Raw genomic sequence first — 57,671 nt, forward strand, 5'->3', positions numbered from 1 at the left:
CTGGTTACGAAGAAGTTGGCGATAAGCTGCGTAAGGAAATGGAAGAAAATAAGTAAGGAGAATAGGCAATGTTATTAGGAAGTATTGAAGCTGGTGGTACAAAGTTTGTTTGTGCCGTTGGTAACATTAATTATCAAATTCAAGATTCTATTCATATTCCAACAACCACTCCTGAAGAAACTTTACAAAAGTGCATCGAATGGTTTGATCAGTATAAAGATGATTTATCAGCAATTGGGATTGCTTCATTTGGACCAATTGAAATTCGCAAGAGTTCACCAAAATATGGATATATTACCAATACGCCGAAGAAAGGCTGGTCAAACACTGACTTTGTTGGTCCTTTTAAGAGGCACTTTAATATTCCAATTGCCTGGACTACTGATGTTAATGGCTCAGCTTATGGGGAATATGTTCTGTCAACTCTATTTAACAAGCGCATCGATTCGCTGGTTTATTACACGGTCGGCACGGGAGTTGGTGCTGGATGTGTGATTCATGGTCACTTTGTTGGTGAAATGGGCCACCCCGAAATGGGTCATATTCGGGTTAAACGCCACCCTGATGATATGAACTTCAAGGGGATCTGTCCTTTCCATGGCGATTGCCTAGAAGGTTTAGTATCCGGCCCAACCTTTGAAGCCCGAGTCGGTAAAAAAGGACAGGATGTTCCTTTGACTGACCATGTTTGGGATATCATGGCTTACTATGTTGCCCAAGCAGCATTAAACGCTACCCTGATGTTCCGTCCTGGACAAATTGTCTTTGGCGGCGGGGTTGTTAGTGAAGAATTCTTGAAGAAAGTTCGTCGTGAATTCAAGAAGCTGCTAAATGACTACGTTGAAGTTGGTGATGTGGATAAATACATTACCATGCCGTTAGCCCAACATAATGGTTCCGCAACCATTGGGGACTTTGCTTTGGCATTAAAGGCCGCCACAAATTAATTAATTGGAGATGGAAGAGAATGGCATTTAATAAGAGTTTAGCTGGTTACTATGATGATTTAGCGCACGTTGGGATTCCAGCAGAAGATTTAAAGAAGACGGTTGCATTCTGGGAAGGCTTAGGCTTTAAGGAACAAGGCCGCTTTGATACTGATGACCAAGGACACCAAGTTGCCTTCATGAAGGCAGGTCACTTGATGCTTGAAATTTGGGACAGTGATGGTGCTGTTAAGAAGACTGGGGCAATCAATCACATTTCATTAAATGTTGAAGATGCCGATGGAGCATTCAAGGCTGCCAAGGAAGAGGGTTACAACGTCAAGGAAGACGAAGTCCAACACCTTGATTACTGGAAGCATGGTATCAAGTTCTTTAATATTTTGGGCCCTAACAACGAAACAATTGAATTTTGTGAAGTTGTTAAAGGCTAATGATTATTGACCTTTAGGTAGGCAGATTTGATTAGGAGGAATTTATCAATGAAAGCTTTAGTAATGACTGGAAAGAAACAGCTTGAAATCGATGACAATTATAAGAAGCCGGAACCAAAACCAAACGAGGTCTTAGTCCACACTGCTTGGGCTGGTATTTGTGGGACTGATAAGGCCCTCTACAATGGTTTGCCAGGCTCTGCTGATGCGGTTCCACCAATCGTATTAGGTCACGAAAACTCTGGGGTAATCGCAGCAGTTGGTTCCGACGTTGAAGATTTCAAGGTTGGTGACCGGGTCAGCGTTGACCCTAACATTTACTGTCACAAGTGCTATTACTGCCGGACTTCTCGTCCAGAATTATGTGAACACTTGGATGCTGTGGGTGTTACCCGTGATGGTGGCTTTGAAGATTACTTCACTGCACCCGAAGAAGTTGTTTACCATGTTCCAGATAATGTTTCCTTGGAAGCAGCTGCTGTCATTGAACCAATTTCTTGTGCAATGCACGCCGTTGATCTTTTGACAACTCACCCATACCAAAATGCTTTGATTATTGGTGATGGCTTTGAAGGTCAATTGATTTGCCAAATCTTGAAGGCTCGTGGTGTTCGTGAAGTTACCCTTGCCGGAACTTCTGATGACAAGTTGGCAAACAACCGGAAGCACTTTGGCTTCAAGACGATCAACAACCTGACTCATCCTGAAGAAGTTAAGAACGATTCTTACGACATTGTGGTTGAAGCCGTTGGTTTGCCACAAACTCAGGAGCAGGCCGTTGAAGCAGCTCGTCGTGGTGGTCAAGTCCTGATGTTCGGTGTCGGTAACCCTGACTCAACATTCAAGGTTAATACTTACAAGGTTTACCAAAAGCAATTAACCATTCAAGGAACCTTTATCAACCCTTACACTTTTGAAGATTCCATTGCCTTATTACAATCTGGCGATGTCGATCCACTGCCATTAATTTCCAACGTATTAGACTTTGCCCATGTTGAAGACTTTGTTTCTGGCAAGCTTGGTGGCATTTCAAAAGCCATTGTTAAGGTTGCTGGCGAAGAAGCTTAATTCAAAACCGTGCTGAAAAAAGAAAGGATCAAATTCAAATGAATGAGTCAAAATTCATCTCCTGGCTGGGCCGGATTGCCTCAGTTATCGCTATTTTAATGTATGTTTCATACATTGCTCAGATTATCAATAATTTGCACGGTAATTATGGTGCACCACTGCAACCATTCGTTGCCGGTGTGAACTGCTCACTGTGGAGTATCTACGCTTACTTTAAGAAGGATCGGGACTGGCCAGTCTTCTGGGCTAACTTCCCTGGAGTATTTTTCAGCTTTGCAACCTTCTTAACTTGTTTCCCATGGTAGTGATTAATTTAACCTCACTCCATAATTAAATAACTAAATTAGCAACCAATGACTGTCGAACGGTTATTGGTTGCTTTTTTCTTTGGAAAAATGATAGAGTGATTTCATTGTGACTTAAGAGAGATAAATTACTATTATGGAGGGACTGACGATGTCAAAAGAGATTAAACGAATCATCTATGTTGTGATTTTTTGCGAATTCCTGATTTGCTTAGGGATGAGTTTGATCTTCCCGGTGATGCCGTTCATTAAGAATGAATACCACTTCTCAGCTTTTGATATGGGGATGATGTCCTCACTGTTTGCCCTCGTTCAGTTTGTTGCTTCGCCAATTGTTGGCCGAATATCCGATAAAATTGGCCGGAAGCCATTATTGGTATGGGGGTTATTAATTTTTGCGCTGGCTGAATTTGTTTTTGCTGCGGCACAACACCTGTGGTTATTTGACCTGTCGCGGGCAGTTGATGGGCTTTCAGCGGCGGTGTATGTTCCAACATCGATGGCCTTAGCAGCTGACCTAACCACTAATCGTCAACGAGCTAAGGTCATTGGCTGGCTATCCGCGGCCTTTTCTGGTGGATTAATCCTTGGCCCCGGATTAGGTGGGATCCTGGCCAACTTCAGTTATAAGACACCATTTTGGGTTGCCGGAGTCCTTGGCCTAATTAGTACCATTGTGGCTTGGATAATGCTGCCGAGTGATAATGATGAACGCTTCCAGAGTCAGACTAAGGATGTTGACCAAGCAATGATGAACAGTACCTGGTCAACGGTTAAAAAGCTGTTAACGCCGATGATGGTCACCCTTTTTGCGATGATTTTGGTCTCAGCGTTTGGCCTTGCCGGGTTTGAAAGTATTTATAGTCTATATGTTAACGAGGTCCACCACTTCAGTCTTGGGGCAATTGCTCTAGTATTAACATTAAATGGGATTATCTCGCTAATCCTCCAGGTCTTCTTCTTTGAGCAGCTGGTAGCCTGGTTAGGTGAGGTTAAATTAATTGCTTCCTGCTTTTTCCTTAGTGCAGTCGGAACTGTAATTGTTATTTATGACCACTCGCATTGGCAATTGATGGTGGCCACTTTAATTGTCTTCGAAGCGTTTGATATGTTGCGTCCGGCAATCACTACTCTGTTAACTAAGATGAGTAAGAGCAATCAAGGGCTCTTAAATGGGATTAATATGTCCCTGACTAGTGTGGGTAACATTATCGGTCCGTTGATTTCGGGAGCACTGCTTGATATGAATTACCTGTATCCATATTGGATTGTTATTATATTCTTGACAGCTGCTTTCTTGATATCTTTGCGAATGCGGTCAGTCACCATTAAAAATTAATAGTATAATAAAAAGAATGCTTATATTGAGAGGGTAGTAACAATGAAAGATGATTACAAATATACTAGTAATAATTTCAAAATTGACGAAGCACCAACGTTTGTAAAAAGTAGTGCGGATGATCTTGACAACATTAAACTGCAAATTGAAGACAACCTGCGACGGATTCGACGGGCCCAAAAGAAAATGTATGCGCGGCGTAAATATGGTGTCTTGGTCGTATTCCAAGCACTTGATGCGGCCGGAAAAGATAGCATGATTGCCCATATTTTTTCTGGTGTTAATCCAGTTGGGTTTAAAGTTGCTAACTTTAAACAACCGACTAGTAATGAATTGCGGCACGACTTTTTGTGGCGGATTAATAAGCAGTTGCCATCGCGTGGTGAAATTGGGGTTTTTAACCGTTCTTACTATGAAGATGTCCTTGTATCACGCGTTCACCCGGAGATTATTTTAAATGCTAACTTGCCAGGTGTGGAAACTCTTGCTGACGTGAACAAAGGATTTTGGGACGGCCGTTACCAAGATATTTGTGATTATGAAAAATACCTCTCACGAAATGGCTTCGTGATTTTGAAGTTCTTCCTACATATGTCTAAAGGAGAACAGAAGAACCGTTTCCTCCGGCGAATTAATATTCCGAAGAAAAACTGGAAATTCTCCGCGGCTGATATTCATGAACGGCAATACTGGGACAAATATCAAACTGTATATGAAAAAGCCATTAACAAGACGGCGACTAAGCAAAATCCTTGGTACGTTATTCCGGCTGACGATAAGTGGTATTCACGGTTGATTGTTTCTGACATTTTGACGAAACGGATTGAAGAATTGCCATTGGCTTATCCTGAACTACCAGCTGACAAACGGGCTGAATTAGCACAGGCTAAACAAGAATTGGAAAATGAAAAGTAATTGCAAGCGGGGGAAACAGACCTTATTGGTTCAAAACTACTAGTAACAGATAAGAGGTTGAAAAAACAGAACGTTTTTTCAACCTCTTTTTGTTTCTATTTAATATTATATTTAACGGCAATCACACTGCGAACATCATTAAAGCTTTTGACAGGTGCTGGGTTAGCGGGATGATCACCGAGCATTTTTTCCATCCAAATCATGTCGTACCAGTGGCCAAACTTGTAACCACAATCATGGAATTTACCCACCAATCGGTAGCCGAGATGGTGGTGGAAATCGGCACTATTGGTATTTAAGTGTGGATCGTCAGGAGACTTTGGGTAGCCGATACAAGCATTGAGGTTAAGGATACCCATTACCCGACTAATGTCTTCAATTGCTTGGTATAAACGACCACCGATTCCACCATGCCGGTCAGCGGGATCCACGTAGATTGATGTTTCTGCTGCCCAATCGTAAGCATCACGACCGACAAAAGAACTCAAGTAAGCATAACCAACAATCTGCTGGCTTCGTTCTGCAACAATATATGGGTATTTCTTTTGAATATTGACCATTCGCTGTTGGAATTCCTCGACTGATGGAACGGAGCATTCAAAAGTAATGACCGTATCTTTGATGTAGGGGGTATAGATGTCTAATAATCGCGATGCATCAGATAATCTGGCAACACGGAGCGTGACTTGTTTATCCATGATTGACCTTCCTTTATTGAACCTAATGTCATGAATAATGACACAAATGATGATGTGATAACAGACTTAGTAGCTAATTAATGGAAAAGTTAACTAGGAATGCGTTCTTAGTAATTAAAATTATCCTGGCCAGTCGTTTTAAGTTAATGATCTGAAAAACTTCTTAGTAGTGATCAGGGGACTGAGTGATACTTTGTCCATATTGACAGATTTTTAACAATGGGCAAGCAGCGCACTGGGGGTGACGAGCGGTACATTGATAGCGTCCCCAAAAGATCATACTGTGATGGGCATCTAGCCAATGTTCTTTTGGGACAGCTTGCATTAAGCGTTTCTCAACCTGAAGGCGACTAGCTTTTGGAGATACCATTGCTAGACGATGGGCCACACGGTTAACGTGGGTATCAACTGGAAAGGCGGGGATGTTAAAACATTCTGCTAATACGACATCAGCTACTTTACGACCAACCCCTGAGAGACTGGTAAGCTCCTTTAGCGTATGTGGCACTTTTCCATTAAAACGAGTTACAATTTCACGAGAACAATTCACGAGGAACTTAGCTTTGTTATGGTATAACCCTAGGCGCTGGATAAAGGGCTCAACGTCACTAGGTTCAACTGCGGCTAGCGATTGGGGAGTTGGAAAACGATCAAAGAGAGCTGGTGTCACTTGGTTAACGGCGTGGTCGGTCGACTGGGCACTAAGAATAGTAGCCAGCAAGAAGTGGAAGACCGTATCGCCGTCTAGGGTCGTCGAAGCTTCTGGAAAGTGTTCCCGCATGACCTTAATTGCATCTCGTGTTTCTTGATCACTTAGCATATAAATTCCTCCAATCACCAATATAATTAGCGAATAATAATTAATGATTAGCTTAACGCAGAGCTGATATAAAGGCAATTACTAAATAAAGTCATTTAAAGTAAATTAAAACCACTTGATTTTTATCATTATAAGCGTATAACTATACATGAACAGGTAGGGCGACTTTTATCACCCTATCAATAGCCATCATGCTGAGATAAGCGTTAAATCATAGAAACAGACCAAATAAAAAACTCATACCGAGATCTTTCACTGATCGATACCCCAATGTAGTTAGTAGAAGTACCATGTCTCCTCCCCATGATTGTGGTTAAACTTCGTTGGCGATGGATCTTCTGTGGTTACATACTATCTAACGCTTACCCCCTAAATGGTGGCTATGGTCGATAGTCATCGCCACTGACACATTCCTCAGTGATTGATGTAGGTATGAGCTTACAGTTAGCTACATAACTGTGAATAGGCTTTGGATATAAATATCCAAGGTCTATTTTTGTCTGTTTAATTAAAATGTGCAACTATTAATAGCAAATTAATAATTATTTAATAGCGTAAAGCCACTTGCTAAAACGGTTTCAACAAAAATTTCGCTTGACGATTTTGAACGCCCTTGCTACAATAAATTAAAATTTTCTAATATATTTCTAACAAAAGGAGGAAGGGTTTATGAGTATTTGGAAAACAATTACCCGAAAAGAAGATCCCGCCGTTTATGCAAGTAAAGACGGCCACCTAGTACGTTCACTGAAGGTACGGGATTTCTTAGCACTTGGGGTCGGAACAATTGTCTCCACTTCAATTTTTACTCTTCCCGGCGAAGTTGCAGCAATGCATACTGGTCCGGCGGTAGCAATTTCATTTCTGTTGGCAGCGGTGGTCGCTGGGTTAGTGGCTTTTGCTTATGCAGAAATGGCAGCGGCACTTCCCTTTGCCGGTTCAGCTTATTCTTGGATTAATGTTATTTTTGGTGAATTCTTCGGTTGGGTTGCTGGTTGGGCCCTCTTAGCAGAATACTTTATTGCGCTGGCCTTTGTTGGGTCTGGACTATCTGCCAACCTTCGGGGGTTACTTGCTCCGCTGGGAATCTCGCTACCGAAGTCACTTTCTAATGCCTTTGGAACTGATGGCGGAATTGTCGATCTGATTTCTGTCGTTGTAATTGCATTAGTTGCCGTGTTGATTTCACAAGGGGCATCTCGTGCTGCCCGGGTTGAAAACGTTCTGGTTGTTCTGAAGGTCTTCGTTGTTTTGCTGTTTATCGTAGTTGGTTTGACCGCTCTGCATGCTGCAAACTACGTACCATTTGTTCCTAAATATCGTCCAACGGCGAATGGACCATTTGGTGGTTGGCAAGGAATTTATGCTGGTGTTTCGATGATTTTCCTGTCCTACATTGGCTTTGATTCAATTGCGGCTAACTCTGCCGAAGCGGTTAATCCGCAAAAGACGATGCCTCGTGGGATCCTGGGATCACTGGTCATTGCCGTTGTTCTGTTTGTTGCTGTTAGTTTGGTTCTCGTTGGGATGCTGCCATACAGCAAGTATGCTAATAGCGCGGAACCAGTTGGTTTGGCATTGCGTGCTGCTGGTCATGGCGGTGTTGCAGCTGTTGTCCAAACCGTTGCGGTTGTCGGTATGTTTACAGCTTTGATCGGAATGAGCATGGCTGGTTCACGGTTGATTTACTCATTTGGTCGTGATGGAATGTTGCCAAAATGGCTTGGTACTTTGGACAAGCACAATCGGCCAAATCGAGCATTGTGGACATTGACGATTGGTGGAATTTTGATTGGGGCCTTCTTCCCATTCGCTTTCCTGTCACAACTGATTTCAGCCGGAACATTGATTGCCTTCATGTTTGTTTCCCTTGGTGTTTACGCCCTGCGTCCACGTGAAGGAAAGGATATCGCTAAACCAGCTTTCAAGATGCCACTTTACCCAGTAATGCCAGCACTTGGCTTCCTGGCATCTCTATTGGTCTTCTTGGGGCTGGATAGTCAAGCTAAGATTTATGCGGGTGTTTGGTTCATCCTTGGTTTGGTAATTTACTTTACTTACGGTGTTCATCATTCAGCATTAAATAAGCAGTAAAAGTAAAGGAGTTGACTCGGTAATGGGTTCAATGGAAAAGAACAAGCAAATTCTTGCTAAAGAAAAAGAAGCCTTTGCAACGGCAGCACGCATTAAGTATTACGATATCGTGCTTGATCATGGTAAAGGAGCCATCTTAACGGATGTGGATGGTAATGACTATATTGACCTTTTAGCGAGTGCCAGCTCCACTAATACCGGCCATTGTCACCCGAAAGTTGTTAAGGCAATTCAAGACCAAGCAAAAAAGTTAATTCAATATACGCCAGCTTACTTTGCAAATAGCCAAGCAGCGCGTTTGGCACCTCGTTTAGCAGCGTTGGCCCCAATGTCTGGGCCCGTTGAAGTGGCCTGGGGTAATTCTGGGTCAGATGCCAATGACGGGATTATTAAATTTGCTCGTGCGTATACTGGTCGTCAATACATGGTTTCCTTTACCGGTGCCTACCATGGGTCAACCTTTGGTTCGATGACCCTATCAGGGGTGTCACTTAATATGACTCGTAAGATGGGACCATTATTACCGGGAGTTGTGAAGGTACCATTCCCTGATCCATGGGATAAGCTACCAAACGAAAGCGACGATGACTTTGCTGAACGTTACTTCAAACTTTTTAAGTTACCGTTTGAAACCTACTTACCAGCTGATGAAACAGCAGCTGTCTTAATTGAACCAATTCAAGGGGATGGCGGAATCGTTAAGACGCCACCAAAGTTCATGAAGAAGGTTTACGATTTTTGTAAACAAAATGGCATTCTATTTGCTATTGATGAAGTCAATCAAGGAATGGGTCGAACGGGTAAATGGTGGTCTGTTCAAAACTTTGATGGAATTGAACCAGACCTCATGGCTGTTGGTAAGTCCCTGGCTTCTGGTTTACCATTAAGTGCGGTTGTTGGTCGTAAGGAAGTCATGGAGTCGTTGGGTGCGCCAGCTAATGTCTACACGACTGCTGGTAATCCAGTAACGACTGCTGCAGCTAACGCGACGATTGACGTTATTAAAGAAGAACATTTGCTGGAACGCTCGCAAAAGTTGGGTGCCAAGGCGAAGAAATTCTTTGACGAAGAGAAAGAGAAGTATAACTTTATTGGTGGTGTTCGGATGTATGGCCTCGACGGTGGAATTGACATCGTTGATCCAGAAACTGGGGAAGGTGACGACGAAGCTACCACGAAGATTATGTACCGTGTCTTTGAATTAGGTGCTATCATCATCAGTTTGCGGGGACACATTCTCCGTTTCCAGCCACCATTGGTAATTACGGAAGAAGAATTAGATCGGGCATTTGCAATGATTGACCAGGCATTCAGTGAGTATGCTCAGGGAAAGTTATCTCTCCCTGGCAATGCCGGTGAACTTGGTTGGTAATTCAAGTGGGCAATCAATAGGAGGTCGGCATGGAAAAGTTTGCAAAGGATCGACAGGTTGCTTCGGCTGAACGAGAGGTCTTGTCGAAATCATCACGGATTCGTTTCTTTGACGTGGTTGTCGATCATGGCCAAGGAGCCACGATTACGGACATTGAAGGTAACCAGTATATTGATCTAGTAGCATCCGCAAGTACGGCTAATGTCGGTCATGCTAATCCGCACGTTGTTGATGCAGTTTGTAAACAAGCTGCTAAGCTGATTCAATATACTCCTGCCTACTTTGCAAACAGTCAAGCGGCACGTTTAGCCCCACGGTTAGCTAAACTTGCCCCAATGTCTGGACCAACAGAAGTGGTCTGGGGAAATTCAGGTGCAGAAGCAAATGAAGCAATGCTAAAATTTGCCCGGGGCTACACTGGTCGGCAATATGTCGTCACTTACATGGGTGACTGCCATGGGTCTTCATATGGGGCGGCTTCCTTATCGTCGATTAGTCTGAACTTAACGAAAAAGATCGGGCCAATGGTACCGGGAATTGTTAAAGTCCCTTATCCAATGCCGTGGGATCGTTTGCCAAACGAGAATGACCACGACTTCGTTGAGCAGATGTTTGCCCAATTTGAGTTACCATTTAAGACTTATTTACCAGCTGATGAAACGGCAATGGTGCTGTTGGAACCGATTCAAGGGGATGCTGGGATTGTCAAACCGCCAGTTGAATACCTTAAAAAGGTTCATCATTTTTGTCGGCAACATGGTATCTTGTTCGCAATTGATGAAATCAACCAGGGCCTTGGGCGTTCTGGTAAGTGGTGGTCAATTCAACACTTTGGCATTGAACCAGATTTGATGGCAGTTGGAAAATCATTAGCTAACGGATTATCGCTCAGTGCGGTCGTGGGTCGGCGTGAAATTATGGAATCACTGGGAGCACCGGCCCACGTCTTCACTACCGCTGGTAACCCGATAACGACAGCAGCAGCCAATGCGACGCTGGACGTAATTGAACAAGAACATTTACCGGAACGTTCAGCTAGATTAGGACAAGTTGCAGCAAAGTTTTTTGCTGAAGAGCAAAAGAAGTACGACTTCATCAAGACTTTTCGGATGTACGGTTTGAATGGGGCTGTTGAAATTGTTGACCCTGCTACCGGTAAACCGGATAATGAACGATTGATGAAGATATTGTATCGGGCTCTACAAAAGGGTGTCATTTTGATTGCACTAGGGGCCAATATGATTCGTTTCCAGCCACCATTGATTATTCCAGAAGAGCAATTACAAGAAGCTTTTGCCATTTTGGATGATGTCTTCCATGAATGTGCACAAAATAAATTAACGTTACCTGCCAATATTAGTGAACTTGGTTGGTAAGAAAAAACTAGGGAATTCATAATTTGGGTTCCCTAATTTTTATTGTTAAGGTACACTAAAATTGGGAGATGAAGAAGATGCAAAAAGCAATCGTCTGGATCCGGGCTATTTTTTGGCTAGTGGTAGTGGTCCTGACATTTTGTAACATGATGATGCTGTCAATGGATTTGATGGCGATCGGGATGTTTCTAGAAGCAGTCAATTGTTTATACACTTTTTATCACCAAAAATAATCATAATCCCCATGCTGGTGACTGTCAGCATGGGGATTTCTTGTCAAAATAATGATTGACATTGGACAACACCTCTCTATAATGATTGTTAGTCGACTAACAAAAATTGGAGGCCAGCATGAAAAACATTGGTCAATTAATTAAAAGTGCTCATAACGCCCTGAGCAACGATATTAATCATTTTGCCAGTCAGTATGGTTTGACCGGTACACAAATGTCAGTGATTGACTTCATTGCTCGCCATGATCATCAACAAGTCAGCCAACGCGCAATTGAAGATGAGTTTAATATTCGGCGGTCAACCACCACGACCATTTTACAAAGGATGAGTAAGCGTCAATTGATCACCCGGTCCAGTTCAATGACCGACCGGCGACAAAAAATTGTTCAATTGAGTCCGCAGGGGGCCAAATTGGTCCCGATTGTGCAGCAATATATTGCCAATCATGATCAACAATTGTTGGCTCACTACAGTGAAGATGAAATACAGTTATTTCGCCAAATGCTAGTGGAAATTAGTAAGGAGAATTAGTGTGGCAGGTACAGAAAAAATTTCTAAAAAAGTAATTGCAGCGGTGATTGCCACGGGCTTGATGTCCTTTTGTGGGGTTATTGTTGAAACATCAATGAACGTTACTTTTCCAATTTTGATGCGGGAATACCACGTCAACACAAACACCGTTCAGTGGATGACGTCCATCTACCTCCTAATTGTGGCAATTATTGTTCCCATGTCGGCAGTCCTGAAAAGCTCTTTTAAAACGAAGACGTTATTCACGGTTGCTAATTTACTCTTTATTGCTGGGATTATCATCGATGCGTTTGCCGTTTCATTTCCCATGTTGCTGTTCGGTCGGGCGATCCAGGGGGTAGGGACTGGGATTGCCCTCCCCTTAATGTTTAACATCATTGTTGAACAGGTTCCCCAAAGCAAATTGGGATTGATGATGGGAATTGGTAACCTGATTACTGGGATTGCCCCTGCTATTGGCCCAACGTTTGGAGGAATTATTGCTAGTCGTTTGAATTGGCGGTGGGTCTTCTACATCTTGCTACCGTTTTTGATTATTTCCTTTATCCTGGGCCAATGGGGGATCCTACAAAAGTCGACAATAAAGCGACAAAGAATTGACTTGTTGTCAATGGCCTGCATTGTTGCTTTATTTGTTGGTCTCGTTAATGGATTTAGTAACCTTAGCAGCTCAGCCTTCTGGAGTTGGCAGGTCGCTGGCTCATTAGCGCTGGGGTTAGTGGGAATGATTGCGTTAACGTGGCGGTCATTATCAATTAAACAACCTGTGTTAAAGCTTTCGTTATTTAGTAACCACGCTTTTAGTGGTCATGTACTGGGCTTCTTCTTAACCCAGATTATGTCATTAGGGTTTGCTTTTTTACTGCCTAACTATATTCAATTAGTTAACGGTAACGATTCAATGGTTGCCGGTTTACTGGTCTTGCCAGCCGGCTTTGCAGGGGCCATTTTTGCGCCACTAGGTGGTCAGATTTTGGACCACTTTGGCGCACGACGGCCGATCCTGTTAGGGATGAGTTTGTGTCTCACCTCATTAGTGATTTTTGCATTGATGGGTCGTCACATGATTAATTTCTGGATTAGTTTCATTTATGTCTTCTACATGGCTGGTATGGGGATGTGTATGGGAAGCGTTATGACCAATGCTTTGAAGATGGTTGGTCAACAGGACAGTACCCAAGGAAATGCAATTTTGAATACTCTTCAACAGTTTGCAGGAGCAATGGGAACTTCACTAACAGCAGCTATTGTGGCTGCTAGTCAAAAGCATATGGCCGGTTCGTTAGCGTTAACGACTGCCGTGGGAACTCAACATGCTTTTATCTTGTTAGTAGTCTTAGCTGTAATCACCTTTATTTCTTACTACCGGTATGTTCACTAGGCTTGCGTCGCGTCGGTCAGATTCGTTATACTAATACCGCCGTCTTAGCTCAGATAGGTAGAGCACATCCATGGTAAGGATGAGGTCGGCGGTTCGAGTCCGCTAGACGGCTCTATTAAGTTCTTTTTAATTTATTAATCCTTGATATATCAACGTTTTGCAAAGGTATATCAAGGATTATTTTTGTTTATTTAGGAATGTTATGCACACGGCTGTGCACACAGAAAAACCGTGTGCATGAGCTTGCATCGAGAAGGGGCTGTATACACTGATCTAATGGGCTTTGTGCCAATTTTTTTGTGTGCATTTTGCGGTTTGAAATGGATTTTTAGGTGGTTGAGCTAACTACGGGAAACGTGCTCAACCTATAATTTTGAAGTGGAGTATTATTATCCTAATAAAAAATAGGAGCACCACAAGATACTCCTATGAATCAATAATATTTGATGATAAAATATTTTACGCAGGCAAGTTTTAAGGACGGTGGCTGACGCTTTCTAGGGGGTGGTTCCTATGAACCCTAAACCAATGAAAGGATTGTCAGCACATGAGCGCTTACCAAGCACTTGTGTTAATATTGGCATTTGCGACGTTTATCGTTGCTTTGCTAACCTTTATTTTCACTTTCTGTGCATAATAAAAAGACCGTCCTGTTAGCTTTGGCGAGTTACAAACGATCTTTTATGGGATTCAAGTAGCAGAGCCACCGTCTTTATAACGGGCCTGCTTTTTACATACCTAATTATATCACGGATTATTGATTTAAGTATAGACTATGGTATTAACTTTGGTTAGTATCTTTCTGATTAAACACTTTTTCGTGTAGTCATTAGTTGCTTTCCAATCTGAGTACCATTAAGTGAAATTTAAACAGGAATCAAATCATAGTGACTATTAGAAATGAACAAAAAGTTTGGCCTTAACTTGTATCGATAAGTAGTTGTACGCACTGATCTAATAGGCTTTATTCCCATTCTTTATGTGCTTTTACAATTTTAAATGGATATTTATAGAGAATAATAATTGGTCAACGTAACAAAAATTATCCATAAACTATAAAGCCCTCCAAGTATACGGATGAAACAGAAAATTCATCTTATACTGAGAGGACTTTATTAATATTAAATTATGAAAAGCGGATAGAGTACCAAATACTGCCAGCAATTAATAGTGAACCAAGGATGAAGAACCAAGTGATTTGTTCACCTAGTAGTAGCCAACCGAGTAGGGTACCAACGATTGGCTGAAACAGGAAAAAGAGTCCCAAACTAGCAGCATTAAGTAATTGTACGCCGCGGTTCCACATCACAAATGCCGTCGCCGTTGAAATGGCACCAAGATAAAGAAGTGATCCCCAGACGCTAAATGTCCTGAAATTAACATTTCCTAATGTTGAATGCCAACTAGCGACCACAAAGGGTGTTAAGCAAATAATAGCAACGATTGTAGCAACGGTAGTGATTTCCAACACATCATATGTTGGGGCCACCATTTTATTAATAACTGACATTAAAGCCCATGTAAAAGCGGCGATAATTAAAATAGGATGCCCATTAAAACATGATTTCCGGTGAAGTGCACACCAACGATAATGATTACCCCAGTCGTTGCTAGAATAAGTGAAATAACTTTAGCTCGGGTAATTTTTTCGTGTAGTAATAGCCAAGCAAAAATAACCATAAATGTGGGTGTAGAAGCCGTAATGACAGATCCTGCCTAGGCAGATGACAGCCAGGTTCCAGTTTCTTGAGTGACAATAGAAATGGCATCCCCAATAATTCCAGCTAAGATCATTAGGAGCCCATTATGCCAATCCCAATGCCATTTGATGCCTTTGATTGCACAAAATAGCAATAGAAATACTACCGCCACCATATATCGACACCAGACGAGCTCAATTGGTGGAATTGTTGTCACAATGTTCTTGACGACCACAAACATCCCACCCCAAATACTGGCGGCAAGACTTAGAAAGATACTACCGATTACTTTATTTGATTTTTTCATTTTTTATTCCTCCGTTAAATTAAATTTTTAACGGATTGCTGGAACATCACATTCGCGTAATGGTGCGAAGATCATAGCACTGACCTGCCTTTCGTGAAGATAATGTAATTATTTTAAATCAATTAAAAAAAGAGAAACTAGTCAAAATTATATCTGCTCCTTACTTCCTTAGTGTTTGTGAAAGGTGTTTATTCTCATACGATGGCTTCTGGTTATCATATACATCAAATTAAAAAAGCTCTTCCGATGTTTATTCGATAACAACGGAAAAGCTTTGACACTTAATTTGGCAAATTTGCCTGTAGCTTTTTCAGTCCCCAGTAGAATAGGCAAAGAACCACAAATAAGACGACTGCAATCGAAATCTTGGTGAAGCTCATTGTGAAGAGGGCGTTACCACCTAGCGCGTAGAGGAACGCAATTGGTAATGTCCCTAAACCGACGGCCAGCAAGTATTTTTCCTTGGAGACTTGTAAGCCAGTCGCAGCACAATTTACTAGTAAGTTAGGGATGATTGGCACAATAAATCCAATGATGAGCCCCACTGTAGGAAACTGTTGGCGAGTTAGATAAGCAAAGGCTTGCTTATGACGAATTTTATTGGAGATTCCACTGCGGTTAATCATTACGGCCACAAAGCCATTGCCAATGATATTACCGCACCAGTTAATTAGAAAACCGATGAATGGACCGAAGCAAATCCCCGCAAAGATGCAAACCACTGAATTAGGTGCAAAAGGGACACTGCAGAGAGTAGCGATTGCGATAATCAATAGTAAAGTGTCGCTCCAGCCATGTTGATGAACTAATGCGATTAGTTCTTGCTGGTGAGCTGAATTTAGGTGGGTAAGGAGAGCTAGTTCTGGCCAGTATGCTTTAATGAGAATAATGCCAAGGATGATGACAATTATTAACTTGATAACTGGTGGGAGAAACTTTTTGAATTGCATGCTAGCACCTCTTTACTGATGAATTGAATTTTAAATTGGATCATATTTTATTATGTTATCAGGATTTAATTATAATTGTAGCTTATTTTCAAACTGATATAATAATTGCCAAAGGAATGATTGAAATGGATATATATGGAGAGTTTGCGCCAACTTTAACGGCCATTTTGAATGAATTGGAACAACGACTCCAGAGCCTGAATCAATTACAGGCCGACCACCACCAGCCCAAGTTATATGAACACTTAATCGGGCGGGTCAAAACTCCCGATAGTATGGCAGAAAAATGTCAACGTAAGAATTATCCGGTAACGACGGAATCGGCACTCGAGCGTTGCCATGATGCCATTGGCTTGCGACTTGTTTGTAATTTTATTGATGATATTCCACGGTGTCTGCACCAGCTGCACGAGGCTGACTGGTGCCAGATCGTTAAAGAAAAGGACTACATTAACAATGCCAAGCCTAATGGTTACCGTAGCTACCACGTGATTGCTAAGGTGACGATGCCTTACAAAGACTATGAGGGCCACAAACCAGGGCAGTTTTATGTTGAATTCCAATTGCGCACAATTGCGATGGATTCGTGGGCCAGCTTGGAACATGAAATGAAGTACAAGCATAATATCAAAAATCCAGAGCGGATCAGCAAAGAACTGAAACGGTGTGCAGACCAGTTAGCTTCTTGCGACGTGCAGATGCAAACGATCCGGCACCTGATTAATGAAGAGAATTAGGGGAGGCACTATCATGCGTATCTTACTTGCCGAAGATGAACATCAATTGTCGCACGTGGTGGTCACAGCATTGACTAGTCAGGGTTATTCTGTTGATCCAGTATATAACGGGCAAGAAGCAGTTGATCATGCTAAACAAAATGCTTATGACTTGATGATCCTTGATATCATGATGCCCGTGAAGACTGGTTTGGAAGCACTACGTGAAATTCGCGCTACCGGTGACCGGACTTACGTCATGATGTTAACGGCAATGGCCGAAATCGACGATAAAGTGACCGGCCTGGATGCTGGAGCTGATGATTATCTAACGAAGCCCTTTTCCTTAAAAGAATTATTGGCGCGCGTAAGGTCATTAGATCGGCGAAATGGTAGTCTTGATCGTGATGTGCTTACCTTTGCGGACCTAACACTGGATGATAACGAACAAACATTATCTGCTCATAATTCCATTAGTTTGACTAATAAGGAAACTCGTCTCCTCCAATATATGATCCTTAATGCCGACAAACAACTGACGGTTGCTGACCTGTTGAACCACACTTGGGATGACGATGATGAATCAGCAGATGAAGAAGATGTTTGGTTCACGATTTCCTATCTGCGGCAAAAAATCAAGTCAGTTAATTCTAAAGTTGTGATCGATGGTGAAAAAGGTGGTCCCTTCACTTTGAAGTCACATTAGGAGGGTACCCATGATTAGTTATTTTCGCAAAAAGTTTATTTTGGTTTCGATGATGGCCCTGTTACTAGTGCTAGTCACAATTGTTGGTTCAATTGGCTCCATTGCCTATTATCGTGCTCAGGGTAAAGTAAACAATGTCTTAACGATGTTAGTGAAAAACGATGGGCAGCTTTCTGTGGCAGATGCAACACGTCAATCACAGAATTTTCTCCAAACACCGATAACAAAAGAGAGTATTTTTCAATATCGGTACTTTAGTGCCATCGTTAAACCAGATGGATCGATTGACCAAGTTGATAATCAACACATTAGTACTGTGTCACCGCAGATGATTGTTCAGATGGCCAATCGCGTGACACAGCGGCGAAGAAATCAAGGGGTAATATATCACTCAGGGACTGCTTATGCTTATAAAACTAAGAAGGTTGCGGATGGCCGACTAGTTGTTTTCCTAGATGAAACCATTTTAATGAGTGAGACTAACGAGGTCATTCGGGTCGGTATTCTATTAGGGCTAATTTCAATGGTTTTATATACTATTGTTTTAGCGCTTTTTTCCAATCGGGCGATTCGTCCTATTATTCAGTCAGAGAAACGACAACGTGAATTTATTACTAACGCAGGTCATGAATTAAAGACTCCATTAGCTGTTATTTCCGCTAATACTGAGATGCAGGAAATGATCGATGGGGAAAGTGAGTGGACAAAGAGTAATAAACAGCAAGTAGCACGATTAACTAGATTAGTTGGTAATTTAATATCTTTGGCACGAATGCAAGAGCAGCCGAATATTCAACTGGAAGCAATCCCCGTTAGCAAAGTTGTCACTACAGTAACAGATTCTTTTAAAAGTATCATGGCAAACAGTCAGCACCAATTCTTGCTGAATGTTCAACCTAATCTCGTTGCAACGGCTAATAAAAATTACTTCAGTGAACTAGTTAGTATCTTACTCGATAATGCTAATAAGTATTGTGATGATCATGGCGAAGTTAAAGTTGATCTTCATCAAGGCCGATACGGACGGACAGTTATTTTATCTATCGGAAATACTTTTGCAAAGGGTGCTAAGGTTGATTACAATAAATTCTTCGACCGGTTTTACCGCGGCGATACAGCCCATAGCAATAATAAGAAAAATGGCTTTGGAATTGGCCTATCAATGGCACGCCAAATTGTTAGTGATTTCAATGGTAAACTAAGTGCCCGTTATGAGCATGGTGTACTTTATTTTGATGTCCAATTAAAACGTGCTTAACGGAACGTAATTTGCTGAGTGAATCTTTGGAACAGCTTTTTGTATAAGAATAACCCCCTAAGTTAGCGTCAACTTAGGGGGGTATTTGTCGTTACTTTTCGAAACCAATCATCAGGCCACCATTTTCAGCATAATATGAGCAAAGGGCCCCACAATTAGCAATGGTGATAATAGCACTCGGAAAAGCGGCTGAGATGGCTGCGGCCATTTTAGTAGCTTTTTCATGACATTGCACATGGTCAATAAAAACCCGACCGCCATGATATCCTTGCTTGATCATTACCTTAACAAGTTTATGGTAAAGCTTCTTGGTACTACGTTGGCGACTAAGCATTTCAAATTCTCCTTGATCATTGGCCGTTCCCAAGACGCATAGATTCAACATTTTGGCTAATTTAGCAATGGTAGGACTGATGCGGCCACTATTTGCTAAGTTATCAAGCTCTTGCAGACAAAAAAGCAGGTCGGTCTTTTTAATTTGCTCATTGACTAATTCAACAATTTCGTCAAATGGGTAGTGGTTATTAACCAGAATTGCTAGTATTGAAGCAATTAAACGAATTTGGGGCCCTGCTGATTTAGAGTCAAAGATATGGATGCGAACGTTTGGGTGGTCTTGTAAATATATCTTTGAGGCTTGAATGGCCGAAGAATAACTTCCTGATAACGCGCTTGTAATGGTTAATACAAAAATTTCGTCAGCTCCTTGAAAAGCAGCAAGCCAGTTGCCAATACTGGGACAAGCTGATGAGGTCGGCGCTTGGGTATCTTTTAATGCTTGTAAGAAATTGGCTAAGTCTAATTGAGAATTATCTTGAAATGAGTGGCCATTGACCGTCAATGTCAGAGGAACGTTCACATGGGGAACCCCGGCAATTAGCTTGTCAAATGAGTTAGCACCAGAATCAGTAATAATTTTAACTGTCATTTTGAAAGACCTCACAATGAGTTTTCACCATCATAGTAGTTTTTAATACCGCTGTCAACGGTTTTTAAAAAACCGCTGTTCAGTAATTGATTGACAGTTGAAATTAATCGTCTGTACAATAATGCTTAAGTATTGAGGAGGACTACATAATGACAACATCTTCACCCTTTGCATTGCCAGCTTATCAAGAGTTACCAACGATGGGACTGTATTTAAATCAGGTTGTTACCTATCTGCAAGATTGTTGTGCTCCTTTTGGCAATGTCAAGGTTACCCAATCCATGATTAGTAACTATGTTAAGCATCACTTAATTGACTCACCACAAAATAAACTTTACCAACGGGATCAAATTGCCCAGCTACTTTTTATTGTGATTGCTAAAAATGTGGTTGAGCAGAAGAACTTACAGCGCGCGTTACAGATTCAAGAGGAGACATATCCAACTGCAGTTGCTTATGATTATTTTGTTAAAGAATTGGATAATGCTTTATCTTATGTTTTCGGCTACCATAAGAACTTGCAACAGATTGGTAGTGAACATACTAAGCAAAAGCGGTTATTACGAAATCTAATTTTAGCATTTGCGTACCAGGCTTACTTAGCACATTTTTTTAACAATTAATTCTTATTATTCAAATGCATTACCACCATTATGACCGCCGACCAGTCCCGCACGTTTAATAAAAGTGCCGCCCTTTTTAAGACTATTAGCTGACATAATTGCCGTATTCCCATATTTATTCCGGATATTAGCGATTACTTGTTGAAGACGATAATCGCTATTTTTGCTGGAATGAAAGAGGTTCAGCTGTTCGCCGGTTTCTGGACTTAGTTGTCCACAAGAAATGGCAATATCACGTACAGGTCGGCCATCCCAATATTTACGAAAGATAGTAAGAATCTGAAGGCGGATTTCCTTTTCATCAGCGGTTGGCGGAATATGGTGAGAATGAGCAAAATAGTTTTTATGATTAGGATGGTAATAATGCCCTGAATAAGTGATGGCAAGATGCACAACTCGTGTTTGTAATTGATGCCGGTTGATACGCGCAACGACTTGGGCAGTGATTTCTTTAATCACTGTTTCAATTTCTGATTGATGATGATAATCGCGTGGTAAAACTTGTGAGTTGCCAATTGACTTATTTTGGGGTGGAACTGGTTTAGTGATATCGGTTCGATCAATTCCCCAAGCAGTGGCATAAAGATCGCTACCGGTTAACCCTAAGTGTTCAGTTAATTGATATGGATTGACGTGGGCTAATTCATACATATTATGAATACCAAGCTTATTGAGGCGAAGAGCCATTCGCTTACCAATTCCCCAGATATCAGTTAACTCCTTAACTGGCCAGATCATTTTGGGAACTGTTTGGTAGGTAATGATGCCGATAAAATGATCATTATGCTTGGCGTAAAGGTCTAAAGCTAATTTGGCTTGGAGGGGATTTTCACCAATGCCCACAGTCGTTACTAACCCCAAATGACGATAGACATCCTTTTGAATTGTTCGTGCTACTTGTTGTGGCGATTGACCAAAGAGCTGCCATGAGTGGGTTAAATCCAGAATTGATTCATCAATAGAGTAGGGGCTGACACGGTCAGTATATTTTGTAAAGATCTGATTAATCTGTAAATTCTTTTTGATATAAAGATTCATTCGCGGCGGAACCATTAATAAGCGTGAATCTTGGGGAATTTGATACCCACGATCGACATTTTTTATATGAAAAATTTTCTTAGCCATGGGCGAAGCAGCGACTACTAAACCAGTCCCGGTATTATCAGCTTCAGAGAACACAACCAATGGAGTAGTTAACGGATTAAGGCCACGTTGAACGCATTCAACACTGGCATAGAAGGATTTATTATCGATTAGCATAAATAAGCCATGTGGTTCTTGACTATAGAACATCATTGCACCCTCCTGAACATATGTTCGATAAAAATTATAAATAAAAGTGCGGCTGGAGTCAATAAAGACTCCGTAGGCCACACTTACTAATCTTCAAAATTCATGTTTTCTAGTAATGCATCATAAAGTGAAGGACGTGCCCCTAACAAGATGCTCGTGTAATACGCGATAAAGACCAAGATGGTCATTGGGAGAACCTGTTCAATTGAACCAACCATTTCTGTTACCAGGAGGATTGCAGAAAAAGGGGTTCCTTCTGTTGCTGCAAAGAAAGCGGCCATTCCCATGGCAATCATTGTTAGGTAACCACTCTCATCGATTAAACCACTATGAACCAGGATTATGCCAGCAATCGCGCCCAATAAGCTACCAATGACAAAGATAGGCATAAAAATTCCCCCAGGAACTGAGGAACCATAAGCAATCATTGTGCCAATGAAACGGATAACAACCAAAATTAACAGCAAGAGGAGGAGTGATGGCCAATTTTTAGTGAGTGAAAAATTGGCAACCATGGTAATCAAGTTGTGACTACCACCAAGGACACGTGGATTCCACAAACCGACCGGAATTGCTAAGAGCAATGGGAGAATACTATGGTAACGCTTAGGGATAATCGTAAACTTCCGATACCACCATTGCAGGTTAAATAAGCAGTATTGAAAAAGGTAAGCAATGATTCCGGTAATCACACCAATTAGTAATAACCATGGATAAACTTTTAATGGTAATTGATGATGAATGGGTAAAAATAAGCAAGGCTGGGATCCGAAGAAAAGAAAAGTCATTAGGTCGGCACTAACGGCAGCAGCTAATGCTGGGAGCCATAGCTTCGCCTTGAAACTGTGGCTAATTTCTTCTAGTAAGAAGACTACGCCGGCTAGTGGGGCACTGAAAGCAGCAGACAGCCCAGCGGCGGCACCGCATGCTAATAATAACTTAGAATCGGGTTGACGATGGTTAAAATGCTGTTCAACACCTTGACCAATACAGGCACCAATTTGAATACAAGGGCCTTCGCGACCAAGAAACAATCCAGGACAAATGGTTAGTAAGCCACTGATGAACTTACGCCATAGTACTTGCCACCAATCCATATGGTGACGGCCTTTTAAAATAGCTTTCAGTTGCGGGACCCCTGAGCCAATTAAGTCGGTTTTATAAGGCTGAACTAGATAAGCAATAAGCCAAACGATTACAATAATTGCAATAATATAGAGCACTAACCAGACTGAGTGATGCTTCATAAAGGGATAAATGATGGTTAATAACACTAGGGTATGATCGATGATCCAACGAAAGAGGCCGACTACTAATCCAGTAATGATCCCCACCAGTATTCCTAGCCCAGTATGGTGGAGTAATGGTGATTTACCCATCGGCCGTAATAGATCTTTTGCTTGCTTAATCGATGGCATAGAAATTCACTCCTCATAATAATAGTTCCATTATATTCTTTCGAGAATCAGGCGCCAATTATCATTCACCGAAAAAGATATGTTAAAATATTGATTAAATCTTGATGAGAATGATTGGAGGAAATCAAATGGAATTCATTGCCGTTTTAGCGGGGTTACTATTAGCCACCCAGATTGTTGCGCACCTATGTCGACGGGTAGGCATTCCTGAGGTTATTGGGCAGATCCTCGTTGGCATTATTGCCGGCCCCGGCATATTAAACTGGGTGCATTTAGACACCATGATGAATGAATTTCAGGAGATTGGGGTCATTATCTTAATGTTTATCGCGGGGCTAGAAAGTGACCTGTCCCTATTGAAGAAGTATTTAAAGCCGGCAGTAATTGTGGCAATTGTCGGAGTCATTTTTCCTGTTGCATTGATGTCACCAGTGAGTTATCTGTTTGGCTTTACTAAACTTGAATCAGTTTTTATTGGGGTGATCTTTTCCGCGACTTCAGTTAGTATTTCTGTTGCGGTATTACGTGAATTCAAATACCTTGATAGTAAAGAAGGGGCTACTATTTTAGGAGCCGCAGTCGCAGATGATATCATTGGGGTGATCCTCCTTAGTATTATGATCAGTGTTGTCAATCAAGCAGAAGATAAGACTGGCGGTCAGCCACTATGGGCAGTACTGCTTTTACAAGTGTTATTCTTCGGCGGTACTTATTTATTGGTCAAGTGGCTTGCACCGTATATGATGCACCTGAGCGAACACTTATTAACAGTGGCATCGCCTTCCGTAATGGCAATGATTATCTGTTTAGGAATGGCAGCCTTGGCAGATTGGGTTGGCCTATCTGGCGCCGTTGGTTCCTTCTTTGCGGGGATTGCAGTGGCTAATACTCATCGTAAACAAACGATTGACCGGAGCTTTATCCCGATCGGTTATGCCCTCTTTATTCCCCTGTTCTTTGTCAGTGTGGGGTTGAATATGCGGTTTGATCGGTTGAATGAATCATTTATCTTTGTCATCGTGATGACCGTTTTAGCATGTTTTACCAAACTGTTTGGTTGCGGAACGGGAGCTAAGCTGGCGGGCTTCGAATTGCATAGTTCATATGTGGTTGGCTCAGGAATGGTGGCCCGTGGTGAGATGGCCTTGATTACAGCTCAAATTGGTTATCAAGCACACTTGCTTTCTTCAATGTACTATTCTGATGTTATTACCGTCATTATCTTAGCGACAGTTATTGCACCGTTCATGCTCAAACATGCATTGCATAACTCAATTGCCCAACAAAGTAAATAATGAAATTAGCGACCGGGTGACCGGTCGTTTTATTTTTGGTTGCTGAAGGCGAGTGATACAATAGGGGGACAATTTGAACGGGAGGAAAAAGTGTGAACAAAGAAGAACACGAACGTCAAGTCGAGCAAGCACGAGTCGATTATGTGATGCAGCAAATTGACCGGCAGATTAAGGAGACTCGTCAAGCATTGGCAGCGGCTCATAAGGAAACACGAGCAGTTGAACAAAACTACAGTGAAAATGCCTCAATTAACCGTTACGAAGTCGATGATATTGCTGAATCACGGGCAATGATTGAACAGCAGCGGCAATTGGTTTCCCGGGCGGTGGAAAGCGAAACCATTCTCCGACGCCAGTTAAAGACCCTCCAAAACCTCCAACGGTCGCCATATTTTGGGCGGATCGATATTCAAGATCCTGGTGAAGATCAAGTTGAAAGTCTCTATATCGGGACAGCTTCGTTGATGAACGATGACAAGAGTCAGTTTTTAATTTATGACTGGCGGGCCCCAATTTCTGGTGTTTATTACAACGGTACCCTGGGGGAGGTAACTTATGAAACACCAAACGGCCCACAGAAAACAACACTCGTTAAGAAACGGCAGTTTACTATTCGGGACGGTCAAATTACTAATATGTTTGATACCAATGAAACGGTGGGTGATGAGCTGCTTCAGGCAGCCTTAGGTGAGCAAAATGACCAATACATGCATAACATTGTGGCCACTATTCAACAGGAACAAAATGACATTATTCGCGATACCCATAGCGATCTCTTGCTGGTCCAAGGGGTGGCCGGTTCTGGTAAGACGTCTGCGATTTTACAGCGGATTGCTTACTTGCTTTACCATAGTCGAACAGCTCTGAACGCTGACCAGATTGTCTTGTTCTCACCAAATCGGTTGTTCAGTCATTATATTTCCCAAGTTTTGCCGAGCTTAGGTGAACGCAATATGCGCCAGGTCACTATTTCCGGCTTCATTCGACGACGGTTTGAAGGACTTCGTGTTGAAAACATCTTTGAACGTTACGAACGGCGGCAGAAAGCCTCCCAAGATGACCGGCGGATCGCAGATTATTTAGAAAGTGCGGTCGCAATGAAGAATGTTCGTCACTATGTTGCTGGCTTAGCAGATCAGGACCTCCAATTTGCTAACGTCACTTTTGAAGGACGTGTTTTCTTTACGGCGGAACATATTAAGAACCTGTACATGCACCAACCAGCGGCCATGCGTTCGGCAAATCGAATGGTGCAATTAAAGAACCAACTGATTCGGGAGTTGCAACGCCGGGTGAAGGAAGAGGCAAAAAAGGATTGGGTGGCTAAGGAGTTGGATTCACTCGATCGCCAGCAGTTACACCGTTTGTATGGTAAGAAAACAATTGATGACTTCCACGATGAAGATGAACAATATGCTTACCTGGCATATCGCTGGACGAAACGCCGGCTCAGGATTGTGGCGGATGCGATTTATAATGATTATTTTATTGATCTTTATAGTCAGTACCAGCAGTGGTTATCACAATTAGCCCGACCAACGAAGGTTACCAAAGCCGACTGGCAGGGGATGGTTACCGACTATAGTGACCAATTAGAATATCATCGCTTAGATATGATGCATGCCGCTACTCTGATGTATATGCGTGACCTCCTGATGGGGACTGGACAAAACCATTCGTTCAAGTACGTCTTTATTGATGAAATGCAGGATTACTCGGTTGCAATGATGATCTATCTAAGGCACGTATTTCCAAGTGCTAAATTTACCGTCCTTGGTGACAGCGAGCAGGCACTATTTAAGCCCTTGGAAATGCCTGAACACCTCTTGCAACGGCTCAGCAAAACAATGGATGCTCACCATCCTAACTTAATTTCATTACGACGGAGTTACCGGTCAACTAAAGAAATTACTGACTTTGCCAAGGGGATGCTGCCGGATGGCGATCAAATTATGTCGTTTACCCGCCATGGTGAGCGACCAACTTTATATGTGCGTGATTCTGCTGACCAAGTTGAACAGACATTATTAGCAAGTGTCGACCAACTGAGTACCAAGTATGAGACTGTTGCAGTCTTGACGAAGAATGCTGATCAAGCTAAGCAGGTTTATCGACAGCTCCACCGGCAGTTTAAGAAAGTCCACCAGTTAAATGTTAACGACACATCTTTACCGGACGGGATTCTAGTATTACCTATTTACCTGGCAAAGGGTCTGGAGTTCGATGCCGTAATTGCTTATGATGTTTCTGCGGCCAACTTACGGGGCACAGATGAGGTCGGTATGATTTACACAATGGCTACGCGAGCAATGCACGACTTGGTATTAATTAGTTCTGGACCAGTTTCGTCAGCTATTAATCCGACTGCTAGTCAACATTTGACGATTGAGTACCAGTTAATTAAGTAAAATGGAAGAACTTAGCTTAAAAAAGCGCTTTCATAATGAGTAAAGTTATGTTAACCTGTATATGTTAAACATGCATGCAAGGAGTTGTTTCAAATGGTTAAAGATGAATACACATTAGTATTGGTAAAGCCTGATGGTGTTAAGACCCGTCATATTGGGGAAATTATTACGCGGATCGAACGGAAGGGCTATAAGATTGAAGCATTAAAGATGATTCAACCTACTGAAGAATTACTTCGTCAACACTACGCTGACAAGGTTGATAAGCCATTCTTCCCTGACTTATTGGAATACATGACTGAAGGCCCAATCGTGGGTATCGTGGTTTCTGGAACTAATGTTATCAAAGCTATTCACAACATGGCCGGAGCAACGAACCCCGTTGAAGCTGAATGGGGAACTATCCGTGGTGATTATGGTCGTGAATGGCCAGATGGCAACCTGCGGAACATTGTCCACACTTCTGATGAACCAGCTTCTGCAACACGCGAAATTAAGATTTGGTTCCCAGAATTCAAATTCGTTCAAGGCTAATATTGCGGCTTAATAGCACAGAGGGCTCTAGCGTTCGGTTTTTCCGAATACTAGGGCCCTTTTATGTACGTTGCTGAAGTATTTTCGACTATATAAGAGGACTGACGGCACCTCACTGTTTTGTTACTAGTAGTTTTGAACCTATGGCGCCTAATCCTTAGCGCCTTTTTGGATCAGTTAATACCGTACCCGTTGCCGGTATACTTTGGGACTAAAGCCGCTTGCCCGCTTGAAAGCTTTGGAAAAGGTAAATTCGTCTTTATAGCCAACTCGATGAGCAATCACCTGGACCGGTTCTTCAGTATCCCGTAATAGTTGGCTGGCATCGTCCATCCGTATTTGCGTCAAGTACTTTTGTGGTGAAATATTCATCTTATTTTTAAACAAGGTATACAGATAACTACGGGAAATATTGAGGTGATGGCAGAGATCTTCAATATTGCAGCTGGCCTTGTGGTAATTCTCTTTGAGATAGTAGCTGGCCAGTTTAAGCTGGTTAGCGGCCTTCATATTTAACCGGGGATGCTTAGTTGGGTATTCCGTAACGAGGTCATAGAACATTTGGTAAGTGAGCGCTTCTATACGAATATCATTTGCTAAGGATCCCGGTTGCTTCAGGGCCGAGAATAGTTGGACTAGGTGGTCATAAAAGTGGCTGTCTTGGACTTGACGGATGTAACGTTTAGTCGCCAGTTGTGAACCGGCTAGCATTGTGTTGATTTTGGTACCAGACAGGCCAATCCAGAAGTATTTCCAGGGATGATGGCTATCTGCCTGGTAAAAACAAGGCACGCCCTTCGGTAAAATAAACACGTCACCCTTTTTCAAAGTGACTGCCGGTCGATTAGCTGATGAAAAAGTTCCTTGGCCGGATTGAACGTAATGAATGACATAGTTTTCCCGGACGTTATTGCCCCGATAAAAGTAGTTAGGTGGGCATTGGTATTGGCCAATGAACAGAATGTTACTTTCAAAACTTTTGCCAGTTAAACTTTTATATTCGTCGTCCATTATTATCACTTGCCTTTGTAAGAATGTCTATTTTAGCAATTTTAAAAAACCGCTAACATGGATATTTGTTCATTCACGTATCATTTCTATACCGCATTATACCATGATTATACATTCTTAGATGTCAATTTGTCCTGTGTGATAATTGGCATTTTTTTAGTACAAGCAGCCATGGATTGATAAACGATTATCAAATATAATTATCCCGAATTCTGAAAGCGGATACAAACCGCAGATCAATTTTAGGGAGAAGGAACGTTTATGAGTACGAATAGTAAAAGCAAGATGACAATGCGAGAACGTCTTGCTTATAGTTTTGGTGCTTTTGGTAATGACTCATTCTACGGTCTCCTCTGTGGATACCTAATCATGTTCATTACTTCGCACCTCTTTGATACTGGTAACAAATCGTTAGATAACAAGATGATCAGTACAGTAACTCTGATCATTATGTGTCTACGGTTTGTGGAATTATTTATTGATCCGTTTATTGGGAACGCCATTGACCGGACCAAGACGCGCTGGGGACATTTCCGTCCATGGGTTGTTATCGGTGGAACGGTATCTTCAGTAATCCTCTTGTTACTATTTACTAACATGGGTGGTTTGTATAAGAAGAGTGCGATCGGTTACCTGATCCTCTTTGCCATTTTGTACATTACAATGGATATCTTCTATTCATTCAAGGATGTTGGTTTCTGGTCAATGTTACCATCACTGACGACCAGTTCACGAGAACGTGAAAAGACAGCCACTTACGCCCGGGTTGGTTCAGCCATTGGTGGGGGATTAGTTGGGATCCTGGTAATGCCAGCGGTAATCTTCTTCTCTGCTACCAAAACAAGTACTGGTGACGACCGTGGCTGGTTCATGTTTGCCCTGATCATTTGTTTCTTAGCATTGATCTCTGCCTGGGGTGTCGGTATCTTTACCCGAGAAGTTAACTCTTCGATTCGGAAGAATAAGAAGGACACTGTTGGGATTATTGGTATTTTTAAAGTATTGTCCGGTAATGACCAGTTGATGTGGGTTGGTTGTGCTTACCTGTTCTACTGTGTTGCAATTAACATTGTGAACTCTCTGGAAGTCTACTACTTCACTTATATCATGGGACGGCCAAAAGCCTTCTCAATTTTCTCCACGATCAACATTTGCCTGGGGATCGTGGCTACTTCACTGTTCCCAATTCTGTCAAAGAAACTTAGCCGGAAGGCCCTCTTTACCTGTGCTTTGATTTGTTTGCTATGTGGTTTGGGGCTGTTCGCCGTTGCTGGGGATAACCTGGTATTAGTACTGTTAGCGGCATCATTATTCGGTTTACCACAACAGATTGTCTTCTTGATCGTGTTAATGGTCATAACTGACTCTGTTGAATATGGTCAATTGAAACTTGGTCACCGTGACGAATCATTGGCTCTCTCGATTCGGCCACTGCTTGATAAATTCGGTGGTGCGGTTGCTAACGGGGTCGTTGGTCAAGTGGCGATCATCGCGGGGATGACAACAGGTGCTTCTGCTTCAACCATTACGGCTACCCAAGCACACAACTTTAAACTGCTGATGTTTGCGGTACCAGCGGTCTTGGTCATTATTTCAATTTTTGTCTTTGGCAAGAAGGTCTTCTTAAGTGAAGAAAAGCACGCTGAGATCGTTGCTGAACTAGAAAAAACATGGGGCAAGAATATTAAACAGAGTGGTAGTGATAAATTAGTTGATATTCCAACACCAATTGCTGGTCGGTTGGAAGCATTGAATGATGTTCATGATGACGTCTTTTCAAAGGGCCAGGCAGGCCAAGGCTTTGCCATTAAGCCAACTGATGGACGGGTATTAGCACCATTTGATGCTACTGTTAAACAAATCTTTACGACCCGCCATGCGGTTGGGTTAGTGACCGACGATGGAATTGCCTTATTAATTCACGTTGGGATCGGGACAGTCAAAATGAAGGGGACTGGTTTTGTTTCCTATGTTGAAAATGGCGACCACGTCAAGAAGGGACAAGAATTGATTGAATTCTGGGACCCAGCCATTAAGAAAGCGGGCTTAGATGATACGGTTGTTGTGACCGTAACGAACAGTAAAGAGTTTGATAACGTTAAAGTAACTGGGAATGTGGGGACAGATGTCAAATTCCCTGATAATGTTTTACAAGTCGCAATTCAGAAGGATTCTGGTACTCAAGGTTAGAGAACGTTATAATAAAATCAGACACTTGAAAGGGGTTACATTCTCATGAGTATTCACGTCAATGAAGAACAACAAGTCTTTCACTTACAGACTGATCACACCAGCTATATTTTCCAAATTTTGGAAAATGGTATGCCAGGTCAGTTGTACTACGGGCCACGAATTCCAGTGAAGGCGGCTTATCAAAACTTGGCAAGTCGTGAAGAACACGATTGTACAAACACGCTGACGATTGAACAGTCAGATTTTCAACTGGAACTAATCAAGCAAGAATATGCTGGTTTTGGCAAAGGTGATTATCGTTATCCGGCCTTTCAAATTACCTACCCTAACGGATCCCGCACATCAGAATTTGAATACCAGGATTACCAGATTACTGATGGTAAGCAACGGTTAGCGGGCCAACCATCGACCTTTGATGACGAAGGGCAAGACGCCCAAACCCTGACCGTTAAGTTAGTCGATCACCTGGCAAAACTCACAATGGAACTGCATTACACTATCTTCACTGCTGAAGATGTGATTGTTCGTTCCACGACATTTATTAACCATGGAGATCAGGTCACAATTAACCGGGCTTTGAGTGCCCAACTTGACTTGCCTGACGCTGATTATGATATGCTGCAGTTCTCAGGAACGTGGGCGCGGGAACGTCACTTGATTCGGACACCATTGCGTTCTGGTGTGCAGAGTATTTCCAGCTTGCGGACTGCCTCTAGTCACCAGCAGAATCCATTCTTTATTCTGGCACGCAAGCATACTGATAATAACCAAGGGGCTGCCTTCGGATTTAACTTGGTTTACTCAGGAAACTTCTTAGATTCTGTTGAAGTTGACCAGTTTGATACGACACGGGTTCTTGTGGGAATTAATCCTGACGAATTTAGCTGGCAATTAAAGAAAGGTGCTCGGTTCCAAACCCCTGAAGCCGTTATGAGTTTCACTAATGATGGTTTGAACCAGTTGAGTCAACAAATGGGCGCCCTTTATCAAGAACACTTAATTAACCCTCACTTTGCGCACGAAGACCGACCAATCCTCATTAATAATTGGGAAGCCACGTTTATGGACTTCAATGAGGCTAAGCTAATGAAAATTGTCAAGCAGGCCAAGCAGCTGGGTATCGAAATGTTTGTCCTGGATGACGGGTGGTTTGGCCACCGTGACGACGATCGGTCCAGTCTAGGGGACTGGTTTGTGGACCAGAAGAAGTTTACCAACGGTATTTCCGGCTTTGCTGACAAGGTTCATGCAGAGGGAATGAAGTTTGGTTTATGGTTTGAACCAGAAATGATTTCTATTGACAGTAAGCTGTATCAGAAACACCCTGACTGGATGATTTCTACGCCTGGTCGCCACAATACACCTGCGCGGAATCAATTTGTCTTGGACATGACCCGTCAAGAAGTAGTTGATTACTTGGTTACCCGAATGAGCACGGTCATCAAGCAGACTAAGCTTGATTACATTAAGTGGGATATGAACCGGAACATTACTGAAATGTTTGGTGCCCAATTACCAGCTGACCAACAATTAGAGTTTAGTCACCGTTATATTCTCGGCGTTTACCAACTGTATGATCGCCTGACTAAGGCTTTCCCAGATGTTCTTTTTGAATCATGTGCTTCTGGTGGTGGTCGTTTTGACCTTGGTATGATGTATTACGCTCCACAGGCATGGTGCTCTGATGATACAGATGCCGTTGAACGGATTAAGATTCAGGATGGCACTTCATATGGTTACCGGCCATCAATGTGGGGTGCTCATGTTTCCGCAGTACCAAATGATCAGGTTGGCCGCTTAACATCATTGGCTACCCGAGCCGCGGTTGCTTACTACGGTGCCTTTGGGTACGAACTTGACATTACTAAGATGTCACACGATGACCTGGCAACAATTAAGAAGCAGGTTGCTTTCTACAAGCAATACCGTCATCTTTACCAATTTGGTACTTTCTACCGGTTAGATAACCCAGATACGGATAATGATAATGTTTACGGTTGGCAAGTGGTTAATGATGACCAGAGCCTTGCAATCGCCACCCGTTTCCAAATCTTGAACGAGCCAAATCCTGCTTACATTCGGACGTACTTTACTGGACTTGATCCGAAGAAGAAGTACACCGTTAACGACGGCAGTGAAAAGTTCTCTGGTGCTGAATTGATGAACGCTGGTTACTTTGTCCCACGGATTATGGACCGGACTGCTTCACCTAAACCAGCATCAGATTTCAGCGAACAGACCTTTATCATTAAGGAAGCTAAATAACACAAAAAAATCGGCTAATTAGGCTATGATGCCCTCTAAGTATACAGATGAAATAGAAAATTCATCTTATACTTGGAGGGCTTTTTCTGGTTAACCAGGGAGTGGATAAACAGATTAAAGAGCGTAAAAATAACGAATGTTTAGAGTACGCATTTAGAAAAAATTTTCTTTCAGTTATAAAACAGTAAAAAAGACTCCTACAAGGTGAAGTGCAATAAAAAAGTTGGGTATAACGATCACGTAGCATTTCGCAAGCCACAAGAATGGGTTCACTATCAGTTGAACCGGTTATTAACGGTGTTGACAATGCTGGTTATGTTTTTGAATCACTAGTACGTGATGGATATACAGGTACAGAACAGGCCCTGAATGGTGATATAAATGATCGCAGAATGGTTGGACTATGAATTGGCCTGAAATAGGGTTTTGTGACTAAAAGTATATTTTGTAAGTTAAGGGTAAATGTACACAAAATGCCCCATAGTTGGGTTGCTTTGTCCAACTATGGGGGATCACTACAAGATAGAACTCTTTCTATGAAGGCTACTAATCGTTATTTTCTTCAATTTTACCGTCTTGATAAACAATATATTGAGTACCACTATCTTCATCCATAATCGTTGCGTATGGGTTATCAGACATACCAAACGTACCATGAGAGATGGTATAATTTCCATCGCCTTTTTGTTGCTTAAGGTAGGCTAGTGCGTCATCAGCATTGTTAATTTTTACAGAATCATTGTTACTAGATGAATTGGAAGAAGAGTTAGTACTGTTTGAACCATTGTCTGGCTTGTCGTAACCATTTTCTTGAACTTTCTTTTGTTCACTCTTTTTCCCATTATTAAAAATTACCATAAAGTCTGAATATGTCATATCAGGTTGCTTATAGTTATCGTCGGCATCCCATTCATACTTGGCCTTACGACTATTTGAATATGTATGTAATTTATTACCAGATTTCTTAGCATTGAAAGTTAAATCATCATTATCGTAGATGTATTTCATATGAATTCTGAATTTATTATTACCTAATGATTTCCATGTACCTCTGGCAGCATCACCATAATAACCTTGATCTCCATCACCTGTGTCCGCTTTTGCCCATAGCATTTGCCCATTTTTCTTAAAATAATAATATCCTGGTTGAGGTTTACCAGCTTCATCCTTATCGACATCTTTGTTTGATATCTTATAAACTCCACTCAACGTCTGCTTCTTAGTATTAGAAGTGTTTGCACTATTGGAGCAGCCATAGACTATGGTTACAATTGATAAACACAAAAATAAACCAATAAACTTTAGAAAATTTTTCATTATTAATCCTCCCCATACAACCTTTTTTTATTATAAGGGGAGTTCCCAACTATTTCTACATAACACTTGTAGTTGGTTACTAATAAAGAAAATGGAGTATGGGGATGAGTAGGAAAATTGTCTAGATAATGCCCTAATAGAAAATTTCTTTAACTTAATGAAAGAGAATGCTTGAAGAGAATTAAGATATCTTCCGTTGAGCCATTGAGGAAAACGGTTAACAATTATACATTGGTTTAATTACACAAGAACCTTTTTAAACAAAAGCTAACTGACTCCGATCGAATATCGGAATCAATCCGTCAATTAAGAATTTGTAAATGTCTAACTATTCTATGGCACTTCAATTTTAATTAAATTTTGAATAGAGCTTCTAATTTAGGGACTTATGTCTCATTTTGATATAAATTATCTTCTATTTGAACCGTGTACTTGACGGGCATTAGTGACTATGACTAATTATTTAGCTGACTTTTTCTTATTATTAATAATTCTTTTCTGCTGTGCCATGGTGTTCCGTTCCCAGAAAACACCATCAGTATAGCCCTGGATTCGCGAATCGTGGTTGGCCATATTCAGCCGATATTGGCCCCAAGCGCAGTAGAGTAAGCTTTGTTCAATGCCGATAAAGTGGCGGCCTAGCTTCTTAGCAGTAACGAGGCTAGAACCGGCACCCGCAAATGGGTCCAGAATCAGGTCGCCAGGATTGGAAGAAGCGAGGATAACCTTAGCCATCAATTTTTCTGGCTTTTGCGTTGGGTGACCGGTATTCTCGGCCATTGACCAATAGGGAATCGAGATGTCATCCCAGAAGTTGGATGGTAAAGTATCACGGAAACGACCCCGTTTGGTTTCTTGCCAATCTTTAGCATGCCCGTTTTGCCGGTAGGGGGCGATCACCCGGCGACGCTGCTTAACATCTTCAATATTGAAAGTATAATGGTGCGGATCCTTGGTGAGAAACCAGATATCTTCCATGCTGTTCTTCCAATTGGCTTTAGCTCCGCGACCCTTCTCGCGTTGCCAGGTAATGCGGTTTTGAATGGTGAAGTACTGACTGAGGAGTGGTGCTAGTGCAATACTAGTTTGCCAATCTGCGAAGACATATACGCTGGCGGTGGACTTTAGAAGTGGGAGAACAGCTTTAACCCACCTGGCAGTATATTGTTGGTACTGTTGATCATCCATCTGTTTGAAATTTAGCCCGTCATAATGCTTGTCCAGATTATAGGGCGGGTCGATTAAGGCTAAGTCAATGCTGGCTGGTGGTAATTGGCCCAAGATTTGAAAAGAATCACCGTTAACAATATGATCACGGATTGCTTTTGGATCAAGCAAGTGCTGATTTTCTGGATGGATAATCTTATCTAAAACCTCTTTAGGCGCATGTGCTAAATCAAAATCAATTGTTTTATTGCGTTTTGATTTCATAACTAGTCTCCCTTGGAATGATTATGTCTATTATACAGGACTCTTGTCGTTGCTTGCTTTTTTATATCATCATGGATTAAAATAATAGCTGTTCAGTAGTGTGAGAACAGCGAGGAACGGTTGGTGTGAAGGTTCCCAAAGCACGAATTGGTTACAGTTAAATAAAACAATGAGTGGTAACTAATTGTTAGTTACAATTTAGGTGGCACCGCGCGAAAGCGTCCTATTAGTCTGTGAGGGATTAATAGGACCTTTTTTATTTCAAGGAGTGATAACAATGACAAAGAAAACAAACACAATTTTAACCGGTGATCGTCCAACGGGAAAGTTACACATTGGTCACTATGTGGGTTCATTGAAGAACCGGGTAGAATTACAAAATACTGGTAAGTACAAGACCTTCATCATGATTGCCGACCAACAGGCCCTAACGGATAATGCTCGTGATCCAGAAAAAATTCGACGGAGTTTACATGAAGTGGCATTGGACTACTTAGCTGTCGGCATTGACCCAAAGAAGTCAACTATCTTTGTTCAATCACAGATACCTGCTTTATCCGAATTAACAATGCACTACTTAAACCTTGTAACGATTTCACGGTTACACCGGAACCCGACTGTTAAGACTGAAATCAAGCAGAAAAAGTTTGGCGAAAGTGTTCCAGCAGGTTTCTTTATCTATCCAGTTAGTCAAGCCGCTGACATTACTGCCTTCAAGGCTGATACGGTGCCAGTTGGGGATGACCAGGAACCAATGCTGGAGCAGACCCGTGAAATTGTTCGTTCATTTAACCGGATTTACGATAAAGAAATCTTGGTTGAACCAGAAGGGGTATTCCCGCCAAAGGGTGAAGGGCGGATCCCAGGCCTTGATGGTAATGCCAAAATGAGTAAGTCGTTGGGAAACTGCATCTACCTTTCTGATGATGCTGACACGATCCAAAAGAAAGTCATGTCAATGTACACCGATCCAACTCATATTAAGGTTTCTGACCCCGGCCATGTAGAAGGCAATACTGTCTTCACATACTTAGACATCTTTGATCCAGACAAACAACTAGTAGCTGATTTGAAGGAACAATATCGTGCTGGTGGCTTGGGTGACGTTAAGATTAAACGGCACCTGAATGATGTTTTGCAAGAAACCTTGAAGCCAATCCGTGAACGTCGTGAACACTTTGCGGAAAACATGGATTACGTGGATCAAGTGCTAAAAGAAGGTTCAGAAGCTGCTAATAAGGTGGCTAACCAAACCCTGAAGGAAGTCCGCGATGCGATTGGGATTAATTACTTTGGTTAGAGTGCGAGCCAGCAGAGAGATTGCTAGCTCTAGCAAGCTCCTGGCGAGCACGTTTCGACTCAGTAGTAGAACTCCAGCGAGAACATCGCTACCCACAAATTAATAACTAAAATTTCAAGAGAGACTGGGAATTTGCCCAGCCTCTTTTTTGAAGAGGCAAAAAGAATGCAACACGTTAGCTAAGTAGTGGTCCAAGTGCTGGCAAATCAGCTTTTACCCAACTGCGCCATCTCAGCGAACGTGAGATTACGAACTAGACAAGTTTATTCAACTCGCTTCTCGTCTTTTTGGCAAATCCCTTCATCTTTTGATAGTCCATTAGCAGATATCATGGTAACATTAAGTGGATATTAATTTTCGTTCTTCTAAAAAAAGAGTTATCGGAGGTGAGAACAGTGGAAAACCTCGCAATTGTGGATCTCGGCTCCAATTCGACCCGGATGGCAATTTCTGAAATTGCACCAGATGGTCGTTTTCATGAAATTAAACGAGTAAAGGAAAATACCCGGTTATCAGAAGGAATGGGACGTGAAAAAATCCTGCAGGAGGCGGCAATGGACCGCACCATCGCAGCATTGAAACGTTTTAAACGCATCTATTCAAGCTCCCCGCATGCCCAAGTTCGGGCGATTTCGACTGCCGCAGTGCGGCAAGCAAAGAATCGTCAAGAATTTTTGGACCGTGTCAAAAATGAGGTCGGTATTAATTTACAAGTGCTTTCGGGAAAGAAAGAAGCGTATTACGATTACTTGGGTGTCATTAGGACCCTTAAACTGAACCACTGTTTGATTTTGGATGTCGGTGGTGCCAGCTGTGAACTAGTATTAGTACAGCAACTGCGGGCACGTGATTTGATTTCGTTGCCAATCGGGGCAGTTAACATTTCAGAACAATTCCATCTGGGTGGTTATGTCCGGGCAGCAGACCTTTTTCGGGCCCAAGTGATGGTGAATGAACGGTTAACGAAGATTCCTTGGTTACGTTATGCAACCCGGGTGCCAATCGTTTTATTAGGTGGTGCTAATCGAACACTTGCGCGGATGAGTCAAGCTTACCATCATCGAGGCAACCGCCATCCCTATGGTTCTATCCACGGTTACCAATTAACGTCACGGGTTGTTTTTGCGACTTATCGTGAATTGTTGAATAAGAATTTGAACCAGCGAAAACGCATGCCAGGTTTGGAGCCTGAGCGGGCGGACATTATTATTGGTGGAATGTTGCCACTTGTGTCGCTTTTGCAACGTAATAGTGATGGACGGGTGATTTTCTCCGAAAGTGGTGTCCGTGAAGGAATTATCACAGAATATGTCAATCAAAGGAAAAAGCGTCATGACTAATTGGCAACATGGTTTTTATAAGCTAACGCCAGCAGAGCGGCGACAACTATTAGAACAAGCACACTTGTTGTCAGCTGACGATCAGCGACTACTAGCTGATCATTCATCATTACTTGGTGACCAGCTGGTAGAGAACTACCTCAGCGATTATGCATTACCAGAAGGGGTGGCCCTTGGACTGACAGTTAATGGGCACAATTATGTACTACCAATGGTTGTTGAAGAACCGTCCGTCATTGCGGCGGCCTCAAATGGGGCACAGCGAGTTGCAAAGAGTGGTGGCTTCACTGCTCCTCAGCAACAACGAGCTTTGGTCGGTCAGGTAGTTATTAACGGTGACCATGATACGACTGTTGAATGGCTGCTAGCCCATCGTCAAGAGATTTTGACAATTGCGAATGCTGCCCACCCCTCCATGCAGAAACGTGGTGGTGGTGCGGAAAATATCCGGGTCCGGAAACTACCGGGCTTTATTAGTTTGGACTTAATCATCAATGTTTGTCAGGCAATGGGGGCAAATACCGTTAATACAATGAGTGAAGCGGTGGCCCACTGGTTAATTCAAAATGGTCATGATGTGTTAACGGCAATCTTGAGCAATTTAGCAACGGATAGTTTACAGACCGTGAGCTGTAATGTGGCCCCGCAGTATTTAGCAACTAATCAGTTTTCTGGTGACCAAGTTGCTAAGCGTATTGAACAGTTGAGTATGCTGGCCCAGGTGGACCCATACCGGGCAACAACTAATAACAAGGGAATTATGAATGGCGTTGATGCAGCTTTGATTGCCTCTGGTAACGACTGGCGGGCAATTGAGAGTGGGGCCCATGCCTATGCTTGTCACTCTGGACAGTACCAAGGGTTATCGCAGTGGCGTTATGATGGTCATCACCTTCACGGTAAATTAACGCTCCCGATGCCAGTCGGTGTAGTTGGCGGCTCAATTGGTCTTAATCGGTTAACCAAGGTTAATTATCACCTCAGTCAGATTCATTCAGCAGAAGAGTTAGCGGCGGTTATTACGAGCCTGGGACTCGCCCAAAATCTGGCAGCATTACGGGCGTTGGCAACAAGTGGGATCCAGGCTGGCCATATGAAACTGCAGTATCGCTCGCTCGCCATCAGTGTCGGTGCCACTACTGATGAAGTGGGGACGCTAGTAAAACGGCTGACACAGTTGCCGAAAGTGGATCGTCAGACGGCTCAAGACGAGTTATTAAAAATGAGAGAGGATCGTGACAATGGCTGAAAAAGAAATTAAATTAAATGAAACTAACAAAGCTTTATTGGATCAGGTTAACCAACTTTATCCAGAAGGAACGGTATTTGTTCAGTTTCATGGTGACAAAGCAGGGTATGTACGTCATGACCAGGCGACGCAGAAAACTTTGCCAGGTGGACTGGTTATTATCGTCACAGATTTGACGGCACCAAATTACACGGCTTCTCATGAACTTTTGCACTTACTCATGCTGCTCCGGGGGTTCCCTCAGATTTTCTTCCAATTGTCATTGGGAGATAAACAACTCGATGAACAGATGATGATCATGGCGACGGACTTGTATAATGTTGCCATGCACCGGGTAGTTGTGGCTGAGCAGCGGAAGCACGGCTTAATCGATGAACAGATCGAAGCAGAATACCTTAAGGGCATTGAACATACCTTAACCAAGGAGAATGGTGACGATGATGAACGGACATTGCGTTTGCTAACCTTATTAGATGCATTGGTCTTTTACGGTGATCATATTGACCAATACGCTGACACATTGAAAGATAACTACCCGGTGGCGTTTGCTGCTGCCCAAAAGTTGTATGGTGAAATTACTGCCAAACCAATCAAATCACCATTTGATATGCGGCGATGTGTCATTAAAGTATTCTCCCTATTTGACCGTCAAATGGAAGAGTGGGGATTGCCAGCTTTGAACAATAATAAGTTCACGACCTTATCACCGGTGCTTAGCGAACGGCAATTACGATTGGAAGTTCGGCAAGTCTTTGAAATCTTCCACTCTGATATGAAAGACCGTCACAATGGACGGCGGGCTTATGTTGGCTTACGACGGAGTGACGGTCAAAATTCGTTTGTCATGGATGCTCCTCATCCTGATACGCCAGAAGAATTTAAGCGTATTTACAGCTTACCAGTTAAAGAATTTCTCGAAAAAGAACATGTCCCATATATTGTAAGGAAGTAATGATATGGAAAAAGCAGTTCAACAGTTATTTGATCAGGCCCACCACATTGTTTTTCTTACGGGAGCTGGGGTGTCGACCGCGTCTGGGATTCCAGACTTTCGGTCTGCCAATGGCCTTTACACTAAGGATAAGAATGCGGAATATTATCTTAGTCACCGTTACTTTGCAAAGGACCCGGATGGCTTTTACCAATTCTGCAAGGACAACCTTTATTTTCCTGATGCCAAGCCAAATGTCATCCACACTAAGCAGGCAGCTTTAACCCAGCAGGATCGGGCAACGGTGATTACGCAAAATATTGATAATCTTTATGAAGAGGCAGGAACAAAGCATCTGATCGACTTTCATGGGAACTTATTTAACGTTTATTGTGAAAAATGTGGTCAGTCAGTGCCAGTTGCTGAATATCTGAAGAGTCGAATCCATCAAGTTGATGGTGGTCCGTTACGTCCTGACATTGTGCTATACGATGAGGGGATCAAGCAGGAGAACGTCATTGATTCCGTCCGGGCGATGCAAGCAGCTGACCTCGTTGTTATTGTGGGAACTTCAATGAAGGTATATCCATTTGCGGGACTATTAGAGTACGCTAATCCTGCGGCAACCATTTTGGCAATTAACCAAGAACCCCTTCAATTACCGGTGAAGTTTCAAATGATCCAAACAGATGCCTCAAAGTTCTTTGCTGATTTAACAGTTTAATTTATAAATAAAAACCGGCTGACGGGATGAATCCTATCAGCCGGTTATATTGATTAACGCACTTATTTAGAAGAATACGACCTTGCCACCAACTTTATATGGCACGGCGTGTTGCACCTTCTTAGTAGTAACAGCTGTCTTGGTATCTGCGGTTGGTGTCATTGTGTAACGAACGTTGCGTAACATATTATCAGTTAATAGCATTTTGATCGCTCCTTTCATATTGTTCATCTGTAAGATAACATGGGCCTATTATCCCTTCAAGCGAAATTCAAGAGTCTGAGAAAGGCTCTCATCGTGATCTTCTTAACTTACGCATATTTTGTGCGTTAGCTGGCTTGAAATTGTATAAAACCTGTTTTAACGGCATTTAAACTTAGATATTTGTGTATAAATATTTTTTCTATCGTGAATAAGAAATTGCTAAGCACGGAAGATTGAATTATTAGACAGATCTTAATAGGATAGGTAATAGCAAAAAGGAGGACTGTTCATGACCAAAATTACTTTAGGACTAACAACGTGGACTGAACACCCGGCCCTCATTCATGATCAGTTGCGTCCGGTGACATTAAACGAATACGCACAAAATTTACCGACTGTTGAAGTTGACACCTTTTTCTATGCACTTCCCCAGATGGCCACAATTCAAAACTGGCTAGCAGAAGTTCCATCCAGTTTCCAATTTATTATTAAAGCTCACCAGGGGATGACTCTTCATAAGCGTGATCAAAATCGGGGTGAGTTAGAGCAGCTTTTCCAACAGTACCGGCGTACTATTTCGCCACTGGTTGCGGCCGGACAGTTAAAGACCATCTTGTTTCAGTTTCCACCGTACTTTGATGCCCAATTGAAGGATATTGAGTACTTACGACTGATTCGCTTGTGGATGGGTGATTTACCCATCGCGGTGGAATTTCGTAATCAGTCCTGGTATCAGCCAGAAGTTCGTGATTCGTTATTATCGTATTGCCAGGACTTGAACTTTACATTAGTAGCTGCTGATGAACCACATGATAAGGTGACTTCAGTACCATTCCTCCTGGCAACGACCAACCCTCACCTGGCTCTCGTGCGGTTACATGGGCGCAATCGTCAGGGCTGGGATAATGCTGGCAAAAGCTGGCGTAAGACGCGGACACTGTATCGTTATAGCAATCAAGAATTAGCCAAATTAAAAGATCAGCTAACTAACTTACAACCACAGCCAGATGAGATTTGCGTCATTTTTAATAATAATTCTGCGGGTGATGCGGCCCCAAATGCATTGAAGTTACAATCAATGATGAATCTTCATTTTACGGGCTTAGCACCAAAGTCACCAGAACAGCTTGACCTTTTTTAGTGACAAACAGGCAAATCGGTGTCCGGACCAGTGCTAGCAATACTTAGCGTCCTCGCGCTCGGCTTTACCATATGCTATACTTACTGTTAATATTAGATTAGGAATTAATAAGAAAGAGGGGCCTCATATGGCTGAACAAAAACCAACTTATTACATTACAACACCAATTTACTATCCATCTGGTAAACTTCATATTGGTAATACATACACGACCGTTGCTTGTGATGCGGAAGCACGATTCAAGCGGTTAACTGGTTATGATGTTTTCTATCTGACCGGAACCGATGAACATGGTTTAAAAATCGAGCAAAAAGCAGAACAACTCCACATGCAGCCGCAAGAATATGTTGACAAAATGGCCGCTGGCATTAAGAACTTATGGAAACTGATGGAAATCAGCAATGATAAGTTTATCCGGACCACGGATGATTATCACGAAAAGGCTGTCCAAAAGATCTTCCAAAAATTGCTGGACCAGGGCGATATTTACAAAGGTAAGTACACCGGTTGGTATTCAGTTGATGACGAAGAATACTTTACTGAAAGTCAATTAGCTGAAGTATACCGTGATGATAATGGTAAGGTTATCGGCGGTAAGGCCCCATCAGGTCATGAAGTTCAATTGGTTTCCGAAGAATCATACTTCTTCAAGATGAGCAAGTACGCTGACTGGTTGATGAACTATTATAAGGAACACCCTGATTTCATTGAACCGCATAGTCGGATGAATGAAATGGTTAATAACTTCTTAAAACCAGGGCTAGAAGACTTAGCAGTTACGCGGACATCCTTTAACTGGGGTGTTAAGGTGCCAAATGACCCTAAGCATGTTGTTTATGTATGGATTGATGCTTTATCCAACTATATTACGGCGCTCGGGTACGGCTCTGCTGATGATAGCTTATTCAAGAAGTACTGGCCAGCTGACATTCATATGGTTGGTAAGGAAATTGTCCGTTTCCACACTATTTACTGGCCAATTATTTTACATGCATTAGGATTGCCATTGCCAAAGCATGTCATCGGTCATGGATGGTTGACCATGAAAGATGGAAAGATGTCCAAGTCCAAGGGGAATGTTATCTACCCTGAAACTTTAGTGGAGCGTTATGGACTCGATGCCACTCGTTACTACTTATTAAAAGCCATGCCATTTGGTAATGATGGGGTCTTCAGTCCAGAAGACTTTGTCGACAAGGTTAACTTTGACCTCGCTAACGATCTGGGTAACCTGTTAAACCGGACCGTAGCCATGATTAACAAGTATCAGGATGGTAAATTAGTTGCTAATAACCAAGCCACAACAGACTTTGATGCTGACTTAGAGCAAACCGCTGCTGATGCAATTGCTGAATACAAGCAGGAAATGGATAAGACGCACTTTGCTGATGCTTTATCTGCCGTTTGGAAGCTCGTTTCGCGTGCTAATAAGTACATTGATGAGACCGAACCATGGGTATTAGCTAAGGACGATAGTAAGAAGACTGAATTATCCGATGTGATGACACACCTGGCCAAGAGCTTACGGGTCATTGCAGCCTTAATTCAACCAGTAATGACACATGCACCAAAGGAAATTGTTGAACAATTAGGTATCCAAGGAACTAACCTTGATTTGATTAACCTGCAATTTGATGACTTCCCTGAAACAGCTCAGGTAGTGGCCAAGGGAACCCCAATCTTCCCTCGTTTAGATGTCAAGAAGGAAGTGGCCTTTATCAAGAGCCAAATGAGTGCTAATCAAAAGCAAAAGGGCCGGAAAGCAATGGAAAAGGCTAAGAAAGAGGCGCAGAAAAAGATGAGTGAAGAAGAACAAACCGAAGGTAAAAAGCAAATTCGGATTGACGTTTTTGATAAAGTTGAATTGAAGGTTGCCAAAATTACCGCTGCTAGTCATGTTGAAGGTGCTGACAAGCTGCTGAAGTTCCAGATGGATGATGGTAGTGAAGACGGTCGGCAAATTCTCTCAGGGATCGCTCAATGGTACCCAGATCCATCGGTCTTAGTTGGTAAGAACGTTGTGATTGTAGCTAACTTAAAGCCACGGAAGATGCGTGGCGAAGTTAGTCAAGGAATGTTACTATCTGCAGAAAAGGACGGCGACGTTAAGGTTGTGACGGTTCCAGATTCATTAATTCCTGGAATGAGCGTGGAATAAAATGAGTAAGCAGCACGTTGCCTGGCGAAAGATTTATGATTCGCATACTCATCTGAATGATGATGCCTTTTATAATGATGTGCCTGCTTTTGAGGATCGGGCCCGCCACTATGGGGTCACTGAGATGAATATGGTGGGGTCAAATGCTGTGCTTAACGAGCGCGCTCTAAAATTGGCTCACCAGTATGATAACTTGCACGCGATCATTGGCTGGCATCCCGAGGACATCCGCTTCTATAACGAGAATGTTGAGGATCAGTTGATTGCTGATTTGCGAGATCCAGCAGTCGTCGGTGTTGGTGAAATTGGCTTGGATTATTTTAATGATCAGCGTTCTCCGCACTTCCGCCAACAAGAAGTTTTTGCACGTCAGCTGGAAATTGCCCGGCAACTGCACCTGCCAGTATCAATTCACGTCCGCGATGCACTAGCAGATGCATACCCTATCTTACGGGATAGCCACATTAACGAATTTGGTGGCGTTATGCACAGCTTTAATGGTTCGCCGGAATGGGCGGAGAAGTTTATGGACTTGGGAATGTACATCTCATTTAGTGGAGTTGTTTCTTTTGGCTCTGCAGAACAGGTCCAACGTTCTGCGCAGGTAGTCCCACTCGAGCGCATGATGGTGGAAACCGACGCACCTTACCTAACCCCCAGCCCATATCGTGGTAAGCAAAATGAACCAGCATTTACTAAGTTTGTTGTTGATGCAATTGCTAAATTAAAACAGGTCGACGCTGAGCGAGTTGCTTACCGGACGTACCACAATGCAGCAAATTTATTTTTAGGTCAGAAAGAACTTCATGAACAAAATTAAAGAAGTCATTGTCGTTGAGGGCAAGGACGATACAAAACAAATTGCGAAGGCCGTCCAGGCTGATACCTATGAGACTAATGGTTCAGCAATTTCTGATGACGATATTGCTCGCCTAAAGAAGCTAGCCGCCAAGCGGGGGCTAATCGTGTTTACTGATCCTGATTTTAATGGTGAACGGATCCGCAAAACCATTAGCCGAGCCATTCCGGGGGTCAAACATGCTTTCATTCGGCGTGATCAGGGGATTCCTGATCAAGCACACGGTAGCTTGGGAGTTGAGCATGCTGATCCGGCAGTAATTAAAGCTGCACTAGCGCATGTTTATACCCAACAGAAGACCACAGTAACTGAATTCACGAAGAGCGACCTTGCTCATGCAGGGTTAGTGGGTCAAGAAGATTCCCGGAAACGGCGGGAACGGTTAGGTCAACTGCTTGGTATTGGTTATGGTAATGGGAAACAATTGTTAAAACGGCTGAACATGTTTCAAATCGATCGCGACACATTTGAGCGGGCAATTCAACAGTTAGGAAGGGAGCAGTCAAATGACTAGCGCAAAGCAAATTGGTAATCGGCAGACGACGCGTTCAATTATGAGTGAATACGGAATCCACGCCAAAAAGGGCTTTGGGCAAAACTTCTTGACTGACCCAGCCATTCTGGGGCGGATTGTCAGTGCGGCTGAAGTTAGTCGTGATGATAATGTTATTGAGATTGGTCCCGGAATTGGGGCTTTAACTGAACGGTTAGCACAAGCGGCTGGTCAGGTTTTAGCGGTTGAAATCGACCAGGATTTAATTCCAGTCTTGGCAAAGACATTAGCGGCATACGATAATGTCAAGGTAATTAATCAGGATATTCTGAAGGTCAACTTACCCCAGTTAATCGAGCAACAATTTTCTGATCCAACGCGGCCATTGAAGGTTGTGGCCAACTTGCCGTACTACATCACTAGCCCAATTTTGATGAATTTGTTGGCAACCAAGGTTCAGTGGGCATCAATTACGGTCATGATGCAAAAGGAAGTCGCCCAACGATTAACTGCTCATCCAGGGACGAAGCAGTATGGAGCGTTGACGCTAGCCATTGAATATCAGATGGAAGCTAATATTGCTTTTAATGTTTCCCGTCATGCCTTTGTACCATCGCCAAATGTTGATTCGGCCATCGTTGTCCTCAAACAACGTGCTGAGCAATTGCCAGAGCAACCATTTAATAAGGGCAAACTGTTTGGCCTGATTCGGGGATGCTTTGCTCATCGGCGGAAGAGTCTATGGAATAATCTCCAGTCAACTGTGGGTAAGGATGCGGCTACTAAGGAGCAAATGAAAGAAGTTCTGGAGCAGGTTGATATTGATCCCCAAATTCGTCCAGAAAAGCTGACACTGAATCAATTTATTCGCCTAGCAAATGTCCTTCATGATTCTAACTTAATTTGAAAACACAATTGATTTATCACTTCGCTTATGATACAATATTGACTTTTATGTTAAATAAGGGTATCATGCTCGTAGCGGGGTGAGTTATTTGCCAAAAAGTATTAATGAAATTAAGCAAGAATTAGAAAATCGCGTCGGTCAAAAGGTATTAGTTACTGCTCAAGCCGGCCGTAAGCGTGTTGCAAAGCACCACGGCGTTTTGAGTAAGACCTACCCAGCAATCTTTGTCGTCCATGTTAACGAGGGACAGGGCGCCATTAGCCGTATTTCATACAGCTACACCGATTTACTAACTGAAAATATCTCAATCGACTTTGAAGATGAAGCACAAGCTTAAGGCAATGGGAGCGTGACAGAACTTGCACGTCTCCACAAGAATAATGAAGGGCTCTAGAATTCGAATTATCCGAATTCTAGAGCCCTTTTTATATTGGACTGGGCATTTTCAACTACATAGGGTGATCGATGCCCCACTCTCCATTATTTTTAAACACCCAGGAATGATTCGTTCATTTCTTCCCTAATTCGAATATAGTATAATCAAGATAATTAATAAGAACGAACGGAGGTGGGAAGATGATCATTACTGAAAAAGCGCCGGCTAAATTAAATTTAAGCTTAGACACTCCCTTGCGTTATTTAGATGGGCTTCCGCAATGGGACATGGTAATGATTTCCGCTGATCTTGCTGATTATGTGACCATTGAAATTGGTGAGCATCGTGGTGGTGTCAAGGTTTACACTGATAGTAGCTTCTTGCCGAATGATCAACGAAACCTCGCCTTTCAGGCAGCAAATATTCTGCGAAATCGATTCCATCATCGCGAAGCAATGACAATCCGAATTAAAAAACACATTCCTGTCGCGGCAGGCTTAGGTGGTGGATCATCAGATGCCGCCGCTGTACTGCGTGCACTTAACCGGGCGTGGGATCTGGGCTTGTCTCTCCCGGAATTAGCTAAATTGTCGCTTTCCATTGATTCGGATGTTCCTTATTGTATTTATAATAAACTTGCTCACGTCACTGGTCATGGTGAACAAGTTGAACTACTACCACAACCTCCACATTACTGGGCAGTGATTGCTAAACAGCAGATTAGCGTTTCAACGCCTCAGATTCTACGTCAAATTGATTACACTAAGGTCCATCATTTGAACAACAAAGCCTTAATCGCCGCCCTTAAAAAGAACGACTGGCTGGCCGCAACTAAATATATGGGAAACGTCTTAGAACCAATCACGATGCAGTATCACCCAGAAATTGGTCGACTAAAGGAAAAAATGTTGCAATTAGGGGCGGATATGGCCCAAATGAGTGGCACAGGGCCGACTGTTTTTGCAATTTGCCATAAGGAATCCCGGGCACACCGAATCCAAAATGGGCTGCGTGGCTTCTGTCGAAACGTCAACGTAGTGACATTACTATAAAAGCAAAATCGAACGAGGGACATAATTGTCATCGTTCGATTTTTTAAAATGTACTTGCATTTTGTTAGTGGTCCAGGTAAGATGGATTTTGTTGTAAATAGTAATTATTACTATTTAGGAGTGAAGAGAATGAAGATGTTTAAATGGTTAGTGGTTGTGTTAACCGTAATCCTCGTTACGATTTTATGCGTAGCTGCTTTTACCAGGCCACATTTACAACAAGAAAATAAACCGGTGCGGGTCATCACCAGCCTTAACTTTTATGGTGAAGTGGCAAAGCAGGTGACGGGTCATTATGGGGACGTGACATCAATTATTAATAGTGCCTCAATCGACCCCCATGATTACCAACCTGGCACGAAGCAGGCTAAACAAACTTCCCAGGCTAACTTGGTAATTGGCAATGGACTCGGTTATGATCACTGGCTCCAGCAACTGGTGGTGGCCACTAATCCCCGTGTTCGGCAAATTGATGTTAGTCACGATATTGCCAAAAAGGGTGCCGGTAGTAATGAGCACGTGTGGTACAACCCTGCGGTAATGGAAAAACTTGCCCAGCAAATTGCAGTCGATGCTGCCCGATTAGATCCAGCACATGCTGCCTATTACCGGCAAAATGCTCGACGGTACTTACAACAATTACATCAGGTTGACGCTAAGATTGACCAACTCCACCAAAATATTGGTGACAAGCGACTAGTAGATGTCTCGGAGCCTGTCTTTGACTATTCACTCCACCGTATCGGCTACCAGATTAATGATCAACATTTTGCTAAAGCCGTGGAAGATGGGAGTGATCCTTCCCCGAAGGACATTGCGAACATCCGGAACGATATCACTAAGCACCGAATTGCATTCTTTGTGGTCAATACACAGTCATCTGACCGGGTAATTGATAACTTAGTAGCATTAGCTCATCACTATCACGTGCCGGTATTGAAAGTAACCGAATCGAAGCCTAACGGACTGACATATCCAGAATGGATGCTAAAACAATACCGCCATCTAGAACAAATTCAAGAAGGGAGATCTTAATCATCGCCATCTTAACTGTTGACAGCTTAACGACTGGTTACGGGGACCAGCCCATTGTTAAAGACCTGACCTTTGACGTTAATGAAGGAGATTTTTTGGTCGTTATTGGTGACAATGGGGTTGGTAAAACCACCCTCATTCGCTCGCTATTGGGGTTATTACCAATTATGAGTGGAACGATTAATTACGCTGATGACTTGCGGATCGGTTATGTGCCGCAATTTCGTAATATCGACGATGAATATCCGTTATCAATCCGTGATTTTGTTGCACTCAATTTGCCCCAACGACCTTTTCCATGGATTACTAAAAAGGAACATCGGGCCATTGAACGAATGTTACGGTTGACGAACCTGACAACGATTGCTGATCGTCCTTTAGGGTTAGCCTCTGGTGGGGAAAAGCAACGGGCTTACCTTGCTCAAGCCCTATTGCGTAATCCCCAGTTACTAATCTTGGACGAATCCACGGCTAGCCTGGATAACGATATGAAGTATGAATTACTAAATGTCGTTGCGCGTTTCCAACAATCGGGTCTCAGTGTCATTTTTGTTACCCATGATTGGGAGCTGGCGACTGAGTACGGTAACCGTTTCTTGCGCCTAACACCGAATGGGGCGTCGTCGGGACCAATTAATGAACTTCCCAAACCAACAGTTGAGGGGGCCAAGTAATGTTAGCACTTAGTTTTATGCGCCACGCCTTTGTGGCAGGTACCTTTATTGCCATTGTTTCTGGATTAATTGGCGTTTTTGTGGTAGCCCGGGGGTTGCCCTTTCTAACGCACACCTTATCTGAAATTGGCTTTGCAGGGGCTTCGTTTGCTGTATTTGCTGGCTGGCCTGCATTAAATGGAATGATCCTGTTCACGATGCTTTCGTCAATTGTTGTTGGCCAGATGAGTATTAAACGCAGTCGGCGAGAAGCCGTCATTTCTGCCGTGTCAGCACTGTTCTTAGGACTAGGGATCCTCTTTTTATCCTTAAGTAGTGAAACAGCTAGTTCGGCGACGAGCATCCTTTTTGGTAGCGTTGTGGGGATTAGTATTCATGAAGTATGGGAACTAGTAGTTCTTTCAGCAATTGTCCTGATAGTGACGATGCTGATTTATCGGCCCCTGAAATTTGACTCATTTGATGACATTGGTGCCCGGGTCACTGGTATCCCATCCACTGCTATTTCCGTAGTATTCTTATTACTATTAGCTTTAAGCGTTAGTGTGGCTGCGCAAATCGTTGGGGCGCTGCTGATGTTTATTCTGCTGACCCTGCCAGCGGCGAGTGCTAAGTACTTTACTCACGGAGTTGCCAAGATGATCGTTCTGTCAATTTTATTTTCTTTAGTAGGAACGTGGCTGGGCCTTTATCTAGGCTATTTAACTAACTGGCCGGTTTCATTTTTCATCGCCCTGATTGAAGCAGTAATATACGCAAGTGCCTTGTTATATCAAAAATATTATGTCGAATAAGATCAAATATGAATCCTCGGAGTCATTAACTTATGAATAATGATTCTGAGGATTTACTGATTTTAAAAATAAAGTCGGTAAAAGCCGAACAATTTATGGTAAACTGAATAGGAATAACAGCTTTTGGAGGAGAAAAGATGAAAGTTAGACGAAGTAACCGACTCGTTGACATGACGCGGTACATGATGGAACATCCGCGGACTTTGGTTTCACTGAAGTTCTTCGGACAACGTTATGATTCCGCTAAGTCGTCAATTAGTGAGGACTTGAGTATCATTCGTCATGCCTTCCATACTTGGGGCATGGGCCGCTTGGAAACCATTCCTGGTGCCAGTGGCGGTGCTGTTTTGACACCATTCTATTCTAAGGAAAATGCTGAAGCAGCGATTGCAGACCTGGTTAAAGAAGTCAGTGATGATTCACGGCTCCTACAAGGTGGGTATGTTTACCTTTCAGATTTGATTGGTCGACCAGATATTTTACGGCGGGTCGGTCGTTTGATCGCCACCCAGTACGTTGACAAGGACGTTGACGTTATTATGACGGTGGAAACGAAGGGAATTCCGATTGCCCAGAGTGTGGCGATGTACTTAAACAAGCCGTTTGTAATTGTCCGAAATAGTTCCCACATTACTGAAGGACCAACGGTAAGTGTGAACTATGTTTCGGGGTCGGTTAAACGGATCAAAAAAATGGAGTTATCACGGCGGACACTTTCCGCTGGTGCCAATGTGGTTGTTGTCGATGACTTTATGAAGGGTGGGGGAACCCTGAATGGGATGAAGTCCCTAATTAAAGAATTCGATGCCCACTTGGTTGGGATGACCGTATTTGCAGAAGGGGAAGTCAGTGGTGAACGCCTGGTTGATAACTGTACTTCATTGATTAAGGTCAATGCGGTTGACGATCGTAATAAGACGATTTCTGCTCAGGCAGGTTCATTTATTGATACTGTATTTGGTAATAAGGAGAATTAAGTAAATAATGAAACGCAATGCAATTATTTTAGCAGCAGGTAAGGGAACACGGATGCGCTCCAAGCTTTACAAGGTTTTACACCAGGTTTGTGGAAAAACGATGGTTGAACATGTTGTCACGCAACTGGAAAAAACCGATATCGATAATATTATTACGATTGTTGGCTTTGGGGCGGAAGCTGTTAAGAAAGCCTTAGGCAATCGGACACAATTTGCTTTGCAAAGTCAACAGTTGGGAACCGGCCATGCAGTGATGCAGGCCCAAAACCTCTTGGGGGATGTTGATGGCGAAACCATTGTTGTTTCTGGTGATACACCACTGTTTACGGCTGATACCTTTAATAAGCTGTTTGAATACCATGAACAACACCACGCCGCTGCCACGATCTTAACATCCGTTGCTCCTGACCCAACGGGCTATGGTCGGATCATCCGGAATGAAGTTGGTATTGTGGAACGGATCGTAGAACAAAAGGATGCTACTCCAGAAGAACAAGCAATCCACGAAATCAACACCGGTGTTTATTGCTTTAACAATAAGAAGTTGTTTGCGGCTTTGAAGAAGATCAATAATAATAATGCTCAGGGTGAATACTACTTGACTGATGTCATTGAAATCATGAAGCATGATCACGAAGTCGTTACTGCTTATAAGATGGATAATTTTGATGAATCAATGGGAGTTAACGATCGAGTAGCCTTGGCACGGGCTAATAAGTTAATGCGGCAGCGGATTAACAATCAGTTAATGAAATCTGGTGTTACGATGCTTGACCCAGAAACGACTTACATTGACGATGGTGTTGAAATTGGTCAAGACACCGTGATTGAAGGTGGCGTAGTTATTAAGGGCCACACAAAGATTGGTGCGGATTGCTACATCACTGCTCATTCACGGATCGTTGATTCCACCATTCACGATCACGTCACAATTACTTCATCAACGTTGCAAGAAGCGGAGATGCATGAAGGTTCTGATATTGGTCCCAACAGTCACCTGCGTCCGCAAGCAGAAATTGGCCCTAAGGTTCACATTGGTAATTTCTGTGAAGTTAAGAAGGCTTACATTGGTGAAGGAACGAAGGTTGGTCACTTAACATACATTGGTAATGCGACCCTTGGTAAGAACATCAATGTCGGTTGTGGAGTGGTCTTCGTCAACTATGATGGTACGAATAAGCACCACACCAATGTCGGTGACCACGCCTTTATCGGTAGTAATAGTAACCTTGTTGCGCCCGTTAATATTGCTGATAACTCCTTCATTGCTGCTGGTTCCACCATTACCGACAGTGTTGAAGAATACGACATGGCAATTGCACGAGCTCGCCAGGTGAACAAGGAAAATTACGCGAAGAAATTGCCTTGGTAACGATTACAATTTCTTGCTTTTTAGGTAACCAATCTATATCATTAAAGTGTATGTGGCGGAAACAGATTGTTAGTTTTTGCCGAACAATTGAATTATTCCAGCGGAGGATGCAATGAGTAATAATCGTTATTTTGACTCAAACTTAAAGATTTTTGCACTGAACTCGAACCGGCCATTAGCTGAAAAAATCGCTGAAGAAGTCGGTGTAGACTTGGGGAAGTTATCCGTTGACCGTTTTAGCGATGGTGAAATCCAAATCAACATCGAAGAAAGTGTCCGTGGTGACAATGTATACGTTATTCAATCCACGTCTGCACCAGTCAATGATAATCTGATGGAACTGTTAATTATGATTGATGCATTACGACGGGCAAGTGCCAAAACAATTAATGTGGTTATGCCATACTATGGTTATGCTCGCCAAGACCGGAAGGCACGGAGTCGGGAACCAATCACTGCCAAGTTAGTCGCTAACATGCTTGAAAACTCGGGTGTTGATCGTGTAATTGCCCTTGACCTTCACGCAGCACAGATTCAAGGTTTCTTTGATATCCCCGTCGATCACTTGATGGGTGCCCCATTGCTGGCGGAATATTTCATCAAGGAAGGCGTTGCTCAAGATGCTGTCGTTATTTCACCAGACCACGGTGGTGTTACGCGGGCCCGGGCATTAGCTGAATTCTTGAAGTCACCAATTGCTATTATTGATAAGCGTCGTCCGCGTGCTAATGTTGCTCAAATTATGAACATCATTGGTGATGTTAAGGGGAAGAAATGTATCATGATTGATGACATGATTGATACTGCTGGTACGATTACTCTGGGGGCTCAAGCATTAATTGATGCTGGTGCCAAAGAAGTTTATGCTTCTTGTACCCATGCCGTTCTATCTGGCCCGGCCATTGAACGGTTAAAGAATTCTCCACTGAAAGAAGTTGTCGTAACTGATTCCATTCAATTGCCAAAGGAAAAGCAAATCGACAAGATTAAGCAGGTTTCAGTTGCCCCATTAATTGGTGCTGCTATTAAACGGATTAATGAGAATAAGCCTGTAAGTCCTCTCTTCAAGAAAGTCTTTAAGAGTGCTGAACTGTAAACTGAACAAATAATTAATCAAGGTTGTTCACCCCAAGCTGGTGAACACCTTGATTTTGTTTTAGAAAAGTCGGTTACCCGTTCAAAAAAGTTAATGAAAGTTTAAGATCTGAACAAAAACTACTGTCTAGTGGTCTGCATGGTATAATATGACTGTACTTGAAGGAGGAAAAACTATGCAAACAAGTAAGTTCTTCAAACGTATTTCAGTCGGCACCGCTGCTTTAGCGATGGTCCTGGCGTTAGCTGGATGTGGCAATAGTCAATCATCAGTTAGTTCAACGAAGGCGGTCCGGTCAGCTAACCGGTTAATCCGTAACAATAATTTCCAAGATGCTTATGATAAGCTAAGTCAAAGCAGTAATCGGACAAATGAAGCTAACAACTTAATGACCGACTTACAAAATTACATCAGTGCTAAGCAAGCTTATGACAACCAAGATTACCAGACAGCTTCTGCTAAATTGAAAGAACAAAAATCAACGAGTACCGCAATGCGGGATGCTTATTCTGTTCTGCAAGCGAAGATCAATAAGAAGCAGGTTTCCAATAGTACAAGCAGCAGTTCTAAGACAGCTGCTAACCAAGCTGCTTCTGACCAAACTAGTGATAGTGTTGTGACTAGCTTTGCTAACAAGATGGGCTTTAGCGGTAGTAAAGGGTATACCATTACCCCAACTGAAGTTAATGGTCATGTTTACAAGTTCGAAGTTCGACAAAATAACAGTGATCACACCGTGGCAAGCTTGATTGGTATCTATCAATACAACAGTCAAACTGGTGCTGTTACCAAGTTAAACTAAGTTGATATATAAAAGGGCGCGTGACAGAAGATATTTATAACTGCGTGTTCACGTCCCCGCAAATACAAAAAGGGCTCTAGCGTTCGGCTTCTTCCGAACACTAGAGCCTTCTTTATGTACTGTACTTTTTCATGTGGTTCTTCTATTGGAGGACGTACTTTGCAATTGCCTTACCCACACCATCACTATTGTTATCGGCGGTGACCACATCGGCGACGGCTAATGTTTCAGGAACCGAGTTACCCATGGCAACCCCAATGCCAGCGTATTCAATCATTGAATTGTCGTTTTGGGCATTGCCAAGTGCCATTACTTCGGACTGCTTAATCCCTAGCTTTTCACTGAGGGCTTTAAGGGTACTGCCCTTGCTGGCCTTTGGATTGATAAATTCAAGATAAAAGTCTTCACTGCGGATAATTGTAAAACGCTTATGGAATGACTCTGGCAGAATAGCTTGAGCATGGTCCAGTTCATCTTTACTACCCAGCATCATTCCCTTTGCCAACACATATTGATCTTGGGTATGAGCCATTTCGTCAAGGGAACGGACACGTACAGGCATGCTGACAAGGTCTGACTCATGGATGGTCCATGAACTAAGGTCACGATTAGTCGTGTAAATATAATCCCGTGATTCAATCTGCGACTTAAGGTTGTTCTTGGTACAGAATGCTTGCCAGTCAACGTAGTCGGTAAAACTAAAAGTGTAATTGATGATGACATCCTCGTTAGTCGTCTGGGCCAGCGCGCCGTTAAAACTAATTACGTATTCATCTGCTTGATGGTTCAACCCTAAATCATCAAGGTAGTGATTGACGCCAGTCATTGGACGCCCGGTGCATAAAACGATCTTAACACCGGCCTGGTGGGCTTTTTCAATTGCTTCCATTGTTGCGGGAGTAATTTGTCGTTGGTCGTTAATGAGGGTGCGATCAATATCGATTGCTACTAATTTGATTGCCATAATTAATTATTCTCCTTTGGATCGATTAATTCATTGTTCTTAATGTATGACTGGAATTCTGTATAGATAGGTTCAAAGATTTCAATATTTTCATGCTTAGCAAGCATTTCCTTAGGGAAGAAGAACCGTTGATCACCGGCCTCTTTACCAGAGACGCTCGCCACGAGAGTACTAATTTGTGACAGTTCAATGAGACTACCGTCTGGTTGAATCAACTCAATCTGGGTTTGCGGGTTGGATGTTTGGGGATGGTAGGTATCATATGGCAACTTAAAACTGTCATTGACGGCCGTATAGTAATCACTGTTGTAGCCCACCGTCTGAATTAATTTAGTGAGTTTTGGAATAAACTTAGCAGAGCTTTTATTATAGAGGGCGGACTTAAATGGTCGCCGGTTCAGAAAACGTTGGGCCAAGTCGCTTAAAATCTTATCCTGGGAATGTGTCCAGTGATTGAAGTAAGTGGTCAGCACACCATCATCTAATGATAAATAGTCGTCCAGAGTGAAATGATTGTTAAAAAAGGGCATCAACATGTAGGGTGTGAAATCTGGTTGAAAGTCACTCGGGTGTTGATAAATATATTTGGCCCGTTTGAGTAAGTGGTCAAGGATTACTTCCATGGACCGGGAAACGGGGTGAAAATAAATTTGCAGGTACATTTGGAGACGACTGATGATGTAGTCTTCGACTGCGTGCATTCCCGAAATGTCAAACGCGATTCCAGATTTAATTGGTCGCATCATGAGTAGGACCCGGTCCAGGTCAAACTTCCCATAATTAGTGCCGGTATAGTAAGAATCCCGTTGTAAGTAATCCATCCGGTCGGCATCAACCTGACTAGAGATCATTTGGACAACCTGCGGATTTTGGTAAGTATGATCAATAACACTAGCAACCTGTTCAGGAAAGATGGGGGAGACCCGTTTTAAGATGCGATTGACGTTGGTCCCCGGGTTAGTGATTAATTCCCGGGTAATTTTTTCATGATCAGTATTAAAAATGTGCTCGAAGGTATGGGAGTATGGTCCATGGCCCAAGTCATGCAGTAGAGCTGCACAGAGCGCGACCGGCCGCTCGCGGTCATCCCAAAGACCATCGCCCGACTGCAAAGAAGGGTAGTTCCTTTGGAATCGATTGCACATCCGCCGGGTGATTTCGTAAACTCCAAGACAGTGGCCAAAACGGGAGTGTTCAGCACCGTGAAAAGTGAGCGAAGTGGTCCCTAATTGTTTGATTCGCCGGAGTCTTTGAAATTCAGGGGTATTAATTAGGTCGAGGATGATTTGGTTATCGACGATGATTTGACCATGGATCGGGTCACGAAAAACCTTATCCTTTGGTAATTGTTCATCAGTG

Annotated in this window: 55 protein-coding genes, 1 tRNA gene and 1 pseudogene (1 of these 57 running past the window's edge); 43 read left to right on the forward strand and 14 right to left on the reverse strand. The window is 42.7% G+C overall.

The annotated features are described in order from the left end of the window. Positions 1 to 68: 68 nt before the first annotated feature. From scrK to FD27_RS00040, 6 genes are all read left to right on the forward strand, one after another. Positions 69 to 947: a fructokinase ScrK gene (gene scrK / locus FD27_RS00015; protein WP_057747627.1), complete on the forward strand. Its 879-nt coding sequence runs from the start codon at positions 69 to 71 to the stop codon at positions 945 to 947. A 20-nt stretch (positions 948 to 967) separates the two neighbouring features. Then, positions 968 to 1,378 (forward strand): VOC family protein, encoded by a 411-nt coding sequence (locus FD27_RS00020; RefSeq protein ID WP_057747629.1) that lies wholly within the window; start codon positions 968 to 970, stop codon positions 1,376 to 1,378. A 48-nt stretch (positions 1,379 to 1,426) separates the two neighbouring features. Then, the gene (locus FD27_RS00025) at positions 1,427 to 2,446 is read left to right on the forward strand and encodes a zinc-dependent alcohol dehydrogenase family protein (protein ID WP_057747631.1); all 1,020 of its coding nucleotides are present in this window, start codon (positions 1,427 to 1,429) and stop codon (positions 2,444 to 2,446) included. Positions 2,447 to 2,484: 38 nt separating this feature from the next. Next, entirely contained in the window at positions 2,485 to 2,751 is a 267-nt protein-coding gene (locus FD27_RS00030) for a SemiSWEET family transporter (protein ID WP_057747633.1), read from the forward strand. Between the two features lie 151 nt (positions 2,752 to 2,902). Further along, positions 2,903 to 4,090, forward strand: coding sequence for an MFS transporter (locus FD27_RS00035; RefSeq protein WP_057747635.1), 1,188 nt, complete (start codon positions 2,903 to 2,905; stop codon positions 4,088 to 4,090). Positions 4,091 to 4,132: 42 nt separating this feature from the next. Continuing rightward, the gene (locus FD27_RS00040) at positions 4,133 to 5,005 is read left to right on the forward strand and encodes a PPK2 family polyphosphate kinase (RefSeq protein ID WP_057747637.1); all 873 of its coding nucleotides are present in this window, start codon (positions 4,133 to 4,135) and stop codon (positions 5,003 to 5,005) included. Between the two features lie 95 nt (positions 5,006 to 5,100). Here FD27_RS00040 and FD27_RS00045 read toward each other — a convergent pair whose 3' ends face one another. Then, entirely contained in the window at positions 5,101 to 5,703 is a 603-nt protein-coding gene (locus tag FD27_RS00045) for a GNAT family N-acetyltransferase (RefSeq protein WP_057747638.1), read from the reverse strand. Positions 5,704 to 5,866: 163 nt separating this feature from the next. Then, positions 5,867 to 6,523 (reverse strand): endonuclease III, encoded by a 657-nt coding sequence (gene nth / locus FD27_RS00050; RefSeq protein WP_057747640.1) that lies wholly within the window; start codon positions 6,521 to 6,523, stop codon positions 5,867 to 5,869. 669 nt (positions 6,524 to 7,192) lie between these two features. On the opposite strand from nth, the gene FD27_RS00055 reads away from it, so the two are divergent. From FD27_RS00055 to FD27_RS09035, 8 genes are all read left to right on the forward strand, one after another. After that, positions 7,193 to 8,617: an APC family permease gene (locus FD27_RS00055; RefSeq protein ID WP_057747641.1), complete on the forward strand. Its 1,425-nt coding sequence runs from the start codon at positions 7,193 to 7,195 to the stop codon at positions 8,615 to 8,617. 31 nt (positions 8,618 to 8,648) lie between these two features. After that, positions 8,649 to 9,989 carry an aspartate aminotransferase family protein gene (locus tag FD27_RS00060; protein WP_413230752.1) on the forward strand — a complete coding sequence of 447 codons (1,341 nt, stop codon included), beginning with the start codon at positions 8,649 to 8,651 and terminating at the stop codon, positions 9,987 to 9,989. 29 nt (positions 9,990 to 10,018) lie between these two features. Next, positions 10,019 to 11,365 (forward strand): aspartate aminotransferase family protein, encoded by a 1,347-nt coding sequence (locus FD27_RS00065; protein ID WP_057747646.1) that lies wholly within the window; start codon positions 10,019 to 10,021, stop codon positions 11,363 to 11,365. Between the two features lie 77 nt (positions 11,366 to 11,442). Beyond that, positions 11,443 to 11,598 (forward strand): hypothetical protein, encoded by a 156-nt coding sequence (locus FD27_RS08655; protein ID WP_157055076.1) that lies wholly within the window; start codon positions 11,443 to 11,445, stop codon positions 11,596 to 11,598. Between the two features lie 118 nt (positions 11,599 to 11,716). Next, entirely contained in the window at positions 11,717 to 12,130 is a 414-nt protein-coding gene (locus tag FD27_RS00070) for a MarR family winged helix-turn-helix transcriptional regulator (RefSeq protein WP_057747647.1), read from the forward strand. Positions 12,131 to 12,191: 61 nt separating this feature from the next. Continuing rightward, positions 12,192 to 13,511, forward strand: a complete 1,320-nt coding sequence (locus FD27_RS00075; RefSeq protein WP_083482656.1) for an MFS transporter — start codon at positions 12,192 to 12,194, stop codon at positions 13,509 to 13,511. Between the two features lie 38 nt (positions 13,512 to 13,549). Continuing rightward, positions 13,550 to 13,623 (forward strand) — tRNA-Thr (locus FD27_RS00080). Between the two features lie 435 nt (positions 13,624 to 14,058). Next, on the forward strand, positions 14,059 to 14,148 hold the full coding sequence (locus FD27_RS09035; protein ID WP_413230751.1) for a putative holin-like toxin: 90 nt from the start codon (positions 14,059 to 14,061) through the stop codon (positions 14,146 to 14,148). A 489-nt stretch (positions 14,149 to 14,637) separates the two neighbouring features. Here the strand turns inward: FD27_RS09035 and FD27_RS08820 are convergent, their stop codons facing one another. From FD27_RS08820 to FD27_RS00090, 3 genes and pseudogenes are all read right to left on the reverse strand, one after another. Continuing rightward, positions 14,638 to 15,021 (reverse strand): EamA family transporter, encoded by a 384-nt coding sequence (locus FD27_RS08820; protein ID WP_235802986.1) that lies wholly within the window; start codon positions 15,019 to 15,021, stop codon positions 14,638 to 14,640. 26 nt (positions 15,022 to 15,047) lie between these two features. After that, positions 15,048 to 15,518 (reverse strand): annotated as a pseudogene (locus tag FD27_RS08880) (DMT family transporter). A gap of 281 nt (positions 15,519 to 15,799) precedes the next feature. Then, positions 15,800 to 16,468: a TVP38/TMEM64 family protein gene (locus FD27_RS00090; RefSeq protein WP_057747651.1), complete on the reverse strand. Its 669-nt coding sequence runs from the start codon at positions 16,466 to 16,468 to the stop codon at positions 15,800 to 15,802. 125 nt (positions 16,469 to 16,593) lie between these two features. On the opposite strand from FD27_RS00090, the gene FD27_RS00095 reads away from it, so the two are divergent. The 3 genes from FD27_RS00095 to FD27_RS00105 are packed head-to-tail and all read left to right on the forward strand — an operon-like array spanning position 16,594 to position 19,148. Further along, positions 16,594 to 17,205 (forward strand): GTP pyrophosphokinase, encoded by a 612-nt coding sequence (locus tag FD27_RS00095; protein ID WP_057747653.1) that lies wholly within the window; start codon positions 16,594 to 16,596, stop codon positions 17,203 to 17,205. A gap of 13 nt (positions 17,206 to 17,218) precedes the next feature. Continuing rightward, entirely contained in the window at positions 17,219 to 17,890 is a 672-nt protein-coding gene (locus tag FD27_RS00100; RefSeq protein WP_057747655.1) for a response regulator transcription factor, read from the forward strand. 10 nt (positions 17,891 to 17,900) lie between these two features. Then, a complete protein-coding gene (locus FD27_RS00105; RefSeq protein ID WP_057747656.1) occupies positions 17,901 to 19,148 on the forward strand; it encodes a sensor histidine kinase in 1,248 nt (415 codons plus the stop codon). A 91-nt stretch (positions 19,149 to 19,239) separates the two neighbouring features. Here the strand turns inward: FD27_RS00105 and FD27_RS00110 are convergent, their stop codons facing one another. Continuing rightward, positions 19,240 to 20,076, reverse strand: a complete 837-nt coding sequence (locus tag FD27_RS00110; protein ID WP_057747657.1) for a DegV family protein — start codon at positions 20,074 to 20,076, stop codon at positions 19,240 to 19,242. A 149-nt stretch (positions 20,077 to 20,225) separates the two neighbouring features. On the opposite strand from FD27_RS00110, the gene FD27_RS00115 reads away from it, so the two are divergent. Then, entirely contained in the window at positions 20,226 to 20,699 is a 474-nt protein-coding gene (locus FD27_RS00115) for a DUF1836 domain-containing protein (protein WP_057747658.1), read from the forward strand. Between the two features lie 6 nt (positions 20,700 to 20,705). Here the strand turns inward: FD27_RS00115 and FD27_RS00120 are convergent, their stop codons facing one another. Next, positions 20,706 to 21,992, reverse strand: a complete 1,287-nt coding sequence (locus FD27_RS00120; RefSeq protein WP_057747659.1) for a Y-family DNA polymerase — start codon at positions 21,990 to 21,992, stop codon at positions 20,706 to 20,708. An 86-nt stretch (positions 21,993 to 22,078) separates the two neighbouring features. Beyond that, positions 22,079 to 23,410 (reverse strand): ClC family H(+)/Cl(-) exchange transporter, encoded by a 1,332-nt coding sequence (locus FD27_RS00125; RefSeq protein WP_057747660.1) that lies wholly within the window; start codon positions 23,408 to 23,410, stop codon positions 22,079 to 22,081. 128 nt (positions 23,411 to 23,538) lie between these two features. Between FD27_RS00125 and FD27_RS00130 the strand changes: the two genes are divergently transcribed. The 3 genes from FD27_RS00130 to ndk all read left to right on the forward strand — a co-directional run bounded on the left by FD27_RS00130 (position 23,539) and on the right by ndk (position 27,647). Next, positions 23,539 to 24,705, forward strand: a complete 1,167-nt coding sequence (locus FD27_RS00130) for a cation:proton antiporter (protein ID WP_057747661.1) — start codon at positions 23,539 to 23,541, stop codon at positions 24,703 to 24,705. Between the two features lie 92 nt (positions 24,706 to 24,797). Beyond that, the gene (gene helD / locus FD27_RS00135) at positions 24,798 to 27,113 is read left to right on the forward strand and encodes an RNA polymerase recycling motor HelD (RefSeq protein WP_275453085.1); all 2,316 of its coding nucleotides are present in this window, start codon (positions 24,798 to 24,800) and stop codon (positions 27,111 to 27,113) included. 93 nt (positions 27,114 to 27,206) lie between these two features. Continuing rightward, a complete protein-coding gene (ndk, locus tag FD27_RS00140; protein WP_057747662.1) occupies positions 27,207 to 27,647 on the forward strand; it encodes a nucleoside-diphosphate kinase in 441 nt (146 codons plus the stop codon). Positions 27,648 to 27,824: 177 nt separating this feature from the next. Here the strand turns inward: ndk and FD27_RS00145 are convergent, their stop codons facing one another. Then, positions 27,825 to 28,658 carry an AraC family transcriptional regulator gene (locus FD27_RS00145; protein WP_057747663.1) on the reverse strand — a complete coding sequence of 278 codons (834 nt, stop codon included), beginning with the start codon at positions 28,656 to 28,658 and terminating at the stop codon, positions 27,825 to 27,827. Between the two features lie 261 nt (positions 28,659 to 28,919). On the opposite strand from FD27_RS00145, the gene FD27_RS00150 reads away from it, so the two are divergent. The 3 genes from FD27_RS00150 (at position 28,920) to FD27_RS08660 (ending at position 33,523) form a co-directional block, all read left to right on the forward strand. Further along, positions 28,920 to 30,848, forward strand: a complete 1,929-nt coding sequence (locus tag FD27_RS00150) for a glycoside-pentoside-hexuronide (GPH):cation symporter (RefSeq protein WP_057747665.1) — start codon at positions 28,920 to 28,922, stop codon at positions 30,846 to 30,848. A gap of 45 nt (positions 30,849 to 30,893) precedes the next feature. Then, positions 30,894 to 33,116, forward strand: coding sequence for an alpha-galactosidase (locus FD27_RS00155; RefSeq protein ID WP_057747666.1), 2,223 nt, complete (start codon positions 30,894 to 30,896; stop codon positions 33,114 to 33,116). 263 nt (positions 33,117 to 33,379) lie between these two features. After that, the gene (locus FD27_RS08660) at positions 33,380 to 33,523 is read left to right on the forward strand and encodes a hypothetical protein (protein WP_157055077.1); all 144 of its coding nucleotides are present in this window, start codon (positions 33,380 to 33,382) and stop codon (positions 33,521 to 33,523) included. 139 nt (positions 33,524 to 33,662) lie between these two features. On the opposite strand, the gene FD27_RS00160 is transcribed toward FD27_RS08660, so the two are convergent. Together FD27_RS00160 and FD27_RS00165 are read right to left on the reverse strand one after the other, a co-directional pair. After that, a complete protein-coding gene (locus FD27_RS00160) occupies positions 33,663 to 34,433 on the reverse strand; it encodes a hypothetical protein (protein ID WP_057747667.1) in 771 nt (256 codons plus the stop codon). 459 nt (positions 34,434 to 34,892) lie between these two features. Next, positions 34,893 to 35,864: a DNA-methyltransferase gene (locus FD27_RS00165; protein ID WP_057747670.1), complete on the reverse strand. Its 972-nt coding sequence runs from the start codon at positions 35,862 to 35,864 to the stop codon at positions 34,893 to 34,895. 277 nt (positions 35,865 to 36,141) lie between these two features. Here FD27_RS00165 and trpS point away from each other — a divergent pair, with 277 nt between their 5' ends. The 5 genes from trpS to FD27_RS00190 all read left to right on the forward strand — a co-directional run bounded on the left by trpS (position 36,142) and on the right by FD27_RS00190 (position 41,408). Next, entirely contained in the window at positions 36,142 to 37,164 is a 1,023-nt protein-coding gene (gene trpS / locus FD27_RS00170; RefSeq protein WP_057747672.1) for a tryptophan--tRNA ligase, read from the forward strand. A gap of 395 nt (positions 37,165 to 37,559) precedes the next feature. Further along, complete coding sequence (locus tag FD27_RS00175; protein WP_057747674.1) at positions 37,560 to 38,504, forward strand: Ppx/GppA family phosphatase; 945 nt, start codon at positions 37,560 to 37,562, stop codon at positions 38,502 to 38,504. After that, complete coding sequence (locus FD27_RS00180) at positions 38,497 to 39,753, forward strand: hydroxymethylglutaryl-CoA reductase, degradative (RefSeq protein WP_057747676.1); 1,257 nt, start codon at positions 38,497 to 38,499, stop codon at positions 39,751 to 39,753. Before FD27_RS00175 ends, FD27_RS00180 begins: the two co-directional genes overlap by 8 nt. Further along, positions 39,746 to 40,705 (forward strand): hypothetical protein, encoded by a 960-nt coding sequence (locus tag FD27_RS00185; RefSeq protein WP_057747678.1) that lies wholly within the window; start codon positions 39,746 to 39,748, stop codon positions 40,703 to 40,705. Before FD27_RS00180 ends, FD27_RS00185 begins: the two co-directional genes overlap by 8 nt. Before the next feature lie 4 nt (positions 40,706 to 40,709). Beyond that, positions 40,710 to 41,408 carry an NAD-dependent protein deacylase gene (locus tag FD27_RS00190; protein WP_057747680.1) on the forward strand — a complete coding sequence of 233 codons (699 nt, stop codon included), beginning with the start codon at positions 40,710 to 40,712 and terminating at the stop codon, positions 41,406 to 41,408. 66 nt (positions 41,409 to 41,474) lie between these two features. On the opposite strand, the gene FD27_RS08665 is transcribed toward FD27_RS00190, so the two are convergent. Next, entirely contained in the window at positions 41,475 to 41,612 is a 138-nt protein-coding gene (locus FD27_RS08665; protein WP_157055078.1) for a hypothetical protein, read from the reverse strand. A gap of 289 nt (positions 41,613 to 41,901) precedes the next feature. Between FD27_RS08665 and FD27_RS00195 the strand changes: the two genes are divergently transcribed. The 14 genes from FD27_RS00195 to FD27_RS00260 all read left to right on the forward strand — a co-directional run bounded on the left by FD27_RS00195 (position 41,902) and on the right by FD27_RS00260 (position 55,348). After that, positions 41,902 to 42,753 carry a DUF72 domain-containing protein gene (locus tag FD27_RS00195; RefSeq protein WP_057747682.1) on the forward strand — a complete coding sequence of 284 codons (852 nt, stop codon included), beginning with the start codon at positions 41,902 to 41,904 and terminating at the stop codon, positions 42,751 to 42,753. Positions 42,754 to 42,880: 127 nt separating this feature from the next. Beyond that, positions 42,881 to 44,911, forward strand: a complete 2,031-nt coding sequence (gene metG / locus FD27_RS00200) for a methionine--tRNA ligase (protein WP_057747684.1) — start codon at positions 42,881 to 42,883, stop codon at positions 44,909 to 44,911. A gap of 1 nt (position 44,912) precedes the next feature. Then, positions 44,913 to 45,731 carry a TatD family hydrolase gene (locus FD27_RS00205; RefSeq protein WP_057747687.1) on the forward strand — a complete coding sequence of 273 codons (819 nt, stop codon included), beginning with the start codon at positions 44,913 to 44,915 and terminating at the stop codon, positions 45,729 to 45,731. Continuing rightward, positions 45,718 to 46,284: a ribonuclease M5 gene (rnmV, locus tag FD27_RS00210; protein WP_057747690.1), complete on the forward strand. Its 567-nt coding sequence runs from the start codon at positions 45,718 to 45,720 to the stop codon at positions 46,282 to 46,284. Before FD27_RS00205 ends, rnmV begins: the two co-directional genes overlap by 14 nt. Next, positions 46,277 to 47,170, forward strand: a complete 894-nt coding sequence (rsmA, locus tag FD27_RS00215; RefSeq protein WP_057747692.1) for a 16S rRNA (adenine(1518)-N(6)/adenine(1519)-N(6))-dimethyltransferase RsmA — start codon at positions 46,277 to 46,279, stop codon at positions 47,168 to 47,170. Before rnmV ends, rsmA begins: the two co-directional genes overlap by 8 nt. An 88-nt stretch (positions 47,171 to 47,258) precedes the next feature. Continuing rightward, entirely contained in the window at positions 47,259 to 47,507 is a 249-nt protein-coding gene (locus FD27_RS00220) for a Veg family protein (RefSeq protein WP_057747695.1), read from the forward strand. A 239-nt stretch (positions 47,508 to 47,746) separates the two neighbouring features. After that, on the forward strand, positions 47,747 to 48,598 hold the full coding sequence (gene ispE / locus FD27_RS00225) for a 4-(cytidine 5'-diphospho)-2-C-methyl-D-erythritol kinase (protein ID WP_057747698.1): 852 nt from the start codon (positions 47,747 to 47,749) through the stop codon (positions 48,596 to 48,598). 135 nt (positions 48,599 to 48,733) lie between these two features. Further along, entirely contained in the window at positions 48,734 to 49,633 is a 900-nt protein-coding gene (locus FD27_RS00230) for a metal ABC transporter solute-binding protein, Zn/Mn family (RefSeq protein ID WP_181578118.1), read from the forward strand. A 2-nt stretch (positions 49,634 to 49,635) separates the two neighbouring features. Next, positions 49,636 to 50,307 carry a metal ABC transporter ATP-binding protein gene (locus FD27_RS00235; protein WP_057747830.1) on the forward strand — a complete coding sequence of 224 codons (672 nt, stop codon included), beginning with the start codon at positions 49,636 to 49,638 and terminating at the stop codon, positions 50,305 to 50,307. Next, positions 50,307 to 51,101 carry a metal ABC transporter permease gene (locus tag FD27_RS00240; protein ID WP_057747704.1) on the forward strand — a complete coding sequence of 265 codons (795 nt, stop codon included), beginning with the start codon at positions 50,307 to 50,309 and terminating at the stop codon, positions 51,099 to 51,101. Before FD27_RS00235 ends, FD27_RS00240 begins: the two co-directional genes overlap by 1 nt. A gap of 137 nt (positions 51,102 to 51,238) precedes the next feature. Continuing rightward, positions 51,239 to 52,078, forward strand: a complete 840-nt coding sequence (purR, locus tag FD27_RS00245; protein ID WP_057747707.1) for a pur operon repressor — start codon at positions 51,239 to 51,241, stop codon at positions 52,076 to 52,078. A gap of 4 nt (positions 52,079 to 52,082) precedes the next feature. After that, positions 52,083 to 53,450: a bifunctional UDP-N-acetylglucosamine diphosphorylase/glucosamine-1-phosphate N-acetyltransferase GlmU gene (gene glmU, locus FD27_RS00250; protein WP_057747709.1), complete on the forward strand. Its 1,368-nt coding sequence runs from the start codon at positions 52,083 to 52,085 to the stop codon at positions 53,448 to 53,450. 112 nt (positions 53,451 to 53,562) lie between these two features. Next, positions 53,563 to 54,546, forward strand: coding sequence for a ribose-phosphate diphosphokinase (locus FD27_RS00255; RefSeq protein ID WP_057747712.1), 984 nt, complete (start codon positions 53,563 to 53,565; stop codon positions 54,544 to 54,546). Between the two features lie 175 nt (positions 54,547 to 54,721). Beyond that, a complete protein-coding gene (locus FD27_RS00260) occupies positions 54,722 to 55,348 on the forward strand; it encodes a hypothetical protein (protein ID WP_057747715.1) in 627 nt (208 codons plus the stop codon). A gap of 142 nt (positions 55,349 to 55,490) precedes the next feature. On the opposite strand, the gene yidA is transcribed toward FD27_RS00260, so the two are convergent. Continuing rightward, positions 55,491 to 56,312 (reverse strand): sugar-phosphatase, encoded by an 822-nt coding sequence (gene yidA, locus FD27_RS00265; RefSeq protein ID WP_057747718.1) that lies wholly within the window; start codon positions 56,310 to 56,312, stop codon positions 55,491 to 55,493. Positions 56,313 to 56,314: 2 nt separating this feature from the next. After that, on the reverse strand, positions 56,315 to 57,671 hold the 3' portion of the coding sequence (locus tag FD27_RS00270) for an HD domain-containing protein (RefSeq protein ID WP_057747721.1). It continues 8 nt past the right edge of the window; only the last 1,357 of its 1,365 coding nucleotides appear in the window; the start codon falls outside the window, past its right edge; it ends in the stop codon at positions 56,315 to 56,317.

It is taken from the genome of Limosilactobacillus frumenti DSM 13145 (assembly GCF_001436045.1).
Taxonomy (GTDB): domain Bacteria; phylum Bacillota; class Bacilli; order Lactobacillales; family Lactobacillaceae; genus Limosilactobacillus; species Limosilactobacillus frumenti.

What these genes read in the sequence shown, in the direction of transcription:
- FD27_RS00230 (WP_181578118.1), top strand. Translation starts at nt 48,734, where the DNA reads ATGTTTAAATGGTTAGTGGTTGTGTTAACCGTAATCCTCGTTACGATT.
- yidA (WP_057747718.1), bottom strand. Translation starts at nt 56,312, where the DNA reads ATGGCAATCAAATTAGTAGCAATCGATATTGATCGCACCCTCATTAAC.
- FD27_RS08665 (WP_157055078.1), bottom strand. Translation starts at nt 41,612, where the DNA reads ATGCTATTAACTGATAATATGTTACGCAACGTTCGTTACACAATGACA.
- FD27_RS00180 (WP_057747676.1), top strand. Translation starts at nt 38,497, where the DNA reads ATGACTAATTGGCAACATGGTTTTTATAAGCTAACGCCAGCAGAGCGG.
- FD27_RS00150 (WP_057747665.1), top strand. Translation starts at nt 28,920, where the DNA reads ATGAGTACGAATAGTAAAAGCAAGATGACAATGCGAGAACGTCTTGCT.
- FD27_RS00120 (WP_057747659.1), bottom strand. Translation starts at nt 21,992, where the DNA reads ATGTTCTATAGTCAAGAACCACATGGCTTATTTATGCTAATCGATAAT.
- FD27_RS00110 (WP_057747657.1), bottom strand. Translation starts at nt 20,076, where the DNA reads ATGACAGTTAAAATTATTACTGATTCTGGTGCTAACTCATTTGACAAG.
- FD27_RS00055 (WP_057747641.1), top strand. Translation starts at nt 7,193, where the DNA reads ATGAGTATTTGGAAAACAATTACCCGAAAAGAAGATCCCGCCGTTTAT.
- FD27_RS00115 (WP_057747658.1), top strand. Translation starts at nt 20,226, where the DNA reads ATGACAACATCTTCACCCTTTGCATTGCCAGCTTATCAAGAGTTACCA.
- ispE (WP_057747698.1), top strand. Translation starts at nt 47,747, where the DNA reads ATGATCATTACTGAAAAAGCGCCGGCTAAATTAAATTTAAGCTTAGAC.
- FD27_RS00190 (WP_057747680.1), top strand. Translation starts at nt 40,710, where the DNA reads ATGGAAAAAGCAGTTCAACAGTTATTTGATCAGGCCCACCACATTGTT.
- FD27_RS00065 (WP_057747646.1), top strand. Translation starts at nt 10,019, where the DNA reads ATGGAAAAGTTTGCAAAGGATCGACAGGTTGCTTCGGCTGAACGAGAG.
- FD27_RS00205 (WP_057747687.1), top strand. Translation starts at nt 44,913, where the DNA reads ATGAGTAAGCAGCACGTTGCCTGGCGAAAGATTTATGATTCGCATACT.
- purR (WP_057747707.1), top strand. Translation starts at nt 51,239, where the DNA reads ATGAAAGTTAGACGAAGTAACCGACTCGTTGACATGACGCGGTACATG.
- FD27_RS00145 (WP_057747663.1), bottom strand. Translation starts at nt 28,658, where the DNA reads ATGGACGACGAATATAAAAGTTTAACTGGCAAAAGTTTTGAAAGTAAC.
- ndk (WP_057747662.1), top strand. Translation starts at nt 27,207, where the DNA reads ATGGTTAAAGATGAATACACATTAGTATTGGTAAAGCCTGATGGTGTT.
- FD27_RS00090 (WP_057747651.1), bottom strand. Translation starts at nt 16,468, where the DNA reads ATGCAATTCAAAAAGTTTCTCCCACCAGTTATCAAGTTAATAATTGTC.
- FD27_RS00020 (WP_057747629.1), top strand. Translation starts at nt 968, where the DNA reads ATGGCATTTAATAAGAGTTTAGCTGGTTACTATGATGATTTAGCGCAC.
- FD27_RS00025 (WP_057747631.1), top strand. Translation starts at nt 1,427, where the DNA reads ATGAAAGCTTTAGTAATGACTGGAAAGAAACAGCTTGAAATCGATGAC.
- rsmA (WP_057747692.1), top strand. Translation starts at nt 46,277, where the DNA reads ATGACTAGCGCAAAGCAAATTGGTAATCGGCAGACGACGCGTTCAATT.
- FD27_RS00030 (WP_057747633.1), top strand. Translation starts at nt 2,485, where the DNA reads ATGAATGAGTCAAAATTCATCTCCTGGCTGGGCCGGATTGCCTCAGTT.
- FD27_RS08820 (WP_235802986.1), bottom strand. Translation starts at nt 15,021, where the DNA reads ATGTCAGTTATTAATAAAATGGTGGCCCCAACATATGATGTGTTGGAA.
- FD27_RS08660 (WP_157055077.1), top strand. Translation starts at nt 33,380, where the DNA reads ATGGGTTCACTATCAGTTGAACCGGTTATTAACGGTGTTGACAATGCT.
- FD27_RS00100 (WP_057747655.1), top strand. Translation starts at nt 17,219, where the DNA reads ATGCGTATCTTACTTGCCGAAGATGAACATCAATTGTCGCACGTGGTG.
- FD27_RS00035 (WP_057747635.1), top strand. Translation starts at nt 2,903, where the DNA reads ATGTCAAAAGAGATTAAACGAATCATCTATGTTGTGATTTTTTGCGAA.
- FD27_RS00125 (WP_057747660.1), bottom strand. Translation starts at nt 23,410, where the DNA reads ATGCCATCGATTAAGCAAGCAAAAGATCTATTACGGCCGATGGGTAAA.
- trpS (WP_057747672.1), top strand. Translation starts at nt 36,142, where the DNA reads ATGACAAAGAAAACAAACACAATTTTAACCGGTGATCGTCCAACGGGA.
- FD27_RS00165 (WP_057747670.1), bottom strand. Translation starts at nt 35,864, where the DNA reads ATGAAATCAAAACGCAATAAAACAATTGATTTTGATTTAGCACATGCG.
- FD27_RS00255 (WP_057747712.1), top strand. Translation starts at nt 53,563, where the DNA reads ATGAGTAATAATCGTTATTTTGACTCAAACTTAAAGATTTTTGCACTG.
- metG (WP_057747684.1), top strand. Translation starts at nt 42,881, where the DNA reads ATGGCTGAACAAAAACCAACTTATTACATTACAACACCAATTTACTAT.
- nth (WP_057747640.1), bottom strand. Translation starts at nt 6,523, where the DNA reads ATGCTAAGTGATCAAGAAACACGAGATGCAATTAAGGTCATGCGGGAA.
- FD27_RS00105 (WP_057747656.1), top strand. Translation starts at nt 17,901, where the DNA reads ATGATTAGTTATTTTCGCAAAAAGTTTATTTTGGTTTCGATGATGGCC.
- rnmV (WP_057747690.1), top strand. Translation starts at nt 45,718, where the DNA reads ATGAACAAAATTAAAGAAGTCATTGTCGTTGAGGGCAAGGACGATACA.
- FD27_RS00185 (WP_057747678.1), top strand. Translation starts at nt 39,746, where the DNA reads ATGGCTGAAAAAGAAATTAAATTAAATGAAACTAACAAAGCTTTATTG.
- FD27_RS00240 (WP_057747704.1), top strand. Translation starts at nt 50,307, where the DNA reads ATGTTAGCACTTAGTTTTATGCGCCACGCCTTTGTGGCAGGTACCTTT.
- FD27_RS00060 (WP_413230752.1), top strand. Translation starts at nt 8,649, where the DNA reads ATGGAAAAGAACAAGCAAATTCTTGCTAAAGAAAAAGAAGCCTTTGCA.
- FD27_RS08655 (WP_157055076.1), top strand. Translation starts at nt 11,443, where the DNA reads ATGCAAAAAGCAATCGTCTGGATCCGGGCTATTTTTTGGCTAGTGGTA.
- FD27_RS00045 (WP_057747638.1), bottom strand. Translation starts at nt 5,703, where the DNA reads ATGGATAAACAAGTCACGCTCCGTGTTGCCAGATTATCTGATGCATCG.
- FD27_RS00040 (WP_057747637.1), top strand. Translation starts at nt 4,133, where the DNA reads ATGAAAGATGATTACAAATATACTAGTAATAATTTCAAAATTGACGAA.
- FD27_RS00195 (WP_057747682.1), top strand. Translation starts at nt 41,902, where the DNA reads ATGACCAAAATTACTTTAGGACTAACAACGTGGACTGAACACCCGGCC.
- FD27_RS00260 (WP_057747715.1), top strand. Translation starts at nt 54,722, where the DNA reads ATGCAAACAAGTAAGTTCTTCAAACGTATTTCAGTCGGCACCGCTGCT.
- FD27_RS00095 (WP_057747653.1), top strand. Translation starts at nt 16,594, where the DNA reads ATGGATATATATGGAGAGTTTGCGCCAACTTTAACGGCCATTTTGAAT.
- FD27_RS09035 (WP_413230751.1), top strand. Translation starts at nt 14,059, where the DNA reads ATGAGCGCTTACCAAGCACTTGTGTTAATATTGGCATTTGCGACGTTT.
- FD27_RS00070 (WP_057747647.1), top strand. Translation starts at nt 11,717, where the DNA reads ATGAAAAACATTGGTCAATTAATTAAAAGTGCTCATAACGCCCTGAGC.
- scrK (WP_057747627.1), top strand. Translation starts at nt 69, where the DNA reads ATGTTATTAGGAAGTATTGAAGCTGGTGGTACAAAGTTTGTTTGTGCC.
- FD27_RS00155 (WP_057747666.1), top strand. Translation starts at nt 30,894, where the DNA reads ATGAGTATTCACGTCAATGAAGAACAACAAGTCTTTCACTTACAGACT.
- FD27_RS00130 (WP_057747661.1), top strand. Translation starts at nt 23,539, where the DNA reads ATGGAATTCATTGCCGTTTTAGCGGGGTTACTATTAGCCACCCAGATT.
- FD27_RS00075 (WP_083482656.1), top strand. Translation starts at nt 12,192, where the DNA reads ATGTCCTTTTGTGGGGTTATTGTTGAAACATCAATGAACGTTACTTTT.
- FD27_RS00160 (WP_057747667.1), bottom strand. Translation starts at nt 34,433, where the DNA reads ATGAAAAATTTTCTAAAGTTTATTGGTTTATTTTTGTGTTTATCAATT.